The following is a 57,405-nucleotide window of genomic DNA, read 5'->3' on the forward strand; positions in this document are numbered from 1 at the left end:
TAGGCCGACGATCAGGCCCAGCGAGATCCAGCCCGCCGGCAGGCGCTTGCCGGTGGCCTCGTGGCGGCGCTTGTTCCAGATCATCAGGGCGATGCTGGCCACGATGGCCACGCCGAAGGCCAGCGGAATCAGGCCGAACCCCGACTCGAACAGCGGCTCGGGCAGAAACAGGCCGCGCACGTTGAGGAAGGCCACCTCGCCGAACGTCAAGCTGTCGCGCGGGCTGGGCATGGCGCGCAGCACGGCGAAGTACCAGAAGAAGATCTGCAGCAGCAGCGGGATGTTGCGGAAGATTTCGATATAGCCGCTGGCCAGCCGGGCGATCAGCCAGTTGGGCGACAGCCGGGCGATACCGACGATGAAACCGATGATGGTGGCCGCCAGGATCCCCAGCGCGGAAACCACCAGAGTATTGAGCAGGCCCACCACGAAGGTACGGCCGTAGGTACTCTGGGACGAATAGTCGATCAGGCTCTGGACGATGCCGAAGCCGGCGGTATTGGTCAGGAAGCCGAAGCCGGTGGTGATGCCGCGGGCCGCCAGGTTGGCCTGGGTATTGCCGATGATGTAGAGCAGGAAGACGACGACAGCGGCAACCAGCAGCAGCTGAAAGGCCAGCGCACGCTTGGCGCGATCACGCCAGAAGGGCGGTTTTGGGCCCAGCGAATGGGCCTTGGGTCGAACGGACATGAAGGAACTCTCCGCCTGGATCCGTCAAGCAGGTATCAGCCAGCCGGCCCGGAGAGTGTCCGGGGCCGGGGCAGTACGAGGATCGGGGCATCGCGACGATGCCCCGGGCGGTACGATCAGCGAATCGGCGGTGCGTACTGGATGCCGCCCTCGGTCCACAGCGCGTTGACGCCGCGCTCGATCTCGAGCGGTGAGCTCATGCCCACGTTGCGGTCATAGCTCTCGCCGTAGTTGCCGACCTGCTTGATGATGTTGTAGGCCCAGTCGGCCTCGAGACCCATCGCCTCGCCGTAGTTGCCGTCGCGGCCCAGCAGGCGGGCGACGTCGGGGTTATCGGACTCGAGCATCTCGTCGACGTTGTCGCTGGTGATGCCCATCTCCTCGGCGTTGAGCATGGCGAACAGCGACCACTTGACGATGTTGAACCACTTGTCGTCACCCTGGCGCACCACCGGGCCCAGCGGCTCCTTGGAGATGATCTCGGGCAGGATGACCGACTGGTCCGGGTCGGAGAGCTGAATGCGCAGCGCGGCCAGCTGCGAGGTATCGGAGGTCAGCACGTCGCAGCGGCCGGCCTCGTAGCCGCCCACGGTCTGCTCGGAGGTGTCGAAGACGATGGGGTCGAACTCCATGCCATTGGCACGGAAGTAGTCGGCTACGTTGAGCTCGGTGGTGGTGCCCGACTGCACGCAGATCGCCGCACCGTCGAGCTCCTTAGCGCTGGAGACGCCGAGGTCCTTGTTGATCATGAAGCCGATACCGTCGTAGAAGGTCACGCCGGTGAAGTTCAGGCCCAGGGTGGTGTCGCGGGTGGTGGTCCAGGTGGTGTTGCGCGAGAGCACGTCGACCTCGCCGGACTGCAGCGCGGTGAAGCGCTCCACGGCGTTGAGCGAGATGTAGCGAACCGCCTCGGAGTCGCCAAACACCGCCGCCGCCACGGCACGGCAGATGTCGACGTCCAGGCCCTGCCATTCGCCCTGGTCGTCCGGCGCGGAGAAGCCCGGCAGACCGTCGCTGACGCCGCACTGCACGGCGCCGCGCTCGCGGGTGTCGTCCAGGGTATCGGCGGAGGCGATGGCAGCGGTTCCCAGGGCCAGGGCCGCTGCGGAAGTGAGCAGCAGCCACTTGTTGTTGTTGTCGCGCATTGAAGATCCCTCGTAGGTCTGTTGTGTGTCTTGGACGATGCATGCCGAAGCATGTGCCCAGCACCTTAGCAAGGTTTGTTCCAATGCGGGGATAGCGCAGGCAAAACCCTTATTCAACGCTCGTGCCAGAGAAGATCCCGCCTGAACCACTGCTCCGTTCTGGTGTGCCAAGGCGCGGTTTGCGCCCCGCCTGTACGCCGGACCAGGCGTTCACCCGACCATAGGCGAGACGCCCCCGCAGGCCAAGCCTGCGGGGGCGTCTTGCGAGGGCGCCCGCCACACCGGGGAGCCCGGCCGATGCGAGCCGGCGTCAGTGGCGAATCAGGTAGTCGAAGGCACCCAGGGCGGCCTTCGAGCCCTCGCCCATGGCGATGACGATCTGCTTGTAGGGCACGGTGGTGACGTCGCCGGCGGCGAAGATACCGGGCACCGAGGCCATGCCGCGCTCGTCGACCACGATCTCGCCGCGCGGCGAGAGCTCGATCGACGAGTCGGTGAGCCACTCGGTATTGGGCACCAGGCCGATCTGCACGAAGATGCCTTCCAGCTCGAGCCGCTTGATCTCGCCGCTGGCGCGCTCCTCGTACGTCAGGCCGTTGACCCGGGTGCCGTCGCCGTTCACCTCGGTGGTGCGCGCGCCGAGGATGATCTCGACGTTGGGCAGGCTCTTCAGCTTCTTCTGCAGTACCGCGTCGGCGCGCAGCTCGTCCATGAACTCGATCAGCGTCACGTGGCCGACGATGCCGGCCAGGTCGATGGCCGCCTCAACGCCGGAGTTGCCGCCGCCGATCACCGCCACGCGCTTGCCCTTGAACAGCGGGCCGTCGCAGTGGGGGCAGTAGGCCACCCCCTTGTTGCGGTACTCCGCCTCGCCGGGCACGTTCATCTCGCGCCAGCGCGCGCCGGTGGAGAGGATCAGCGTCTTGCTCTTGAGGCGCGCGCCGGAGGCGAATTCCACCTCGTGCTCGCCGCCCTGGTCAGCCGCCGGAATCAGCTTCACGGCGCGCTGCAGGTTCATGATGTCGGCTTCGTACCCCTTGACGTGCTCCTCCAGCGCCGCGGCCAGCTTGGGACCTTCGGTGTAGGGCACGGAGATGAAGTTCTCGATCGCCATGGTATCGAGCACCTGGCCGCCGAAGCGTTCGGCCGCCACGCCGGTGCGGATGCCCTTGCGTGCGGCATAGATGGCCGCCGCGGCACCGGCCGGGCCGCCGCCCACCACCAGTACGTCGAACGGGTCCTTGTCGTTGAGCTTGGCCGCCTCGCGCTGGGCCGCACCGGTGTCGACCTTGGCCAGGATCTGCTCCAGGCTCATGCGCCCCTGGTCGAAGGGCTCGCCGTTGAGGTAGATGCTCGGCACCGACATCACCTGGCGCGCTTCGACCTCGTCCTGGAACAGCGCGCCGTCGATGGCGACGTGGCGCACGTTCGGGTTGAGGATCGCCATCAGGTTGAGCGCCTGCACCACGTCGGGGCAGTTCTGGCACGAGAGCGAATAGTAAGTCTCGAAGTGCAGCTCGCCCTCGAGCGCCTTGATCTGCTCGATGGTGTCGTCGCTAACCTTGGGCGGGTGGCCGCCGACCTGCAGCAGCGCCAGCACCAGCGAGGTGAACTCGTGGCCCATGGGAATGCCGGCGAACACCAGGCCGGTGTCCTCGCCGGGGCGATTCAGCGCGAAGGAGGGCTTGCGCGGGTCCGTGCCGTCGAGGCGCAAGGTGATCTTGTCGCAGAGGCTCTCGATGTCCTTGAGCAGTCCATGGAGCTCCTTGGACTTGGCGCCGTCATCGAGGGAGGCGACGATCTCGAACGGCTGCGTGACCTTCTGCAGGTAGGCTTTAAGCTGACTTTTCAGATTGTCGTCCAACATGACAGCGGGTTCCTTCATGTCTGGCTCATGAACTACGGCAAGACGCCTCCCTGACGCAGACCGGAGTCAGCGCGGGCCAGGGGCTTGCACGTCTGGGAAAGAGTGCCCGGGCAGAGCCTGCCCGGGCGGGGAATGCACGCGAGGTCAGGGGATTGCCTCGCGGATCGACCGATCCTTAGATCTTGCCGACCAGGTCCAGGGACGGGGCGAGCGTCTCTTCGCCTTCCTTCCACTTGGCCGGGCAGACCTCGTTCGGGTTGTTGCGCACGTACTGGGCGGCCTTCAGCTTGCGCAGGGTCTCAGCGACGTCGCGCGCGATCGCGTTGTCGTGGATCTCCTGGGTCTTGATCACACCTTCCGGATCGATCACGAAGGTGCCGCGCAGGGCCAGACCGGCTTCTTCGATGTGCACACCGAAGGCGCGGGTCAGCTGGTGGGTCGGGTCACCGACCAGCGGGAACTTGGCCTTGCCCACCGCCGGCGAAGTCTCGTGCCATACCTTGTGCGAGAAGTGGGTGTCGGTGGTGACGATGTAGACTTCGGCACCGGCCTTCTTGAACTCCTCGTAGTGCTCGGCGGCGTCCTCGACCTCGGTCGGGCAGTTGAAGGTGAACGCGGCCGGCATGAAGATCACCACGGACCACTGGCCCTTCAGGTTCTGTTCGGAGAGTTCGACGAACTCGCCGTTGTGAAAAGCGGTGGCCTTGAACGGCTGGACTTCGGTGTTGATCAGGGACATTCAGCAATGCTCCTTGTCATGGGGGTGGATGGCTCGAATACGGGGCACATCATATCCATCGCAACCGATAGGCGAAAATTGATTACCGCCATGGTTCCGATAAGGCTTGTCTATGGTGGCACCCGCGCCTCATTGCAAGGCCACCGCCTCCCCTTGACGATCCAGCGCCAGGAAGCGCTGGGTATTGCCCATCTGCAGCGATTCGACCATGCGCTGCAGATGGCTCTCGGCCTCGTCGCCGGTGGGCGCCTGCCGCCCCCTGCCCGACAGCGCGCCGACAAAGACGATGTCCCACTCGATTCCGGTGCGCTGCGACTCCGCGACCAGCGAAGCCATGTCGCTGAGTTCATCGGGCGCCTTGTCGACGCACAGCACCGGGGTCAACACGCCGCCCTCGCCCTGCTCGAAGCGCCGGCGCTGCTCCTCGGTGGGGTCGTCGGGCAGCTCGGCGCGGGTGAAGACGAACAGCAGCCGCTGCGGCTCGGGCTGGCGCCGCGCCTCTTCCAGCAGATCGGCGAAACGGGAAATGGCCAAGGCGGTCCTCCAGACGTTGCGGTCCCCGGGCATGGGGCGAAGTGGTCGTGCGCCGAGCGGACGGCGCAGGGGATACGATAGCGCATTCGCCCCTACCGTGCCTGACCTGGGTCAGTGCCCCGTCGCCTCGTGCGACGGGAAGCGCGCCAGCACCTCCCACTCCTCGCCGCGGCGGCGAATTTCCAGCGGCAGCAGGGTGCCGGGCGGCTGGCGGCGCACCTGCCCGACCAGGTCGGCGGGCTGTGATAGCGCTTTACCGGCCGCCCTGAGGATGACGTCACCCGCCACGAGCCCGGCCGCCTCCGCGACCGAGCCCTCGATCACCTCCTGCACCGCGACGCCCTCCCCGGCCGGTGCCAGCAAAATGCCGAGCTGCGGCGGGGCGGCCTCCGGCTCGGCGTGCTCGGCCATGCCGAACACGGCCTGCGCCACGCCTGCCGGCGGCGGCTCGCAATCGGCCTCGCCCGCCGGCCAGGGCAGCAGCGTGGCGTAATCATCGACGCCCAGGTCAACGAGCTGATGCGGCACACCGTGGCCGTACTGCAAGTGGCCCTGGCCGATCAGGCCGACCACCAGCGCGGCCTCGCCGGTCGCCTCCACCAGGCCGGTGGCCATGGCGCGGTCCCACACCAGCTGTGCCGCGATGAAGCGCTCGAGGCCTTCCCCGCCGTCGTCGCCGTTCACGTGTTGGGCGTGAATCTCGGCCAGGCGCTGACGATAGTCGGGCGAGGCCTCGGCCGGGGCGGTAATGCCGAAGCGCTCCGCTTCCGGCACCGCCGCCCAGCCCGCCTCGACCAACCGCCCACGCAGCTCGCGAGAGACGTTGATCGCCCTGAGCGGTACCCGATGCAGGCGGGCGAAGTGCAGGATCGGCAGGTAGAGCTCGGGGTCGAAGCCCCAAGCGTCGTACCAGTCGCTGGCCGCGAGGAAGGCCGCCTCGTCGAGCTCGCCCGCGACCCAGGCGTCCAGCGCCGGCTGCGCCTCTCGGGGCAGCATTTCCAGGCCGATCGCCATGTCCGGGCGCAGCGCATGAAGCCCGGCCAGGGTGTGCAGCTGCCAGCGGTGGTGGTCAATGCGGTCGTGCCGTTCGCCGAGCAGCACCACGTCGCGCCCGGCGAGCTCGGCGAACAGCGCGGCACCATCCAGGCGCTCGTCACCGGGCCGCTGCCATTGGCCGGGGTCGGGGCAGGAATCGGCGTGCAGCGGCAGCGACGCCAGGGACAGGCAGGCTGCCACGGCCAGCACACGGAACGGGGCGAACGAGTCTCGCATCGGCATCTCCCATCAGGCTGCCGTCATGATGACGCATTGCGCCTCCCCGGGCAGCATCAGGCGGCCTCCTGCGACACCTCGTCGCCATGGCCCTCCTCGAAGTGGAATTCCAGCTGGGTCGGTTCCAGGCGCGGATCGAGCTCGGTGAAGTGCGGCGTCTCCAGCGTCGGCACCGCGACGAAGGGCTCCTGCTCGACCTCCTCCACCGGCACGCCGGGGCGGCGGCGCAGGCGCAGCGCCACGAATAGCGCCAGCACGAGCGAGATACCACCGAGGAAGGCCCACAGCCCGTCGGGGCCGATCGCCTGCATCACCAGCGACGCCGAGAACGGGCCGATGATCGAACCGATGCCGTACCAGATCATCAGCTTGGCGTTGGCGGCGACGATCTCGCCGGGCTCGAGCCAGTCGTTGGTGTGGGCCAGGCTCAGGGCGTAGAGGGTATGCAGCATGGCGGTATGGAAGCAGGCCACCAGCACCAGTAGCCAGAAGTCGATACGCACCAGCATCGACACCAGCGCGCCCGAGATCGTCATCACCACGGCCATGCCGAGGATCACCTTGCGCCGGTCGATACGATCGGAAAGCCGCCCGAGCCCCCACTGGGCGAACAGCGCCACCATGGTGGTGATCGCCATGAAGCGGGCCGTCTCCCCGGTGGAGAGGCCGATCTCCTGGCCATAGAAGGGCGTCATGGCGAAGAAGGACTGCACCATCAGCCCGGCGGTGAAGGCACCCACCAGCCCTACCGGAGCACGCTTGAACAGCGCCTTGAGGCGAATCTTCCGGGGCTGGATGTCGTGGGTCTGGCGCGGGCCGTGGATGCGCACGATCGACAGCGGCACCAGCGCCAGGGCGAACAGCATGCCAACGATGGAGAATAGCGCCGGCCCGGCCGGGTCGGCCAGGTTGAGCATCCACTGCCCGCCGGCCAGCGACAGGGTCGAGAGAATCATGTAGAGCGCCAGCACCCGGCCACGGTTGTCGTTGGTCGACTCCCCCGAGACCCACGACTCCATCACCATCAGCATGCCCGCCGTGGCCACCCCGCCGAGCAGGCGCCAGGCCAGCCAGGCCCAGGGGTTGACCCACAGGCCGTGGAGCATGGCGGTGACCGCCAGGATCCCCGCGCAGGCGGCGAACACGCGGATATGGCCGACACTGCGGATACGCTTCTCCAGCGCATAACTGCCCAGCACGAAGCCGAGCGAGAAGCTCGACATCAGCAGGCCCGCCATGTGCGAGGGGAAACCCTCGATGGACATGCGTACCCCGAGCAGGGTCATGATCAGGCCATGCCCGAGCAGGAAACTGATTTCGCAGACGAACAGGATCGGAAGGGTCGCCGGTAGACTGCGCAAGGTGCCACTCCATTGACGATGCCGGACGCGGCATGACACCGCATCCGGCAGGGTTCATGCGCGCATCAGTGTAGAGCGTTTCTGCGGACGGTCGCCAGCCGCAAGCCGGCTTGGGTGCCATGCAGCAGCGTCAGAAGGCAACCTCATAGTTGAGCAGCAGGGTGGTATCGGAGCGGGCATCTCGATCATGCCCGGGCTCCACGGTGTGATTGAGGTTGAACCCGACGGCCCCGCGCCGCTGGGTCTGATAGCGGTAGCCCAGCTCGAACTCCTGCTGGCGACCGCTCGGGGACAGCGAGACGCTACGCTCCTCGGTGATCACCTCCCCGGCCAGGGTCCGGCCCACGGGAACGGAAAGCGTGGCCTCGGCGGAGCCGATACGCATCGGCTGGCGGTAGGCGAACGCCGTAGTGTGCCGTTCACCCCGACGCTGCAGGCCTATGGCCATCTCCTCGACCCGCGCGATGTCGATGTGCTGAATGAAGCCATGACCTTCGGCCTCCCCACGGCCCCGGTCGTAGTGGGCGAAGGCCTGCCAGTGCCGGCCCAGCCGGGCGTCAAGCCCCAGGCTGGCGAAACCGGTGCGATTGCGCTCGCCCAGTGTCAGCATGCCACTACCCTGCCCGCCCAGCAGGCCGTGGCGCTCATCGAGCACGCCAACGGTCGTGCTGACACCCAACTGCGGCGAAAGCTCGAAACGCATTCCCACATCGCTGCGGCTGGCCTGGTACTCCTCGTCCAGCGCGGCCCCCCACTCGGCGCCGTCCCCCATCCAGTGACGCGCCTGGAGAGTGGCTCGCTCGGTCAGTGCATAGTCGTTGCGCAACCCATGCACGGTGCCCAGCCCTCGGGTCAAGTCGGAGCCACCCTGGAAGGCGAGCAGCGGCATGATGCCCGACTCGGCGTAGGCGCTGGCGGGATCCGCCTCGTCGCCGGCAAAACGGGTGAGCGTCCAGTCGCTGCGCCCGAAGCGACCATCGAGGCGGCTGGCAAGAGTCTCGCCATGGCCATCTCGCTGCGTGGACCAGCTCAGCGCTCCCGCGCTGCCCCGCAGCTCCTGGCGCTGATCGGGCGATGCGCTGGAGAGTCGCGACATACGGCTGCGCTGTCTTGCCTCGTGCGAGTCCCGGCGAAAGCTGTGCCCGGACAGGTCGATGCGATAGTCGCGGCCCAGCTCATCGAAGGCGGCCACGTCGGCTAGCGCCCCCGAACTGGCGAGGCTGTCACCGTAGGCACCGGAGAGCTGAACCAGGCTCTGCTCCAGAGACTGAGTGCCCTCGTCCAGATGACTTCCCGAAGCCAGCGCCAGCGAGCCCGCGGGCGCCAGCGCAGCGTCCAGGTCCGCCTCGCCCTGGCCAAGATAGTAATAGCCGCAGTTGATGTCCCCGCCCTCGCCACAGCTCTCGTCCTGGTAGAGCGATGAGCTGCGGTCAGCCGTATCCAGGAGAAGCTGGGACACCGTGGCAGCATCCAGGTGAGGCCAGAGCGAGATCATCGCCGCAGCGTAGCCGGCCACCTGGGGCGCGGCGATTGAGGTCCCCGCCCACACTCCGTAAGCGTCGTCCTCGGAGGCATCGGCGGCGGTCTGGCGCCACGGCGCGGTGAGAAAGCGCGCCTGCCAGTCGCTGTCCTCTCCCGGGTGGTTGCTGTTCGTGGCCAACCGGATATCGCCCTCGTCACGCACCGAGCCGCCAACGATGAGCATGCGCGAATAGATGTCGTCGTATTGGTGAATGGGCCGGTCGGCCTGCAGCGCCTTGCCGTCGTTGCCCGCCGCGACCACGTAGACGCTGCCCAGTCCGTCGTTGCTGTTCACGATCCTGCCCAATGACTCGAGCGAGTTGACACCCAGGTAAGAAGCGCTCGGAGAAGGCGCATTGGCACGACCGCTCCAGCTATGGTTGATCACCCTGGCGCCTTCGTCGGCCAGATACCCGACGCTGTGGTCGAGTACATTGGTCGCGGCGCGGCCTGGGTCGCTATCGGACGAAACCTTGGCCAGGTAGAGCGCCGGGCTGGCATCCCCCTGCTCTATCAGCGACGCCACGGCGGTGCCATGCCCCTCGTCACCACTGACATCGCCACTTCCATCCACGAGATTGACGGTGGTGCGGAGCAAGGGTGCCAGTGACTCGTGGGTGATTCGAAAACCCGTGTCGGCTACCCCCACCACCACTCCCGCTTTGTCGAAGGAGCGGAGAGTGGGGTTCGGTGCAGACTCATGTATGCCGTCTTGGTTGGTGGGCTTGGTGCCGCCGCCACCGCCGCCACCGCCGCCGCAGGCAGACAGACCGACGACCAGGGGCAGGAGCCAGGGTGTTGTGATTCGGGAAGTAGGCATGAGTTGCGAGAACAAGCGAAGCGCCCTCTCCTCCTTGCGGAATGCAGCGTGGGTATGGATGCCAGGAAACTGGTCGAGATGCAGGATAAGGCGTCTCCTGTCCGCCCAAGTCGCGATAAACGAAGTTTTAACGTCGCTATTCCTTCACTCGCCGGCGTTCTCTGCCTCGATTCGTTTTCGTCTACGCCGCGAGGGGTCTACGCTGAGATAACCACGCCTGACCCGACCGCGATTAGGAGGTTTTAGATGGCAAGGATGCGCAACCCGGCATGCCGGCGCCTGGGCTGGCTCGTCGCCCTGGCGGCCGCCGTCTGGCTGACCGCCGCCGGCGCGGAGGAGCGTACGGCATCGCCCGGCGGGGGCGCGGCGGGCCTTGACCCCGCCGAGACCATCGAGCCGCCCGACGTCGACACCGGCCAGCACGGCACCAGCAGCGGCATCACCCACTCGGACATGGGCCAGCAGGAAGAGGGCTCCGGCAGCGGCCAGACCCAGGGTGACGACATGCACCAGACCCCTGCGGCGGGCTCCGACGCCGGCCCCGACTACGAAGTCCAGACCCCCGAACGCGAGGCAGAACCCGAGCAGCAGACGCTGCCTGACGACCCGCTGGGTGCCGAGGACGAAGGCCGGCGGGAAGACGGCGAGCCGCAGAGCAGCAACGAACAATAAGGCGGCACTGAACAATGGACGACGTCGCTACGCATCGTAACAAGTCGTTCGGCAGCGCCTGCCGAGAACCGCTACGCTTTGCGTAGAACATGCACACGCCGCCTTGGGCGCAAGGCCCGCAGCGTGCCGAGAACGACAAAGCGGTGACAAGACCGACCGTGATAGCGACCAGGCAGAACAAGAGGGTATAGAAACCAGGCAGGAGGCCTCCATGACCCTTCGGGTGACACGCAGACAATTCTTCAAGCTAGGTGCGGCGGGAATGGCCACGTCCAGCATGGCCATGATGGGCTTCGCCCCGGAACCCGCCGTTGCTTCGATCCGCCATTTCAAGCTGACCGGTGCCAAGGTCACGCGCAGCAACTGCACCTACTGTTCGGTGGGCTGCGGCGTGCTGCTCTACAGCCGCGGCGATGCGGCGATCAACGTCGTCGACGACATCTACCACGTCGAGGGCGATCCGGACCATCCGGTGAGTCGCGGCTCGCTGTGCCCCAAGGGCGCCGGGCTGCTCGACTACATCAAGAGCGACTCCCGGCTGCGCTACCCCCAGGTACGCGAGGCCGGCAGCGACGAGTGGAAGCGGATCTCCTGGGACGAGGCCCTGGAGCGCATCGCACGCCACATGAAGGATGACCGCGACGCCAATTTCGAGACCGACGACGAGGACGGCAACACCGTCAATCGCTGGACCACCACCGGCATGCTGGCGGCCTCGGCCTCGACCAACGAGACCGCCTACCTGACGCACAAGGTGGTTCGCAGCCTCGGCATGGTGGCGTTCGACAACCAGGCGCGTGTCTGACACGGACCGACGGTGGCAGGTCTTGCCCCAACATTCGGTCGCGGTGCCATGACCAACCACTGGGTCGACATTCGCAATGCCGACCTGATCATCGTGATGGGCGGCAACCCTGCCGAAGCGCATCCGGTGGGCTTCCGCTGGGTGATGGAAGCGCGTGAGCACAACGACGCACGGCTGGTGGTGGTGGACCCCCGCTTCAACCGCACGGCGGCGGTAGCGGACGATTACGCCGAGATCCGCACCGGCACCGACATCGCCTTCCTCGGCGGGTTGATCCACTACCTGATCGAGAGCGGCCGGTTCCACCGCGACTACGTGCGCGCCTATACCGACGCCAGCCTGATCGTCAGCCCCGAGTTCGGCTTCGAGGACGGCCTGTTCACCGGCTACGACGCCGATAGCGGCGAATACGACAAATCGAGCTGGCAGTACGAGTACGACGACGATGGCCACGCCCGGCGCGACGAGTCGCTCGAGCATCCACGCTGCGTGTTCCAGCTGATGCGCCGACACTACGGCCGCTACACCCTCGACGTGGTGAACTCGGTGTGCGGCACGCCGCGCGAGAAGATTCAGCGGGTCTGGGACGCGATGGCCGAGACGGCCGCGCCCGACAAGACCATGACCTTTCTCTATGCGCTGGGCTGGACACAGCACTCGATCGGCTCGCAGATCATCCGCACCGCGGCCATCGTCCAGCTGCTGCTGGGCAACATGGGCATGCGCGGCGGCGGGGTCAACGCCCTGCGCGGCCACTCCAACATCCAGGGCCTGACCGACCTCGGCCTGCTCTCCAACCTGCTGCCCGGCTACCTGAGGCTGCCGAGCGCCGACGAGCAGGAGTACGACGAGTACATCCTGGAGCGGGCGCGGCCGCCCCTGGTGGAAGACGAGGTCTCCTACTGGCGCCACTACGAGCGCTTCCACGTCAGCCTGATGAAGGCGTGGTTCGGCGCGGCGGCCCGCGAAGAGAACGACTGGCGCTACGACTGGCTGCCGAAGCTGGGCGTGGATCTCTACGATATCCTGCACACCTTCGAGCGCATGCACCAGGGCGAGGTCAACGGCTATATCTGCCAGGGTTTCAATCCGCTGGCGGCGTTCCCGCACAAGGCCAAGATCACCGAGTCGCTGTCGCGGCTGAAATATCTCGTGGTGATCGACCCCTTGCGCACCGAGACGGCGGAGTTCTGGAAGAACCACGGCGAGTTCCACGACGTCGACCCGGCGGCGATCGACACCGAGGTGTTCCGTCTACCCACCACCTGCTTCGCCGAGGAGGACGGCACCATCGTCAACAGCTCGCGCTGGCTGCAGTGGTTCTGGGCCGCGGCACCGCCGCCGGGCGAGGCGCGCGCCGACACGGCGATCATGGCCGGTATCTTCCTGCGCCTGCAGCGGCTCTACCGGGAGGAGGGCGGCGCCTTCGCCGAGCCGCTGCTCAACCTGCACTGGCCCTACCGCCGCCCCGAGGAGCCGAGCCCCGAGGAGCTGGCCCGCGAGTACAACGGCTGGGCGCTGGAGGACGTCGTCGACGAGGAGCGCAACCTGGTGATCCGCGCCGGCGAGCAGCTCGAGGATTTCGGCATGCTGCGCGCCGACGGCTCCACCGCCTGCGGCTGCTGGCTGTTCGCCGGCTGCTGGACCGAGGGCGGCAACCAGATGGTGCGCCGCGACAACTCCGACCCCTACGGCACCGGCCAGACGCTGGGCTGGGCCTGGTCGTGGCCGGCCAACCGCCGCATCCTCTACAACCGCGCCAGTGCCCGCCCCGACGGCACGCCCTGGGCGCCGCGCAAGGCCGTGGTGTGGTGGAACGGCCAGCGCTGGGTCGGCAACGACGTGCCCGACTTCCCGCCCACCTCCGCCCCCGGCGACGGCCAGGCACCCTTCATCATGAACCAGACCGGCCGCGGCCAGATCTTCGCCCGCGATCGCATGAACGAAGGGCCGTTTCCCGAGCACTACGAGCCCTTCGAGACGCCGATCGCCAACAACCCGCTGCACCCGGACAACCCCCTGGCCAAGCACAACCCGGGAGCCCGGGTATTCGAGCGGGATCGCGAGAACTTCGGTACCTTCGAGGAGTTCCCCCACGCCGCGACCAGCTATCGCCTGACCGAACATTTTCACTACTGGACGATGCACAACCGGCTCAATGCCATCGCCCAACCGGAGAAGTTCGTCGAGATCGGCGCGAGCCTGGCCGAGGAGCTGGGCATCGCCAAGGGCGACCGCGTGCGGGTCAGCTCCAAGCGCGGCCACATCGAGGCCGTGGCGGTGGTGACCAAGCGCATCCGGCCGCTGCAGGTCGCCGGCCGGACCGTGCATCAGGTCGGCATCCCGCTGCACTGGGGCTTTCTCGGCGAGACCAGGAAGTCCTACCTGACCAACACCCTGACGCCATCCGTCGGCGACGCCAACACCCAGACGCCGGAATACAAGTCGTTCCTGGTGCGGGTCGAGAAGCTATAGGGCCAGGGAAAGGACCAAGGAGGCGAGCATGCGAGGAGACCAGATCAACCTGCAGAACGTCATCGCCCGCTCGGCGACCCAGGTGCCCTCCCCTCAGGAGCGCAGCGACGGCGTCGAACGCGTGACCAAGCTGATCGACGTGTCACGCTGCATCGGCTGCAAGGCGTGCCAGGTCGCCTGCGCCGAGTGGAACGACCTGCGCGACGAGGTGGGCCACAACGTGGGGGAGTACGACAACCCGCTCGACCTCACCCCCGACACCTGGCAGGTGATGCGCTTCGACGAGTACGAGGACGAGCAGGGCAACCTCGAGTGGCTGATCCGCAAGGACAACTGCATGCACTGCGCCGAGCCGGGCTGCCTCGAGGCGTGCCCGGCGCCCGGCGCCATCGTGCAATATGCCAACGGCATCGTCGACTTCAACTCGGAGCACTGCATCGGCTGCGGCTACTGCGTGTCGGGGTGCCCCTTCGACGTGCCGCGTATCTCGAAGAAGGACCACAAGGCCTACAAGTGCACGCTCTGCTCCGATCGGGTGTTCCACGGCCTGGAGCCGGCCTGCGTGAAGTCCTGCCCCACCGGCTCGATCATGTTCGGCACCCGCGAGGAGATGCTCGGCCTGGCCGAGACCCGCACGGACTTCCTCAAGGGCCGCGGCTACGACAACGCCGGGGTCTACAACCCCGAGGGGGTCGACGGCACCCACGTGATCTACGTGCTGCAGCACGCCGACCGGCCGGGACTCTACAGCCACTTGCCCGAAGACCCGCGCATCAGCCCGCTGGTCGACGCCTGGAAGGGCGTGACCAAGCCGCTGGCATCAATGGCGATCGGCATCGCCGCCCTGACCGGCTTCTTCCACTACGTCACCGCCGGCCCCAAGGTGCACGGCGAGGAGGACGAGGCGGCGGTGCGCGAGGACGAGGCCCGCGAACGTGAACGGGAGGAGCGCCCATGAGCCTGGCCAAATCAGACCCCCCACTGCAGCGCTACAGCGTCTGGAACCGGCTCAACCACTGGCTCGTCGCGATCAGCTTCGTGCTGCTGGTGTTGAGCGGGCTGCCGTTCTTCCACCCCTTCTTCTGGTCGCTGACGGCGCTGTTCGGCGGGCCGACCATGACCCGCATCCTGCATCCCTACATCGGGCTGTTCATGACGCTGATGTTCCTGTTCATGGCGGTCGCCTTCTTCAAGGAGAGCCTGATCAAGCGCCGCGACCTCCAGTGGCTCAGGCAGATCCGCGACGTACTGGCCAACCGCGACGAGAGGCTGCCGCCGGTGGGCAAGAACAACGCCGGCCAGAAGCTGGTCTACTGGATCATGCTCGGCTGTATCGTCCTGCTGCTGGTCACCGGCCTGCTGATCTGGCAGCCCTACTTCGCCGGGGCCGTACCCATCACCCTGCGTCGGCTGGCGTCGCTGGGGCATGCCGCGGTCGCCTTCGTCGCCATCCTCACCCTGATCATCCATGTCTACTCGGGTATCTGGGTCAAGGGCTCGTTCCAGGCCATGGTGCGCGGCCGGGTGAGCTGGGCCTGGGCGCGCCACCACCACGGCCTGTGGTACGAGGAGGAGCGCGAGAAGGCGCGCAAGCGGCGCGCGATCGACCGCCGCCACGCCACCCCCACGAACCGACAGGAGTCGCCGTGACCCACGCCTTCGGCAATGCCCCCACCGGGATGATGCAGCCCCCCGAGGTGCGCCTGCCCGACCACGATCACTTCGCCCGCCGCGCCCGACGCCTGCGAGAGCTCGCCGACCGCGTCGCCCCGCTCGGCGACTTCCTGCGCTTCATGGCGCAGCTGGCCCAGGCCCAGCAGGTAGCCCTCGAGCGCGCCGCGCCGGCCTGGCAGCCCGAGCCCCAGGCCTTCGCGCTGGCGCTCGCACACGGCATGCCGCCGCTCAACGTGCAGGCGCTGCGCGAAACCATCGACCTCGCGGCCGAGCTCGACGCCCTGCTGGGTGCCCTCGAGCTGCACGTCGGCGAAGCCCAGCGCCCGCTGCTCGACGCCCTGCGCCGGCGGCCGCCGGAGGAGATCGAGCGGCTGGCGGACGACGTGCTCGCCGGCGCGGCCGGCGACGAGCGGACCCGCGGGCTGATGCCGCTGGTGGCCGCCGCGCTGCAGGTCGTCTGGCTGCGTCTGGCGCGCACGCTGCCCGAGGCACCGGCCCGCCCGGCCGGCGAGGCGCGCACCCTGTGCCCCAGCTGCGGCTCGCCGCCGCTGGCCAGCGTGATCGAAGCCGACCCGCGCTACAACGGCGTGCGCTACCTGCAGTGCGGGCTGTGCGCCACCCAGTGGTACCTGGAACGCTCGATCTGCAGCGTCTGCGAACAGAGCGGCAGGCTCGACTACTTCAGCCTGACGCAGGAGAGCGACGAGGCCGCGCCCCTGCCGGCCCAGGCCGAGGCCTGCGGCGACTGCGGCAGCTACCTCAAGGTCTTCGTGCGGGAACTCGACGCCGGGGCCGAACCGCTGGCCGACGATCTCGCCAGCCTCGCCCTCGACCTGCTGCTCGGCGAAGAGGGACGCTACCGACGCAGCGGGGCCAACCCGCTGCTCATCGTCGAATAGCCGCGCCTGCATGGACGCCTCCCGGCCCGACATGCTATGCCATAAGGATAACCCACCCCGTCTGGACAAGGACCAGCGACCCGGCATGGACATGACGACAATGGACGTTCGACGCCGCCTGCCCGCGGTGGATGCATTGCTGGGCCATCCCGAGGTGCAACTGGCCCGCCGGCGTCACGGCCGCCGCCTCATCCGGCGCGCCGTTCGCCAAGTGCTGGCCGAGGCCCGGCGCGGCCTGGCGCAACCCGCCGCTGCGGCACCCGATGTGGATGACCTGGCCCGGCGGGTGCTGGAACGCCTGGACGAACTCGCCCGGCCGGCCAGCCGCGCGGTTTTCAACCTCACCGGCACGGTGATCCACACCAACCTGGGCCGTTCGCCGCTCGCTGAGGCGGCCGTCGTGGCAATGACGGAGGCGGCGCGCCACCCGGTGGCGCTGGAGTACGACCTCGATGGCGGCGGCCGCGGCGATCGCGACCGGCTGGTCGAGGGGCTGCTGTGCGAGCTGACCGGGGCCGAGGCGGCCACCGTGGTCAACAACAATGCCGGTGCCGTGCTGCTGGCCCTGGGCGCGCTGGGCGCCGGCCGCGAGGCGCTGATCTCACGCGGCGAGCTGGTCGAGATCGGCGGCGCCTTCCGCATGCCCGACATCATGGCCGCGGCGGGCTGCCGCCTGCGCGAGGTGGGCGCCACCAACCGTACCCATGCGCGCGACTTCGAAGCCGCCATCGGCGAGCACACCGGGCTGATCGTCAAGGCGCACACCTCCAACTACGCCATCACCGGCTTCACCGCGCGTGTTCCCGAGACCCGCCTGGCGGAGATCGCCCATGCCCACGGCATTCCCTTCCTGATCGACCTGGGCAGCGGCGCGCTGACCGACTTCACCGCGCTCGACCTGCCCTACGAACCGCAGCCGGGCGACGCCATCGGCGCCGGCGCCGATGTGGTCACCTTCAGCGGCGACAAGCTGCTCGGCGGCCCCCAGGCCGGCATCCTCGTCGGCCGCCGTGACCTCATCGAGAGGATCAGGCGCCACCCGCTCAAGCGTGCCCTGCGCCTGGACAAGCTGACCCTGGCCGCGCTCGAGGCCACCCTGCGCCTCTACCGCGACAGCGACGTCCCCCAGCACGACATTCCCACCCTGGCCCTGCTGACCCGCCCCGAAGCCGACATCGCCGCCACCGGCGAACGGCTGCTGCCCCGGGTCGACGGGCTGCTGGCCGGCTTCGAGGTGACACTCGCGTCCTGCGCCAGCCAGCTCGGCAGCGGTTCGCTGCCGGTGGACCGGCTGCCCAGCCGGGCGCTGGTATGGCGTTCCCTCACCGAGCCACGCCGCCAGCGCGAGCGCGAGATCCGCCGCCTCGAGGCCGCCCTGCGGTGCCTGCCGCGTCCGGTGATCGGGCGGCTCACTGACGGTGCGCTGCTGCTCGACCTGCGCTGCCTGGAAGGGGCGTCGGAGGAAGCCGCCTTCATCGACCAGCTCGCGCAGCTGCCCGGCCTCTACGCGGCCAGCGCTCGGCAGGACGGCGGGGGCCCGCCGTGATCGTCGGCACTGCCGGCCACGTCGACCACGGCAAGACCGCCCTGATCCGTTGCCTGACCGGCATCGATACCGACCGGCTCAAGGAGGAAAAGGCGCGCGGGCTGACCATCGAGCCCGGCTTCGCCTACCCCGCGGTGGCCGACGGCATCGAGCTCGGCTTCGTCGATGTGCCCGGCCATGTGCGCTTCCTGCATCACATGGTAGCGGGCAGCGCCGGCGTCGACACGGTACTGCTGGTGGTGGCCGCCGACGACGGCGTGATGCCGCAGACCCTCGAGCACCTGCAGATCCTCATCCTGCTGGGGCTCGGTCACGGACTGGTGGCACTGACCAAGGTCGACCGGGTCGACACCGCGCGACGCCGCCAGGTGCGCGAGCAGATCGCCGCCCTGCTGGCCGGCACACCGCTGGCCGGAGCGCCCATCGTCGAGGTCTCCAGCCACAGCGGCGAGGGCGTGGAGGCGCTGCGCGAGCGGCTGTGGACGCTGGCCGCCAGGCAGCCCGAGGCCCCTGCCCGTGGCCACTTCCGCCTCGCCGTCGACCGGGTCTTCACCAAGGCCGGTGCCGGCCTGGTGGTGACCGGCACCGCGTTCGCCGGCCAGGTGACCCAGGGCGACGCAGTGCGCCTGGTGCCGAACGGGCTGACGGCACGGGTGCGCGGGCTGCGCCGCCAGCATCGCGAGGGCGAGTGGGCGCAGCAGGGCGATCGCGTGGCGCTCAACCTCGCCGGCCCCCACATCGATCGCGACGCGATTCGGCGCGGCGACTGGGTCGTGGCCGAGGCGCTGGAAACGCCGCCGCTGCGACGCCTCGACGTCCAGCTGCAGCTGCTCGACGACGCACCGCCGCTCAAGCACTGGGCGCCGGTGCATACGCACCTGGGCGTGGGCCGAATCAGCGGTCGCGTGGCGCTGCTCGAGGGCCAGCGGCTCGCCCCCGGCGAGCATATGCTGGGTCAGCTGGTATTGGATGAACCGGTACACGCCTGCCTGGGCGATCGCTTCGTGATTCGCGACCCGGCGGCAAGAATCACCTTGGGCGGCGGCACGGTGCTCGATGGCGACCCGCCCCGGCGCGGCCAGCGCCGCCCCGAACGGCTGGCCTGGCTCGCCGCGCTGGCCGAGTGCGCCGCCACCGCCCCACTCGACCTGACCCCGGCGCTGCGGGAGGGGCTGAGCTGCCGCCCAGGCGGCATCGATCTGCACGCCCTGGCGCACAACGCCAACGTCGAGGTGTCGGCACTGGCCGAGGCCGTATCGGCGCTGGGAGGGGAAACGCTGACGTCGGCGCAGACCACCCGCAGCTTTTCCGCCGAGGCCATCAAGGCGCTTCAGGCCCGACTGCTCGACACTGTCGCCGCCAATCACGAGCGCGAGCCCTCGATGCTCGGCACCGAGCGCGCCCGCCTGACCCGCCAGGCCATGCCCGAGCTGCCCGAAGCCACGGGCCGGCAGCTGCTGGAGCGCCTGATCGCGGGCGGCAAGCTGGAGGCCCACGGCCCCTTCGTCGCCCTGCCCGGGCATCGCGCCGTCTTGAGCGAGGCCGACGAGGCGCTATGGCGACGGCTCGAGCCGCTCATCGCCTCAGCGCGCTTCCAGCCGCCGCGGGTACGCGACCTGGTCGCCATCGGGGAATTCGAAAAAGAGCGACTCGACGAGGCGCGCGTCCGCGAAGTGCTCACCGCCTGCGCTCGCCTCGGCCGGCTCTACCAGGTGCGTCGCGACCACTTCTACCCGGCCGGAACAGTGGCCGAGATGGCCGCCATCGCGCAGTCGCTCGAGCGCGAGCACGGCCGGATCCGCGCGGCCGCCTTCCGCGACCGCCTCGGCACCGGCCGCAAGCTGGCCATTCACATCCTCGAATTCTTTGATAAGGTAGGGTTCACGCGCCGCATCGGCGACGAGCGCGTGCTACGCCACACCGAGATGTGGCCGTAGGGCAACGGCCCTGTCACGAGAAGCCGCTCAAGGAAGAGGATCGACCCCCGGTGGGGCGGCCAGACTTCAAATCTGGCAGGGGCTGCCAGCGGTCCCTGGTGGGTTCGACTCCCACGCTCTTCCGCCAACCTGCCCGGCGTCTAGCCCGTGATCACCACCCGCGTACCGATGCGCAGCCACGGATCCAGCGCGCGGATCTCCTCGTTACTGACCGCCACACAGCCCTCGGTCCAGTCGAAGCTGCGGTGCACCTCGGGGTCGCCGCGGCCCAGGCCGTGGATGCCGATCAGCCCGCCCAGCGAGGTGGTATGCGGCGCCAGGCCGTGCTGCGCCCGGTAGTTCTCGATGTACCAGTACTCCTGCAGGGTGATGCGGCCGCTCTGCAGCGCCTCCTCGGCGACCTGGGCGTTGGGATAGTCGAAGCCGAAGAACAGCCCGAAGCGCGAGGCGCGGTTGATACGGTCGACGCGGAATTCGCCCAGCGGCGTCATCGAACTGCCCTTGGCCCGCAGCGGCGCCGCGCCGCCGGCGCCGAAGGCCAGGTGCTCGATGCGCTCGATCACGGTCTCGCCGCGCAGCACCCGCACCTGGCGGTGGCGCAGGTCGATGCTGAGCCATACCTCGTCGGCCGTCAGCCCCTCGGGCATGGCCGTTGCATCCAGCGCTTGCCACAGCATCGGCTGGCCGACCGGCAAGCTACCGGCGGCGGTTGAGGAATCGGGAATGTTGGCCTGTGTCGCCGGCCCGAACGCGAAGCAGCCTGCCGTCAAGGCGGCAGCCTGGAAGAATGCCCTGTTCATGAGCCCCTGCCCCGTGCGTAGTCATCTTATGCGTCGGCTTGTCACCGATCGGTTATTGAGGCCAGCCGTGGCCCGCGCCATCACGATCGTGGCGCGATTTCCTTCGACGGATGCTTCGCATGGCAAGGACGCCGGGAGCGCACCGCGGCGCTCCCGGAGTTGGCCTTCGCTTGGGCCCCAGGGCCCGCCCGACGCGGCCACCGGCCGGGCCATGAGACGCATGAGGCAAATATAGCACAGGGCGGTTAAGGCGAAAGAGGGAGAACGCCTGGCACCGTGAAAAGACGTGATCTCACCCGCCGGTCAGGCGCTCGCCTGGCGAGCTTCCGCCTGATCCCGCGCCAGCAGCGCGACCGCCTCCCTGGCGAGCGGCGAGAGCCGGCTGCCATCCTCATGCAGGTAGTCGACGATCTGGCGCTTCATGCTGCGTGCCCAGAACTTCTTCAGGTGAATATGCACGCGCTCGACCGTGGCATCGCCGTAGTGAGCGTTGTTGGCGGCGATCTGGTTCGCCATGTGGATCAGGGAATCGAGCTGGCTGCGGCTCATGGCGACATCAACCTCCGCTGGCTTGAACGGCCGGCATACTTTCGCTTGCCGGCTGATGATAGATGACGTGGCGCCCCGTGCGGGCGAAGCCGACCAGCATCAGGCCCGCCTGGCGGGCCTGCTCGATGGCAAGCGAGGTGGGCGCCGACACCGCGACCAGGCAGCCGATGCCGGCGGCAACGCACTTCTGCACCATCTCGTAGCTGGCGCGGCTGGAGACCAGTGCAAAGCCGCTTCGCATGGCGCAGTCGCGCACCGCCAGCGCCCCGATCAGCTTGTCCAGGGCGTTGTGGCGGCCGACGTCCTCGCGGGCCAACTGCACCTGCCCGTCGAGGTCGCACCAGGCGGCGCCGTGGGTGGCCCCGGTCTCGCGCTGCAGCGGCTGGTGCCAGCGCAGCGCCTCCAGGGCATGCTGGATGGTGTCGTCGCCAACGGCGGGAGCCGTCACCCGGCCGATCGGGCGAATCGCCTGCTCCAGCGACTCGGTGCCGCACAGCCCGCAGCCGGTACGCCCGGCCAGGCTGCGACGACGCTGCTTCAGCTCCATGAAGCGCTGGGTGGCGACCTCCAGGTGCACGCTGACGCCGGCGGCCTCCTCGCGCACCTCGATGGCGTAGAGTTCATCCGGCGTCTGCAGAATGCCCTCGGTGAGGCTGAAGCCGAGGGCGAAGTCCTCGAGGTCGGCCGGCGTGGCCATCATCACGGCATGCGAGATGCCGTTGTAGACCAGCGCCACCGCCGTCTCCACGGCGATACTGTCCTCCAGCCGCTCGGCGCTGCCGGCCCGGCGCACGTCCACCGGGGCCCGGCAGCGGCTGTGGTCGTCACTCATTGGCGCGCTCCGCGGAGGGCCTGCCTGCGCCCGCTTCGTCCTTGTCACCACCGCGCAGCAGCTCGAGCTGCAGCCGGTCGAAGGTCTGGAACTGGCGCTGCCAGGCGGACGGCTGGCTGACCTTCTCGACCTGTACGGCGGTCACCTTGTATTCCGGACAGTTGGTCGCCCAGTCGGAGCTGTCGGTGGTGATCACGTTGGCCCCGCTGCCCGGATGGTGGAAGGTAGTGTAGACCACCCCCGGCGGCATGCGGTCGCTGATCCGTGCGCGCAGCACCGTCTGGCCCGCGCGGCTGGTGATACCGACCCAGTCGCCGTCGCGCACGCCACGCAGCTCGGCATCGGACGGGTGCAGCTCGAGCACGTCCTCGTCGTGCCAGGCCTGGTTGTGGGTCCGCCGGGTCTGGGCGCCGACGTTGTACTGGGAGAGGATGCGCCCGGTGGTCAGCAGCAGCGGGAAGCGCCGGTTGCTGAGCTCGTCGCTCGCCACGTAGTCGGTGATGGCGAACTGACCGAGGCCGATGGGGAAATCCTCGATGTGCATGGTCGGGGTGCCCTTGGGGTGCGCCTCGTTGCACGGCCACTGGATGCTGCCCAGCTCGTCGAGCCGCGCGTAGCTGACCCCGGTGAAGCTCGGCGTGAGGCCGGCGATCTCGTCCATGATCTGCGACGGATGGTCATAGTGCATGGGATAGCCCAGCGCATTGGCCAGGTCCACCGTCACCTCCCAATCCTGCTTGCCGGCCAACGGCGGCATCACCTTGCGCACGCGGTTGATGCGGCGCTCGGCGTTGGTGAAGGTGCCGTCCTTCTCCAGGAACGAGGAGCCCGGCAGCAGCACGTGGGCGAACTTGGCCGTCTCGTTGAGGAAGATATCCTGCACGATCAGGCACTCCAGCGAGCGCAGCGCCTCCTCCACGTGCTGGGTGTTGGGGTCGGATTGGGCGATGTCCTCGCCCTGCACGTAGAGCGCCTTGAAGTCGCCGGCCACGGCGGCATCGAACATGTTGGGGATGCGCAGGCCCGGCTCATCGTCGATGGGCACGCCCCAGGCCGCCTCGAAGCGCTCGCGCACGACGGGGTCGCCGACGTGCTGGTAGCCCGGCAGCTCGTGGGGGAAGGAACCCATGTCGCAGGAGCCCTGGACATTGTTCTGCCCGCGCAGCGGGTTGACGCCCACCCCTTCGCGACCGATGTTGCCGGTGGCCATGGCCAGGTTGGCGATGCCCATCACCATGCTCGAGCCCTGGCTGTGTTCGGTGACGCCGAGACCGTAGTAGATCGCGCCGTTGGGCGCCTGGGCATAGGTACGCGCGGCACGGCGTACCTGCTCGGCGGACACGCCGGTGATCGCCTCGACGTTCTCCGGCGCATGGCGCGGATCGAGGATGAACTCACGCCAGGCCTGGTAGCCCGCGGCATCGCAGCGCTTGGCGATGAACTCGCGATCCTCGAGTCCTTCGCTGATCACCACGTGGGCCAGGGCGTTGATCATCGCCACGTTGGTGCCGGGGCGCAGGGCAAGGTGCTGAGCGCCGCGATGGTGCGGGGTCTTGAGCAGGTCGATACGGCGCGGGTCGACGACGATCAGCTCGGCGCCCTGGCGCAGGCGACGACGCATCTGCGAGGCGAACACCGGGTGGGCGTCGGTGGGGTTGGCGCCGATGACCACGATCACGTCGGCCTGCATCACCGAATCGAAGGTCTGGGTGCCGGCGGATTCGCCCAGCGTCGTCTTGAGGCCGTAGCCGGTGGGCGAATGACACACCCGCGCACAGGTGTCGGTATTGTTGTTGTGGAAGGCCGCGCGCACCAGCTTCTGCACCAGGTAGGTCTCCTCGTTGGTGCAGCGCGACGAGGTGATGCCGCCGATGCTCTCGCGACCGTACTTGGCCTGGATCGCCTTGAGCCGCTCGGCGGCGAAGGCGATCGCCTCCTCCCAGCCCACCTCGCGCCAGGGCTGGTCGATCGACTCGCGAATCATCGGCGTCTTCAGGCGGTCGGGATGGGTGGCGTAGCCAAAGGCGAAGCGGCCCTTGACGCAGGAGTGGCCGTGGTTGGCGTCGCCGCCCTTGTACGGCACCATGCGCACCACCCGGTCGCCCTGCATCTCGGCCTTGAACGAGCAGCCCACGCCGCAGTAGGCGCAGGTGGTGACCACGCTGTGCTCCGGTTGCCCCTGCTCGATCACCGCCTTCTCCATCAGCGTCGAGGTCGGGCAGGCCTGCACGCAGGCGCCGCAGGAGACGCACTCGGAATCCATGAACGCCTCGCTCTGTCCGGCGGCGACCTTGGACTCGAAGCCGCGCCCCTCGATGGTCAGGGCGAAGGTGCCCTGCACCTCCTCACAGGCGCGCACACAGCGCGAGCAGACGATGCACTTGCTGGGGTCGAAACTGAAATAAGGGTTGGAGTCGTCGGTCTCGGCGTCCAGGTGATTGTCGCCGTCGAACCCGTAGCGCACCTCGCGCAGCCCCACCGCACCGGCCATGTCCTGCAGCTCGCAGTCGCCGTTGGCCGGACAGGTCAGGCAGTCCAGCGGGTGGTCGGAGATGTAGAGCTCCATCACGTTGCGCCGCAGCTTGGCCAGCCGCGCATTCTGGGTGGTGACCTTCATGCCGGGCTCGACCGGCGTGGTGCAGGAGGCCGGCAGGCCGCGCTTGCCGTCGATCTGCACCGCGCACAGGCGGCAGGAGCCGAACGCCTCGAGATTGTCCGAGGCACACAGCTTGGGAATGTTGATGTCGGCGAGTGCCGCGGCGCGCAGCACCGAGGTGCCCTCGGGCACGGCGATCTCGACGCCATCGATCTCGAGGCTGACCAGCGTCTCGGAGAGTCGCGCCGGGGTACCGTAGTCGCGCTCCGGCGAAAGGTGCTGGGGGGCGAATGCCTGCTTGGGGTCGTAATGGTGCAACATGTCGTACCTCCTCCCGCTCAACGCGGCTGCGCGTCGCGCTGCAGGTCGTCGGGAAAGTGTTTCATCACGCTCTGCACGGGGAAGGGTGTCATGCCACCCATGGCGCAAAGCGAGCCATCCACCATGGTCTCGCACAAGTCGGCGAGCAGCGCGAGGTTGGCCTCGCGGCGCTCGCCGGCGCGGATGCGGTCGATCACCTCGACGCCGCGCACCGATCCGATGCGGCAGGGGGTGCACTTGCCGCATGATTCCACCGTGCAGAACTCCATGGCGAAGCGCGCCTGCTCGGCCATGTCCACCGTGTCATCGAACATCACCACGCCGCCGTGACCGAGCACCGCGCCGACCTCGGCGAAGGCCTCGTAGTCGAGCGGCAGGTCCCACTGGCTCTCGGGCAGATAGGCGCCCAGCGGGCCGCCCACCTGCACCGCGCGCAGCGGCCGTCCGGTAAAAGTACCGCCGCCGAACTCCTCCATCAGCTGGCGCAGGGTGGTGCCGAACGCCAGCTCCACCAGCCCGCCGCGCTGGACGTTACCGGCCAGCTGCAACGCCAGGGTGCCCCGCGAACGGCCCATGCCGTAGTCGGCGTAGGCCTGTCCGCCGTCGCCGAGAATGAAGGGCACCGCCGCCAGCGACAGCACGTTGTTGACCACGGTGGGCTGGCCGAACAGGCCTTCGAGGGCCGGCAGCGGCGGCTTGAAGCGCACCATGCCGCGCTTGCCTTCGAGACTCTCGAGCAGCGAGGTCTCCTCGCCGCAGATGTAGGCGCCGGCACCCAGGCGCACCTCGAGGTGAAACGCCTGGCCGCTGCCGAGGATGTCGCCACCGAGATAGCCGGCGGCCTCGGCGCGGGCGATGGCCTCGTTGAAGATCTCCTGGGCCAGCGGATACTCCGAACGCAGGTAGACGTAGCCCTGGGTGGCGCCCACGGCGAGGCCGGCAATGGCCATGCCCTCGATCAGCAGATAGGGGTCGCACTCCATCACCAGGCGGTCGGCGAAGGTACCGGAGTCGCCCTCGTCGGCGTTGCAGACGATGTACTTCTGCGCGGCGGGGGCATCGAGCACGGTCTGCCACTTGATGCCGGTGGGAAACGCCGCCCCGCCGCGGCCGCGCAGGCCGGAAGCCTTGACCTCGTCGATGATGGCCTGGGAATCAAGGCCGAGGGCCCGGCGCAGGCCGCGGAAGCCGTCGTGGGCGCAGTAGTCCTCCAGCGACAGCGGGTCGGTGACGCCGATGCGCGAAAAGGTCAGGCGCTGCTGGGCCTGCAAATAGGGAATCTCCTCGGCCGGCCCCTGGCACAGGGGTGACGTGGCACTGCCCTCGAGCAAGCCGGCGTCGAGCAGGCCAGCCACGTCCTCGGGCGCCACCGGGCCGTAGGCGATGCGCCCGGCCGGCGTCTCGACCTCCACCAGCGGCTCCAGCCAGAACAGCCCACGCGAGCCGTTGCGCACCAGCTCGACCTCGACGCCACGCGCCTCGGCCTCGGCCTCGATGCGCTCGGCGACCTCATCGGCGCCCAGCGCCAGCGCCGTGGTTTCGCGGGGGACAAAGAGTCTCGTGGTCATCAGCTCACCTTCAGCACTTGGGTGGTCAGCTCGTCGACCAGCCGATCGAAACGCTCGGGGGTGACCCGGGCGAGGATGCGGTCATCGACGCGCAGCGACGGGCCGCAGGCGCAGTTGCCCAGGCAGTAGACCGGCTCCAGGGTGATCTCGCGGTCGGCGGTGGTCTGGTGGTAGTCGATGCCGAGGGTTTCCCGCGCATGGCTCTCCAGCGCACGGGCGCCCCGCGCCTGGCATGCCTCGGCACGGCAGATCTGCACCACGTGCCGCCCCGGAGGGCTGGTGCGGAAGTGGTGATAGAAGCTGATCACACCGTGCACCTCGGCACGGGTGAGCTGCAGCGATTCGGCAATGAGCGGCACCGCCTCGCGGGGAATATGGCCGAAGCGATCCTGGATCGCGTGCAGGATGGGTAGCAGGGCCCCGGGCTCGTGCTTCAGGGCGTCGATCTCGTCCTGAACCAGTTGGGGGGTCCATGGTGGGAAAGGGCTGTTGTACATGGCCTGGCCTCGAAGCGAACGTGCGGCGCGGCACCCGCGCGCGACGTTCGGCGCTGCTGATTATGGTCTAGTTATGTACTACAGTGCATATATGAATTAGCATGCCTGTCGTCGCGATTGCTCGTGCCTTCTGGTACGTACCTGTGAAAGTAGCAGCACCGTCTCCGTTTCGAAATATGAAAAACACAGCATATGAAGCGCATTCGTATCGAGCCCGCCTGGTCCTTCACCGACGAGGCGGGTAACCGCCTGGATCCACAGCTATTCGGGCTGCTGCAGGGCATCCATCGCAGCGGCAAGCTGACCGCGGCCGCCGCCGAGGCCGGCATCTCCTACCGCCACGCATGGAACCTGCTCAACAAGTGGGCGGAGTTCTTCGGCGTCGCCCTGGTGGAAATGCACAAGGGCCGCGGCGCGCGGCTCACGCCGCTCGGCGACAAGCTGCTGTGGGCCCGTCAGCGGGTGGCTGCCCGGCTGGGCCCGCAGCTCGAGAGCCTCGGCTCGGAGCTCAATCTCGAGCTGCAACAGCTGTTCGAGGGCGTCGAGCCGGTGCTGCGCGTTCACGCCAGCCACGGCTACGCGGTGGCGCTGCTGCCGCGGTTCGCCAGTGACTTCCAGCTCGACCTGCAGTACTGCAGCCCCGCGGAGGCGCTGGCCGCACTCAACCGTGGCGCCTGCGACGTGGCCGGCTACCACATGCCGACCTCGGCCACCCGCGGCCCGCTGATGCAGGGCTATCGCCGCCAGCTGCGGCCGCGCAGCCACTGCATCATCCGCTTCATCACCCGCCGCCAGGGGCTCATGCTGAGGCCGGGCAACCCCAAGGGCATCGTCGGCCTGGCCGACCTGACCCGCGGCGACGTGCGCTTCATCAATCGCCAGAAGGCGTCGGGCACCCGGGCGCTGCTCGACATCCTGCTGCGCGACGCCGGGCTCGCCTCGCAACGCATCCTCGGTTTCGAGCTCGAGGAGTACACCCATTCTGCGGTGGCCGCCTACATCGCCGCCGGCATGGCCGACGTCGGCTTCGGCGTCGAGGCCGCCGCGCATCAGTTCGGCCTGGCTTTCCTGCCCCTGGCCGACGAGCACTACCTGCTGTTGTGCCAGCGCCGGAGTCTCGCCGACCCCAGCGTCAGGCGCCTGCTGGAGATGATCCGTGGCGAATCGTTCCGGCAGGCCGTCAGCGAGCTGCCGGGCTATACGCCGGACCGCTGCGGCGAGGTGTGCAGCGTCGACGAGCTGTTCGACGAGACCCAGCGCTCCTGAGCCTCGCCGGGTCCGGCCTCAGTAATCGACCACCACGTCGCCTCGCGGCTTGCTGCAGCAGGAGAGGATGTAGCCCTCTTCGATGTCCTCGTCGGTGATGCCGCCGTTGTGCTCCATGTCCACTTCACCGGACTTGAGTCCCACCCGGCAGGTGCCGCAGATGCCCATGCCGCAGGCCTTGGGAATGTGCAGGCCCAGCTTGGCGGCAGCGGAGTGCACCGTCTCTCCCGGCTGAATGCGCACGCTCTTGCCCGAGCCGACGAACTCGACGCTGAGCATGTCGGCGTAGTCGATCTCCTCGGCCTCGGCCTCGGCTTGCTCGGCCAGCTCCAGCACCTCCTCGCGCACGTCCAGCGGCGTGGCACCGAAGGATTCCTCGTGGTAATGGCTCATGTCGAAGCCGTTATCCCTCAGGATGCGCTTGACCGCGTTCATGTAGGGCGTGGGACCGCAGCAGAAGATCTCGCGCTCGAGGAAATCGGGCACCATCAGCTCGAGCATTGGTTGGGTCAAATACCCGCGATAGCCGGCCCAGGCCTCGCCGATGTCGTCCTTTTTCTCGCAGACGATATGCAACTTGAACTCGGGGATCCGCGAGAACATGTGCACCAGCTCACGATGGTAGATGACATCGCGCGGGGCACGTGCACTGTGGATGAACTCGACGTCGACGTTGGCGTTGGTGTCGAAGAACCAGCGTGTCATCGACATCAGCGGCGTGATACCCACGCCGCCGGAGAGGAACAGCACCTTGTCGGCAGGAAAATCGATCGAATTGAAATTGCCCACCGGGCCATGCACCGCCAGTTCGTCGCCGATCTTCAGGTTATCGTGTAGCCAGTTCGACACCTTGCCCCCGGGCACCCGCTTGACGGTGATCGAGAAGCTGTAGGGAATCGATGGCGAACTGGAGATCGTATAGGAGCGCATGATCGGCTCGCCGTCGATCTCCAGTTCCAGGGTCACGAACTGCCCCGGCTTGAAGAAGAACAGCACCGGCTGCTCGGCCATGAAGCAGAAAGTGCGGACGTCCCAGGTTTCCTGGATGACCTTGACGCAACGCACCAAATGGCGGCCGTTGGTCCAGGTCTGGGTCGTGACGGGGTTGAGAAAGTTCATGGTCATGTCGCGTCGCCTGGCATTGATCAGCGTGGAAGGCTCCGACTGCGGAACACCGCCTGCCGTTGAACGAATTTTGCGCCAGGCGGCAAGGCCACGACTTGCCTGACTACGACACGGGCATGCCCATGAGTCCCACTCGGTGTCTCTTTTCCTTCCACGCGCGTCGCGCCTGCATTCATGCTTGTCGCCGGCAGACAACTGGGCGCCCCGCGGCTGATCCACACTCGCCGTATTCGCAACCCGGCCCTCATGACAATCACAACGCCGACTTTCCGACGACACCAACAATCCGACCGATGCCGCCGACGCGGCCAGCAATGAGGAAGCTTGCATGGACACACCCTCCCCGACACCCCTCGACGACCCCTTGGATCCCGCGCGCCAGGCTACCGCCAGGATGCTGGCCGAGCGCGCGCGCAACGTCTCGCTGCCCCAGCCCTTCTACAACGATGCCCGGCTGTTCGCCCTGGACATGCAGGAGATCTTCGGCAAGGAGTGGCTGTTCGCCGGCATGACCTGCGAGATCCCCGCCAAGGGCAACTACATGACCCTGCAGGTCGGCGACAACCCGGTGATCCTGGTGCGCGGCGACGGCGGCGCCATCCATGCCTTTCACAACGTCTGCCGCCACCGCGGCTCGCGGCTGTGCGTCAGCGACAAGGGCAAGGTCGCCAAGCTGGTCTGCCCCTACCACCAGTGGACCTATGAGCTCGACGGCCGCCTGCTGTTCGCCGGCAGCGACATGGGCGAGAACTTCGACCTTTCCGCCTATGGCCTGAAGCCGGTCCACGTTCGCACCGGCGGCGGCTTCATCTTCATCAGCCTGGCCGAGCAGCCGCCCGCCATCGACGACTTCCTGGTCACCCTGGAGCACTACCTCGAGCCCTACGACATGACCAACGTCAAGGTCGCCGTGGAGTCGAGCATCGTCGAGCAGGCCAACTGGAAGCTGGTGATCGAGAACAACCGCGAGTGCTACCACTGCAACGGCGCCCACCCGGAGCTGCTCAACTCGCTGCAGGAGTTCGACGACACCGACGACCCCCGCGCCACGCCCGCCTACAAGGCGCTGGTGGCGAAGAAGCAGTCCGACTGGGACGAGCAGCAGATACCCTGGCAGCTCAAGCGCTTCGGCAAGCGCAACCGGCTGACCCGCACACCGCTGCTGGATGGCGTGGTCTCGATGACCATGGACGGCAAGCCGGCCTGCCGCAAGCTGATGGGCCGCCTGACCAGCCCCGACATGGGCTCGCTGCGCATCCTGCACCTGCCCAACTCCTGGAATCACTTCATGGGCGACCACGCCATCGTGTTCCGCGTGCTGCCGCTGGGCCCGCAGGAGACCCTGGTGACCACCAAGTGGCTGGTGCACAAGGATGCGGTGGAGGGCGTCGACTACCAGCCCGAGGAGATGCGTCGGGTGTGGGACGCCACCAACGCCCAGGACAAGCGCCTGGCCGAGGAGAACCAGCGCGGCATCAACTCCAAGGCGTACGAGCCGGGCCCCTACTCCGAGACCTACGAGTTCGGCGTGATCGACTTCATCGACTGGTACAGCGAGCGGATGCAGGAGAACCTGGGTCACAGCGCGCCCCACCTGCAGCTGGTGAGAGGCTAGACGCCCCCTCTCCTCGGGACGAAAGAGATCGCCCCCGGCCAAGGCCGGGGGCGATTCGTTTCCCTCGGGTTCGTTCGGACGTCATGGCGCTGGTTCTGGCCGGCGACCCTAGTCGACGGCCGGCCGCAGATGCTTCACCAGCGCCTCACGCACCTCGGGCAGCATGACGCCGGCCTGGGCCTCCAGTTCGGTGACCAGCGCCGCCAGGCCAGGCACTTCCGCCTCGGCCTGCCGCTGAGCGGCAAGCCGGGCGCAGGTATCAGGGTCGGCGTCGGCAGGCAGCTCGATGCCCAGCGCCACCAGGCGCTGACGAAAATCCTCCGCATCGATCAAGTCGGCGAACATCATTTCTCTCACCTCATCGCTGCCATTGCCGTCGTCTGTTCCCTAGATTACCCGCAAGCGCGTCAGGCGGCCACGCTGCCATGGGGTCGATATCCCGAAATGGCTGGCGGCGCCGCCTTTCGGCGCTCGCCGTCGACCGGTTCAGTGCATTCCTCAGGCGGCCACGCTGCCATGGGGGTCGATGACGAATTTCTTCGCTGCCCCGCCATCGAAGTCGGCATAGCCCTGCGGCGCCTGATCCAGCGAAATCATCTGTACGTTGACCGCATCGGCGATCTTGACCTTGCCGAACAGGATCGCCTGCATCAGCGGGCGGTGGTACTTCATCACCGGACACTGCCCAGTATGGAAGGAGTGGGACTTGGCCCAGCCCAGGCCGAAGCGCATGCTCAGCGCTCCCTGCTTGGCGGCATCGTCGACGGCGCCGGGATCTTCGGTCACGTAAAGGCCCGGAATGCCGATCTGGCCGCCGGCGCGGGTCAGCTGCATCGCCGAGTTGAGTACGGTCGCCGGCGCTTCCTTGCCGTGGTTGCAGCCGCAGGCATGGGCCTCGAAACCGACGCAGTCGACGAAGGCGTCGACTTCACGCTCGCCGAGGATCGCCTCGATCTTGTCGGCCATGTCGCCGTCCTGGGTCAGGTCGATGGTTTCGCAGCCGAAGCTGCGGGCCTGGGCCAGGCGCTCCTCGATCATGTCGCCGACGATCACGCAGGCCGCTCCCAGCAGTTGGGCGGACACCGCCGCTGCCAGGCCCACCGGACCGGCGCCGGCGATGTAGACGGTGCTGCCCGGCCCGACACCGGCCGTCACGCAGCCGTGGAAGCCGGTGGGGAAGATGTCGGAGAGCAGGGTCAGGTCGCGGATCTTCTCCATCGCCTGATCGGCGTCGGGGAACTTCAGCAGGTTGAAGTCGGCGTAGGGCACCATGACGTATTCCGTCTGGCCGCCGACCCAGCCGCCCATGTCGACGTAGCCATAAGCGGCACCGGGGCGAGCCGGGTTGACATTGAGACAGATGCCGGTTCGACCTTCCTTGCAGTTGCGGCAGCGCCCGCAGGCAATGTTGAAGGGCACCGAGACCAGGTCACCCGGCTTGATGAACTCGACGTCGCGCCCGCACTCGATCACCAGGCCGGTGATCTCGTGGCCCAGCACCAGGCCGGACGGCGCGGTGGTGCGCCCGCGCACCATGTGCTGGTCGCTGCCGCAGATATTGGTGGTGACCACCTTCAGGATCACGCCGTGGTCGCATTTGCGATTGCCGAGGGCGAGCTCCGGGTAGGGGATGGCTTCGACGTCGACCTTACCCGGGCCCTTGTAGACGACGCCGCGGTTGGCTTGGCTCATGGCTGGCTCCTTACGTTGTTATGCGGCTGACCGGGCCAGGGCCCGACGCCGAGGGGATGGCGAGACGCCACCGAGCCAGCCTACGCCACACCCTGCACGCCACGTATTCGCACAGGCGACGCCGCCATGCGTGATATCGCCATGCCAGGGGCCCCTCGAGACAACCGTAGGTCGCTTTCACGACACTGCCCACGCCCCAGGCGCCCAACAATGGCAGACCGGGTGCGCCCTGCATCCGGCACCAAGCGCAACACGAAAAACAATCATCGAGGAATCCCCATGAAGCATGACGATGCGCCACTCCTCAAACCTGGGCAGGACAATGCGCAGGTACTGGGGATGGACTTCCATCATCCCGTGTTCCCGCTCTCGGCCCTGGCCATCCTGGGCTTCATCCTCTACGCACTCATCTATCCCGACGCCGCCAACGCCCATCTCACCGCGGCCCGCGGCTGGTCGATCGAATACTTCGACTGGCTGTTCATGATCGCCGGCAACCTGTTCGTGCTGCTGTGCGTGGCGCTGATTGCCTTGCCGGTGGGGCGCATCCGCCTGGGCGGCAGCCAGGCCCGGCCGGAGTACTCGACCACCTCCTGGTTCGCCATGCTGTTCGCCGCGGGCATGGGCATCGGCCTGATGTTCTGGAGCGTGGCCGAGCCGGTGGCCTACTACACCGACTGGTACGGCACCCCGCTCAACGCCGCGGCGCACACCCCGGGCGGGGCCAGCGCGGCGATCGGCGCCACCATGTTCCACTGGGGCCTGCACCCTTGGGCGATCTACGGCGTGGTGGGTCTGTCGCTGGCGTTCTTCGCCTACAACCGCGGGCTGCCGCTGACCCTGCGCTCGGCCTTCACGCCGATCCTCGGTGAGCGGGTACGCGGCTGGTTCGGCCACGTCATCGACATCGTCGCGGTGCTGGCGACGATCTTCGGCCTGGCCACCTCGCTGGGCTTCGGCGCCTCCCAGGCGGCGGGCGGCCTCAACTACCTGTTCGACGTGCCCAACACCATCGGCACCCAGCTGGCGATCATCGTGGTGGTCACCGCCGTGGCGCTGTTCTCGGTGTGGCGCGGCATCGACGGCGGCGTGAAGCTGTTCTCCAACATCAACATGGTGATCGCCCTGGGGCTGCTCGCCTTCGTGCTGGTGACCGGCGGCGTGCTGCTGTTCGTCAACAACCTGTGGCACACCGCCCTGGCCTACGCCAACCACATCGTGCCGCTCTCCAACTGGATCGGTCGCGACGACACCACCTGGTACCACGGCTGGACGGTGTTCTACTGGGCCTGGTGGATCTCCTGGTCGCCCTTCGTCGGCATGTTCATCGCGCGGGTCTCCCGCGGGCGCACGGTGCGTGAATTCCTGACCGCCGTGCTGGTGGTGCCGACCCTGGTCACCCTGGTGTGGATGAGCGTCTTCGGCGGCACCGCCCTGGACCAGTCGGCCGCCGGCGTCGGCGCCCTGGCCGACGGCATCAGCGACGTCTCGCTGGCGATGTTCCAGATGCTCGAGCACCTGCCGTTGACCACCCTGACCTCCAGCCTGGCGATCCTGCTGGTGCTGATCTTCTTCATCACCTCGTCGGACTCCGGCTCGCTGGTGATCGACAACATCACCGCCGGCGGCAAGACCGACGCGCCCCGCGGCCAGCGCGTGTTCTGGGCGGTGCTGGAGGGCGTGATCGCCGGCATCCTGCTCTACGGCGGCGGCAGCACCGCGCTGGGCGCACTACAGGCCGGCGCCGTGGCCACCGGCCTGCCCTTCACCCTGGTGCTGCTGGGCATGGCGTTCTGCCTGGTCAAGGGGCTGCGCGAGGAGCAGCGCGGGCTGGTGGGCGCCAGGCTGGCCTGATACCGAGCCCTGCTTCCAGGAACCCGTCCCAACGCATAGACCCCGGCCAAGGCTGGGGTCTTCTTTTGCCTGCTGCGTGCGGCATCATGCTCACGCGCGTGCCGATTGTCCCAGGGTCGTGAATGCTCTCGCTCAGGCCGCGAGCGATGAGAGGCTGGCCGCCACGGAACCGAGCTACCTACGTTCGCACTGGCCGGGTAGGTTGGCCAGATGCAAAGACCCCGGCCATGGCCGGGGTCGTCGCGTTGGGTTGGGCACTCCAGGCAGAGCTATCGGAGGACGCCCTCCTCCTTGAGCAGCTTGTAGATCGCCTCGGCGCCCTGCTCCGGGGTCACGTCGGTCAACACCTGGCCACCGGCACCTTCGGCCTTGGCCGCGGCGGCCTTGAAGCGGTCCCGGGCCGAGGCCGCCTTGACGATCTTGAGGCGCTTGGGCCGCTTGCGGGCCGGCGTCACGTTCCATTCCGGCAGGGCCTCGTCCCACGTCACCGCCGCGGTTTCGGTCTCGACCTCCCCGCGCCGGGCCGGGCCGAAGGCGCTCTGGCGCGCCGCCGACGCGGCAGCGTCGACGGTGACGATGGCCGGCAGCCGCACCTGCAGCCGACGGCGCTGGCCACGGGGCAGAGCCTGGAGCAGCGTCGCCACGCCACCTTCGACCTTCTCCACCGCCGCCAGGCCGCTGACCAGCGGCCAGCCCAGCCGCTCGGCCAGCAGGTAGGGCAGCATGCCGGATCCCTCTCCCCGCTCGGCGCGCTCGCCGGCGATCACCAGCTGCGGCCGTGCGTCATTCAGCCTGGCGGCCAGGGCGGGAACCACGTCGGCGCCCGGCGGCTGCTCGACCAGGGTCATGGCGGGAAAGCCCATGCCCAGATAGCCGCGCAGGGCACTCTCGCTCTCCTCGTCGAGCGTTCCGGCGTGCAGCAGGGTGATGCCTGCCTTGTCGAGCGACAGGGCCAGTTCCACGCCACGGGCATCCTGGTCGGCGCGTCGGGCGCGACCGGTCACGGGGTGGCGACCAACCGATACCAGCACGGCCACCTCGAGTGCCGCGTCTCGCGTGTTCTCTTCTCGATTGACCTCAGGCCGCATCACGCTTCTCCTCACGTTGCCGCTGCACCATCTCGACCAGCGCCGCGAGTATGCTCGCCGAGTCGCCAATCACCGCCAGGTCGGCGCGCTTGATCATGTCGCATCCCGGATCGAGATTGATGGCCACCACCTTCTCGCAGCTCTGGATGCCCTGCAGGTGCTGGATGGCACCGCTGATGCCCACCGCCACGTAGACCCGCGCGGTGACCCAGGTGCCGGTGGCGCCTACCTGGCGGTCGCGCGGCATGAAGCCGTCGTCCACCGCCACGCGCGAGGCGCCCTCGGTCGCCCCCAGCACCTTGGCGGCCTGATGGAAACCCTCCCACTCCTTGACTCCGTTGCCGGCGGAGAGGATGAACTCGGCCTCGGCCAGGGCCACGCCGGCCGGATCGACGGCCACCTGGCCCAGATCCTCGATGCGCCCCAACAGCGGAGGCAGCGGCTGCGCCAAGGCCAGCGGACGGGCCGCATGGCGGGTCTCGGATACGGGCTCGGCGCACTCGGCCAGCGCCAGCACGACGCGCGGCAGGGCGCGCTGGATGTCGCTGGTGCCGGCGGCCCCTCGCGCGGCACAGCGCCAGCCCAGGGCGCTGGCGCCGTCCTGCTCGAGCTGCCAGACACCGGTGGCGGGCCGCTCCCGCAGGCGAGCCGCCAGGCGCCGCCCCAGTTCGGCACCGCCCAGCTTGGAGTCGGGCAACAGCCAGTGACGCGGGGCCAGCTCGTCCTCGACGGCAGCGAGCGCGGCGAGGCGCGCCTCCGGTGCATAGCCATCGAATGCGGCATCATCGAAGGCGAGCAGGCGGTCGATGCCGGCGTCGCCAAGCGTATCCTCCTTGTGGCCGCCGAAGATCACGGCCAGCACGGCACCGGGCCGCTCGCCGTCGGCGTCGGCCAGCTGCCGGGCCAGGCCCAGCAGGTCGCGGTCGTGGCTCGAGAGGCGCCCGCCGGGCATGTCCGGCACCACCGCGACTACGAAGGCCGGCTCCTCGATGATGACCTGCCGGCGATCGTCGGAGGCGGCCTTGTGACCGGCGCCGGCCGCGCGTCCCGAGGCAGCCGCCTGCTGGACACCGCTGCGGTCGATGCGCTTGAGCCCGTTGGGGCCGATGAAGCCCACCGCATGGGGATTCCGGCGGATCACCCCGTTGGGGCCCATCCACTCGGTCGCTGCGGTGCCTTCGCCAAGCTCCGCCAGCACGCTCAGGTGGTCGGGATGCAGGCGATTGCGGGCGATCCACTCCTTGCGCGGATCGCGGCGGATGATCTCGCTCATGGTGTCACCTCCTTCACCACCGGACGAGTCTCGGCGACAGGCTGCGAGGTACGGGTGCTATCGTGGCCGGAGTGAGCGGGGCGCTCCATCAGGGCGTCGGCCACCAGCTCGGCGATGTCGCGCACCTCGGCGGTGGCATCGACCACCCCTTCGAGCATGGCGGTGCACTGCGGGCAGCCCACCGCCACCAGCTCGGCGCCGGTCTCCTTGACGTCATTCATGCGCATGTCGGGAATCCGCTGCTTGCCGGGGATGTCGGTGATCGGCGCACCGCCGCCGCCGCCGCAACAGCGCGAACGGAACCCCGAACGCTGCATCTCGGCCACCTCGATGCCCAACGCCTTGAGCACGTTGCGCGGTGCCTCGTACTCACCGTTGTAGCGGCCGAGATAGCAGGGGTCGTGATAGGTGACCGAGCCCCCCTTCCAGGGCGCGAAGTGCAGCCGGCCCGCCTCGAACAGTTCGGCCAGGTAGGTGCTGTGGTGGCGCACCTCATACACGCCGCCCAGCTCGCCGTACTCGTTCTTCAGCACATGGAAGCTGTGCGGGTCGCAGGTGACGATGCGCCGGAAGCGATACTGTGACAGGGTCGCGATATTGCGCTTGGCCAGCGACTGGAAGGTCGCCTCGTCGCCCAGGCGGCGCGCCACGTCGCCGCTGTCGCGCTCCTCGTTGCCGAGCACGGCGAAGTCGACCTCGGCCGCGCGCAGCACCTTCACCAAGGCTCTCAGGGTGCGCTGGTTGCGCATGTCGAAGACCCCGTCGCCCAGCCACAGCAACACCTCGGCCTCCCCCACGTCGCGCATCAGCGGCAGGTTGAGGTCCGCCGCCCAGTGCATGCGCGAGCCGGGGTCGAAGCCACCGGGGTTGTCGGTGGCGATCAGATTGTCGAGCACCTCGGCTCCCTTGCCCGGCGTATTGCCATGCTCCAGGGTCAGGAAGCGGCGCATGTCGACGATGGCATCGACGTGCTCGATCATCATCGGGCACTCCTCGACGCAGGCACGACAGGTGGTGCACGACCACAGCGTCTCGGCATCGACCAGGGCAGTGCCCTGGCGAGCCACGATGGGGCCGTGGGGGGTCCCGACGTGCTCTCCCACCGGCTTGCCCGGGTAGGGCGAACCGGCATAGTGGGCATCGCTGCCGCCGGCCATGCCGACGACCATGTCCTGGATCAGCTTCTTGGGGTTGAGCGGCTGGCCGGCGGCGAACGCCGGGCATACCGCCTCGCAGCGACCGCACTGGACGCAGGCATCGAAGCCGAGCAGTTGGTTCCAGGTGAAGTCGCTGGGCGTCTCGACGCCGAGCGGCGCCCAGGGGTCGTCCAGCTTCAGTGCCTTGAGCCCGGTGGAGCGGTTGCCCTCACCGAAGCGTTCGGGGCGGCGATGGAAGGCCAGATGCAGGGCGCCGGCGAAGGCGTGCTTCATCGGCCCGCCCCAGGTCATGCCGAAGAACATCTCGCCCAGGCCCCACACCAGCACCGCGGCCAGCGCCAGGGCGAGGATCCCGCTGCCCGTTCCTTCGGGAAGGACCCCTAGCGTCGGCAGGGTGAGCAGGAACACGCTCAGCGAGAACGCCATCAGGCTCTTCGGCAGGCGCATCCATGGCCCCTTGGAGAGCCGCGCCGGCGGGTTGCGCCGTCGTTTGGCGACGAACAGGCTGCCGGCGAACATGGCGGCGCTGGCCAGCAGCAGCAGCCCGCCGAGGATGGGGTTGGCCAGCCCCAGGCCATGCACCAGGATCATCAGCACGGCCGCCGCGACGAAGCCGCCGGCGGTGGCCACATGGGTATGGGACATCACCTTGTCGCGCGCCACCACGTGGTGCAGGTCCACCAGGTAGCGCCGCGGCATGGCGGCGAGCCCGCGCAGCAGGTCGACCCGGGCGGGCCGCCCCTGGCGCCACAGGCGAATGCGCCGCACGGCGCCGATCACGGCCAGCGCCAGGGCGGAGAAGATCAGTATCGGCAGGAGGGTGTCGAGCATGGTGCTCACCTCGTCTCATAAGCCGTTGGCTTTGGCGTTGTCGTTGTCGTTGGCTTCGGGGCTGTACCGGCGACAACAGAGGCCGGCACCGTGAAAGCGTCATGAGCGACGGCCAGGCTAGGCGAAGTTCGGCGAGTCAGCGGAATGGACTGCTTGCTCCATGAGCATGACGAGCCGAACTTCAACAACGCCTGGCCGAGCGCAATAGCTTTCAGAGGTCCTTGCACAGCCGCAGGGCGTCATAGATGGCCGCATGCGTATTGCGCGGCGCCGTGCAGTCGCCCAGGCGGAACAGCAGGTAGCCGTCACCCTCCTCGGCGAGGCAGGGCTGCGCCTTGGCCGCGTAGAGCGCCTCGAGATCCACCTGGCCGCGGTTACGCGAGCGCTCCTTGAGCGCGTAGTAGAGCGCCTCGTCCGGGCGTACGCCGTTCTCCACCACCACCTGGTCGACCACCCGCTCCTCCAGGGCGCCGGTGTACTCGTTCTCGAGCACCGCCACCAGGCTGCCGCCCTCGCGGTAGACCTTGTGCAGCATCAGGTCGGAGGTCATGATCACCTCCTTCTCGTAGAGGCTGCGGTAATAGGTCGGGAAGGTCGTCCCGCCCACCGCCGCGCCCGGCTTGATGTCGTCGGTGACGATCTCGACCTTGGCGCCCTTGTCGGCCAGATAGTCCGCCGCCGAGACGCCCGAGAACTCGCAGATGGCGTCGTAGATCAGCACGTTCTTGCCTGGCTCAACCTTGCCCGAGAGCACGTCCCAGGTGCTCACCACCAGGCTCTCCTCGGGGTTCTCCGAGTAGCCCCACTCGGGGAACTGGCTGAGGAAGGGCTGGCCGCCGGTGGCGAGAATCACGACGTCGGGACGCAGGTCCTCGAGGGTCGCCTCGTCGGCGCGGGTGCCGAGGCGCAGGTCGACGTTCAGGCGCGCCAGCTCCAGCTGGTACCAGCGGGTGATGCCGGCGATCTGGTCGCGCTGCGGCGCCTGGGCGGCGATGGTGATCTGGCCGCCGAGCTGCTCCGCGGCCTCGAACAGGGTGACGTCATGGCCACGCTCGGCGGCGACGCGGGCCGCCTCCATGCCGCCGGGGCCGCCACCGACCACCACCACCTTGCGCTTGGGCCCCTCGGACTTCTCGATGATGTGCGGCAGGCCCATGTACTCACGGGAGGTCGCGGCGTTCTGGATGCACAGCACGTCGAGGCCCTGGTACTGGCGGTCGATGCAATAGTTGGCGCCCACGCACTGCTTGATCTGGTCGACCTGGCCCATCTTGATCTTGGCGATCAGGTGCGGGTCGGCGATGTGCGCACGGGTCATGCCCACCAGGTCGACGTAGCCTCCCTCGAGGATACGCTGGGCCTGGTTGGGATCCTTGATGTTCTGGGCGTGGATCACCGGCACGCTGACCACTTCCTTGATGCCCGCCGCCAGGTGCAGGAACGGCTCCGGCGGGTAGGACATGTTGGGAATCACGTTGGCCAGGGTGTTGTGCGTGTCGCAACCGGAACCGATCACGCCGAAGAAGTCGACCTGGCCGGTGGCATCGTAGTAAGCCGCGATCTGCTTCATGTCCTCGTGGGTCAGGCCGTCGGGATGGAATTCGTCGCCACAGATGCGCATGCCGACGACGAAGTCGTCGCCGACCTCGGCGCGTACTGCCTTGAGTACCTCCATGCCGAAGCGCATGCGGTTCTCGAAGCTGCCGCCCCACTGGTCGGTGCGCTTGTTGACCCGCGGGCTCCAGAACTGGTCGATCAGGTGCTGGTGCACGGCGGAGAGCTCGACGCCGTCGAGGCCCCCCTCCTTGGCCCGCCGCGCCGCCTGGGCGAAATCGCCGACGATGCGCCAGATCTCCTCCTCCTCGATGGTCTTGCAGGTGGAGCGATGCACCGGCTCGCGAATGCCCGAGGGCGACACCAGGGTCGGCCAGTCGAAGCCGTCCCAGCGCGAGCGCCGCCCCATGTGGGTGATCTGGATCATGATCTTGCCGCCGTGCTTGTGCACGGCATCGGCGAGATTCTGGAAGTGCGGAATGATCCGATCGGTGGAGAGATTGACCGAGCTCCACCAGCCCTGGGGGCTGTCGATGGAAACGACGGAGGAGCCGCCGCAGATGCACAGGCCGCAGCCGCCCTTGGCCTTCTCCTCGTAGTACCTGACGTAACGCTCGGTGGTCATGCCGCCGTCGGTGGCATGCACCTCGGCATGGGCGGTGCTGACCACGCGGTTGCGGATGGTCAGCTTGCCGATCTGGATCGGCTCGAAGATCGCGTCGAATGCCATGGAAACCTCCTCAACCCCGGGCGTCGGGCAACGGCTTGACGATGAAGATACCCACGTCGCAGCCGGGTTCGGCGGCGCTCTGGGTCTGCTCGGCGACGGTGCGCAGGGCACTGCCGCGGGCGGCGAGGATCTGGTCCATGGCGCCGGCGAACCAGCCGGTGAACATGTACTCCTCCTTGTGCCCCGTCTTGCCGAGCTGATAGACGAAGGCGCTGTGCTCCAGGCGTACCCGGGCGGTGCCGGCATCGAGATCGATCTCTTCGGTCACGAACTTGCCCCAGCCGCGCTGGGAGAGGCGCAGCATGTAGTGCTCGAACACCTCGACGCCTGCCAGGCCGTGCAGTTCGGCCTCCTTCTCGCACCAGTGCCAGGCGCTCTTGTAGCCGGCGCGGTAGAGAATCTCGGCATACTTATCCACACCCAGCGCCTCGGCGACGGCGGTGTGGTTGTTGATAAAGAAGTGCCGCGGCACGTAGAGCATCGGCAGGGCGTCGGTGGTCCACACGCCGGTTTCGCTATCCACTTCGATGGGCAGTTCAGGGGCCATCTTGGTCACGGTCTTAATTCCTCGAAAATCGTTGTTCTTGGCGCTGGTGATTTGGCTCACGAATGAGTCCGGGCCGTCATGAGCGCAGCGAGAACAAGGCGCGAAGTCGAGAGAAAGCGGAGTGGACTGTTGTCCATGAGCATTTCGAACGACTTCGCAACGCAGTAATCGCAAGCGCAATAGGCCCGAAGGCCGGTTAAGAACCCCAAACGTCTTTCAAGATTCGCACCCAGTTCTCGCCCATGATCTTGCGTGTCTGAGTCTCGCTGAACCCACGGCGCAGCAGCGCCTCGGTCAGGTTGGGGAACTCGCCGATGGTGCGGATGCCCTCGGGATTGATGATCTTGCCGAAGCTGGTCAGGCGACGGGCGTAGCCCTTGTCGTGGGTCAGCCACTCGAAGAAGTCCTTGCCGTGGCCCTGGGTGAAATCGGTGCCGATGCCGATGGCGTCCTCACCGACAATGTTCATCACGTACTCGATGGCCTCGACGTAGTCGTCGACGGTGGCGTCGACGCCGGCACGCAGGAAGGGGGTGAACATGGTCACGCCGACGAAGCCGCCGTGCTCGGCGATGAAGCGCAGCTCCTCGTCGGACTTGTTGCGCGGATGCTCCTTGAGGCCGGACGGCAGGCAGTGGGAGTAGCAGACCGGCTTCTTCGACTCGAGGATCACCTCCTCGGAGGTCTTGGAACCGACATGGGAGAGGTCGCACATGATGCCGACGCGGTTCATTTCGGCGACGATCTCGCGACCGAAGCCGGACAGGCCGCCGTCGCGCTCGTAGCAGCCGGTCCCCACCAGGTTCTGGGTGTTGTAGCACATCTGCACGATGCCGACGCCGAGCTGCTTGAAGACCTCGACGTAGCCGATCTGGTCCTCGAAGGCGTGGGCGTTCTGGAACCCGTAGATGATGCCGGTCTTGCCCTCCTCCTTGGCCCGGGTGATGTCGGCGGTGGTGCGCACCGGACGCACCAGGTCGCTGCACTCGGCCATCAGCTGGTTCGACTTGACGATGTTGTCGACGGTGGCCTGGAAGCCCTCCCACACCGAGACGGTGCAGTTGGCAGCGGTGAGGCCACCGCGGCGCATGTCCTCGAACAGCTCGCGGTTCCACTTGGCGATGATCAGGCCGTCGATGACGATGGCATCGTCGTGCAGGTCTTGGGGCGTCATGGGGCGTGCTCCGGATCAGGGTTGACTGATGGCAGCATAGCGCCGGCCAGGCACGCCTCGACTTCTGGAAGCGACGGCGAGAATTCCAAAAACGTCATCTCTGTCGTGACTGCGACGAGCGGCACAGTCTCACCGGTGGCGACACGGGAAAGCGCAAGCACGAACATGCTTCTTCCGCTGGTGCGGAAGAGGGCGACATCACGGGAAAGAGAAGCAGCGACTCGCGGCGCATGGCCGCGAGTCGTGGGCATCAATGGTCCAGGCGTACGCTGGCGTAGGTCGGCTCACCGCGAGCGTTGTCGAGCGCCATCAGCGCCGCCGAGATCGGCTGCTCCGCCACGGGCTGGAAGGCGACCGGCTGCAGCAGCAGGCTGTCCGACGGCTGCTCGGCCAGCACCGGCGGCCGCAGCGGGCTCATGCCCAGGCGCTCCTCTCGCGGCGGCAGGCCGAAGAACTCGCGATAGCACTTGGAGAAGTGCGGCGTGGAGACGAAGCCGCAGGCCGAGGCGACCTCGATGATCGACATCGAGGTCTGCTTGAGCAGCTGGCGCGCCCGGGTCAGGCGCAGCTTGAGGTAGTAGCGCGACGGCGAGCAGTTGAGGTACTTCTGGAACAGCCGCTCGAGCTGCCGGCGCGAGACGTCGACGTAGGTAGCCAGTTCCTCGAGCGCGATGGGCTCCTCCAGGTTGGCCTCCATCAGCGCGACGATCTCGAGCAGCTTGGGCTGGGTGGTACCGAGCACGTGCTTGAGCGGTATCCGCTGATGGTCGTGCTCGCCGCGCATACGTTCGCAGATGAACATCTCGGAGATGCCCGCCGAAAGTTCGCGACCGTGCTCGCGACCGATCAGGGTCAGCATCATGTCCAGCGGCGCGGTGCCGCCGGAGGCGGTGGCCCGGTCGCGATCGATGGAGAACAGCCGGGTGGTGAGCACGGCGCGGGGGAACGACTCGCGCATCGCCGCCAGACACTCCCAGTGCACGCTGGTCTCGTAGCCGTCCAGCAGCCCCGCCTTGGCCAGCGCCCAGCTGCCGGTGCAGATGCCGCCCAGCCGCCGCGACAGGCGCGCCTGGGACTGCAGCCAGGAGACGTGCTCGCGCTGCACGGCCCGCGCCGGCCCCACGCCGCCACAGACGATGACCATGTCCAGCGCCAGCGGCATGCTGATGGCGCCGTCGGGCGTGACCCGCAGCCCGTCGCTGGCCGAGATCGGGCCGCCGTCGATGCTCAGCGTGAACCAGCGATACAGTTCGCGCCCGGCCAGCTGATTGGCCATGCGCAGCGGTTCGATGGCCGAGGCCAGCGAGAACAGGGTGAAATTGTCCAGCAGCAGGAAACCCAGCGTCTGGGGCGCCGGCTCCTTGCTCGGGGCGTGGGAAGCGGATGAAGCCTGGGAAGACATGGCCATAGTCATACTCCGATGCCGCGTGTCGTTATGGTTGTCGGCATGTTTACCCGTCAGGGTGCTGTGTCAGGGTCATGAGTCGGGGATCGGGTCAGCGGATCGGTGCCTCGAGGTGTCGCGATCAGGCAAGCCCGACCTTCAAGATAATCCAAGATGTCGCTCTCGGATACGTTAAAAATCGGTCATACGCAAGAAGGCCGCCAGGCAGGCGGCCTTTCGGTGTCGCATGTGAACGCAGCACACGTCGCTTTTGGGCAAATCGCGATGCCGCCCCCTGCCATTGCGTAGCGCTAGCCTTCCGGGCTCATCGGGTATCATGTCGTCACCATCCCGACCGGAGCCTACATGCTCAATCAGCGTGCCCTTGCCTATCTCAACGAAGTGATCCGCCAAGGCTCGCTGCGCCGCGCCGCCGCCAGGCTCGACGTGGATGCCTCGGCGATCAGCCGTCAGCTCAGGGCGCTGGAGGAAGACCTCGGCATCAAGCTGTGCGAGCGGCACGGCGGCGGCATGCGCCCCACCGAGGCGGGACGCCTGCTGGTCCGCCACTTCCACTCCCAGCGCGCCGCCGAGGAGGCCGTGCTGTCGCAGCTGATGGCGATCCAGGGACTGGCCCGCGGCGAGGTACGCATCGCCGTGGGCGAGGGCTTCATCGCCGACCTGATCGCTGCGCCGCTGGGCGCGTTCATGTCCGCCTTCGCCGGCATCAACGTAGAGATCCGCATGGCGGGGGTCAACGAGGCGATGTCGCTGCTCAAGGACATGGAGGTCGACCTGGCGCTGCTCTACGCACCGCCGGTCGACCCGTTGATTCGCTGCCACGTGGAGACCCGCCAGCCGCTGGACCTGATCGTGCCACCGAGGCATTGCCTGGCCGAACTGGCACGGCCGGTACGGCTGCGTGACCTGCAGGGCGCGCCCCTGGCACTGATGGACAATCCCTTCGGCATGCGCCAGATGGTCAACATGGTAGCCCACCAGGAGCGAGTGCACCTCGACGCCCGCCTGCATACCAACTCCGTGGCGGTACTGAAAAACTTCGTGCGCTCCGGCATCGGCGTGACCTTCATGCCCGAGCTGACCGTGAGCGACGAGATCCAGCGCGGCGAGATCCTCGCCCTGCCCATGGCCTACCCGGTCATGAACGGCGCCCGTGCACAGATCGTCAGCCTGGAGGGGCGCGAGCTCACCATGGCGGCCAGAGCCTGCGTCGCGCATCTACGCCAAGGCATGCGCTTCTTCCGAGGCGACGCCCCCAGACTGGGCGAGTCGTAGCAAGCGTTGCTGCAAGAGCAACGCTTGCGGTCTTGCATAGTCAACGCATCAATTTCTAGTCTGCTAATGGAATGCCGTGCCAGGCGCACGACATCGGCCCTTTGCCGTCAACAACAACACAAGGAGAACCCTCATGACCCGCGACCTGCCCTCCGTGCTGAAGGGACTCGCCGTTGCCGGCCTGCTGGCCGGCGCCCTGGCGGCCGGCACCGCTCAGGCGGCCACCACCATCAACCTGAGCTACAACGGCGCCCCCGACCCGGACAAGAACGCCGTGCATGTCTTTGCCACCAACCTCAAGGAACTGGTCGAGGAGAAGACGGGCGGCGAACTTCAACTCGAGCTTTATCCCAACAGCATGCTCGGCGAGGAAGAGGATCGCATGGAGCAGACCATGAACACGCCGAGCCTCAACGTGGCCTCGTTCGCCGGCGTGTCACCCCTGGTCGAGGAGATCTTCGTCAGCGCCATTCCGTTCCTGTTCGAGGACTTCGAGGCGGCACGCAGCTTCTTCGACGAAGGCGAGTACTGGAACGAGATCGAGAGCACCCTGCACGAACGTGCCGGCATCGAGATGCTCGCCGTGGTGGAAGAGGGCGGCTTCCTCGCCTTCACCAACAACAAGAAGCCGATCACCCACCCCGACGACTTCGAGGGCCTGCGCTTCCGCGCCATGGACCCGAGCCAGGTGGCGCTCTATGAGTCCTTCGGCGCCTCGGGCACACCGATTCCCTGGACCGAGGTCTACATGGCCCTGCGTACCGGGGTCGCCGATGGGCAGATGAACCCCCCGATGTACATCATCCTCGGCAGCCTCTACGAGGTGCAGGATTATCTCACCCTGGCCAACATCCAGTACTCCAACCAGTTCCTGGTCGGCAACGCCGAGATGATCGAGGGCTGGGACGAGGCCACCCGCGAGGCCTTCCTCGACGCCGTGGCCGAGGCCAACCGCAACGCCCGTGAGCACAACGAGGCGAAGGTGGAAGAGCGCATCGCCTTCCTCGAGGAGCAGGGCATGGAAGTGATCCGCCCTTCCGAGGATGACATCGCCGCCTTCCGCGAGGTGGGCCAGCCGGCCTATCTGGAATGGCTGCGCGAGCGCGGCATCGACCAGCGCTGGATCGATCTGGCGCTGGAGGATGCCGGCATGACCGAGCTGCTCGACTGAACCCACCCCGCAATGTCGCGAGGGCCACCCGGCCCTCGCCCGTGACGGCCGGAGTTTTCCATGCCTTCGCTTCGCCAACGGGTGCTGGCCGTGAGCCGGACACTCATCCTGACGCTTGCGGCCACGCTGCTGCTGATCAACCTGGCGGCCATCCTCTACGGCGTCTTCATGCGCTACCTGGCCGGCGGGGCCCCGATCTGGACCGATGAACTGGCACGCTTCCTGATCATCGCCACCGTGATGCTCGCCGCCGGTGCCGTGTGGATCGAGGGAGGCCATATGCGCGTGGCGCTGATCGAGCGGCTGCTGCCGCGCGGCCTGGCGCGGGTGCTCAACCTCTACCAGTGGTTACTCACTCTGGTTCTGGCCCTGGGCGGCGCCTGGTTCAGCTACCGCTACGCCCTGTCGGTGGGCATGTTCACCACCTCCGGGCTCGGCATCAGTCGCACGATACCGCTGATGTCGCTGCCGCTGGGCTTCGCCCTGCTCGCCTGGCACGCGCTGTGGTACGGCCCGGCACCGCTGCCGACGATCACCGAGGAGGTCGCATGATCCTCACCATGCTGGCGGTGTTCCTCGCCCATGTGCTGCTCGGCCTGCCGCTGTTCCTTGCCCTGCTCGTTACCGCCGTGGTCGGCTTCCTGTTCGTCGACCCTGCGATGATCGCGCGCATGCTGCCGCAGCAGTTCTTCGGCGGTATCAATGTCTTTTCGCTGATGGCCATTCCGCTGTTCATCCTGGCCGGCAACCTGATGAACGCCAGCGGGCTGACCGAGCGCCTGATGGGCCTGGCGCGCCTGCTGGTCGGCCACCTGCGCGGCGGCCTGGGCCATGTCAACGTGGTCTCCAGCGTGTTCTTCGCCGGGGTCAACGGCTCCGCCGTGGCCGACACCTCGGCGCTGGGTTCGCTGCTGGTACCGGCCATGCAGAAGGAGGGCTACTCGCGCGCCTTCGCCGCCGGCCTCACCGCCGGCAGCTCGCTGATCGGGCCGATCATCCCGCCCAGCATCTTCATGATCCTCTACGCCTCGCTGACCAACACCTCGGTGGGCGACCTGTTCCTCGCCGGCGTGATCCCGGGGCTGCTGCTGGGGGTCGCCTTCATGGGCATGAACGCCTGGCATGCCTGGCGCCACGGGCTGCCCAAGCGCGGCGGCTTGCCGCGCCTCGGCGAACTCGGGCTCGCCGCGCTGGCCGCACTGCCGGCACTGATCGCTCCGTTCATTATCGTCGCGGGGATCGTGCTCGGCTTCGTCACGCCGACCGAATCCGGCGCGCTGACGGCACTCTACGTGGCGCTCTGCGGCATCCTGCTCGGCGGCCTGCGTCTCGGCGACTTCTGGCGCGCCCTGCTGGACACGGCCCGCCTCACCTCGGCGATCTTCCTGATCATGGCGGCCTCGGCCACCATCAGTTGGCTGCTCTCCTACGCCCAGGTGCCGGCCCAGTTCGTCTCGCTGCTCGCTCCGTACATCGACAATGCCGTGCTGATCCTGCTGCTGCTCAGTGCCATCACCTTCGTCACCGGCATGTTCATGGAGGAGGTGTCGGCGCTGATGCTGCTCACGCCGATCTTCGCCCCGGTGGCGATGATGGCGGGCATCGACCCGGTGCACCTGGGCATCGTCATCACGCTCAACATCACCATCGCCCTGATCACGCCGCCCATGGGCGCCTGCGTGTTCGTCGCCGCCGCCGTCAGCCGCATCGAGATCGTCGCGCTGTTCCGCACCATCTGGCCCTTCGTGCTGACGGCCATCGGCGTGCTGCTCCTGCTGATTCTCTTTCCGCAGCTGACACTCTGGCTGCCCGCTGCCATTGGATAGACCCATGCCCCGTCATACCCTGCCTGATTCCGAGGCCGTACCCAGCCAGCCGTTTCCCGGCTGGGAGTCGGTCAGCCGCCTGCCGATTCGCGACAACGGCGAACGCCTGGTGCCGATGAGCCTGGCGCCGCCACCGATCAAGGTGTTTCCCGCCTATGCCCGGCTGGGCATTCCCGGGGCCGTGCCGGAGTGCTTCGTACGCGAGGGAGTCTACCGGGCGCTGCTGGCGGCAGCTCGGGCGCTACCCGAGGGCTTTGGCCTGGCGGTACTGGACGGCTGGCGCCCTTGGCGGGTCCAGCAGTACCTGTTCGATACGCTGCACGAGGCGATCCACCTGCGCCATCCCGAACTCGGCGAGGAGGAGCTGCTGGAGCGCACCCGCGAATTCGTCTCGCTGCCGAGCCGCGACCCGGCAGCGCCGAGCCCGCATCTGACCGGCGGCGCCGTGGACGTCACCCTGTGCGATTCCGACGGCCTGCCGCTGGACATGGGCACGCTGTTCGACGAGGCGCTGCCCGCCTCGCACAGCGACCATTTCGAGCGCCTGGAGACGCTGAGCCCGGCGCAGCGCGGCGCCCGCGACAACCGCCGCCTGCTGTACCGGGTAATGACCGGGCAGGGCTTCACCAACCTGCCGAGCGAATGGTGGCACTACGACCTCGGCGACCAGCTGTGGGCGCACTACGGCGGCCACGCCGAAGCCCGCTACGGTCCCGCCGAACTCGACACCATCGAGAACCGCTGGCGCCGGCAGCTGAGCTGAGCGCCAACGAAAGAAGCCCCACGGCAGAACCGTGGGGCTTCGAATTCGTGGCGCGCCCGGCAGGATTTGAACCTGCGACCTTTGGCTTCGGAGGCCAACACTCTATCCAACTGAGCTACGGGCGCTTATGCAAGGTGGCGCTGGAAGCCTTGTCGACTCCGCACGCCGGCAGCGCGTTGCGCTGCGAGAAGCGGCCAACATCGTAACCGCCGGGGCCAAAACTGTCCAGCCTGGTGGTTTCCATCGAGTCAGCGACCGGGAACGAGGATACGGTACTCCTGCGGCACCCCCGCGCCCGCCTCGACATCGTGGGCCGCCTGCGTCAGGTAGCGTTCGAGCGCCTCGGCGCGGCGGGCGGCATCGGCTTCGAGCGCACGGCGCACTTCGACCCGGGTACGCGCCACCTCGCCGGCCAGCTCGGCTTCCATGGCGTCGCGAAAGCGAAGCTCTTCGGCCTTGAGCAGGGTGTACTCGGTGCCGACGAAGCCGGCCAGGGCCACCGCCGTGGCGGTGGCGCCGGCCAGCAGCGCCGCGGGGCCGGTCGGGGAGGCGGCCGCCGCGGCCGTCGCTCCGCTGCCGAGCGAACGCGTTGCATGGCCGCCAAGGCGCGCCACGACCCGAGCGGCCATGGCTCGCGAGCCCTGCATGGCGGTACCCGCCACCAGTCGCTGGGCCAGCGTCCGACCGACAGCGACGCCAAAGGCGCCACCGGCGGCCGCCGTCCCCCAGCGCATCTCGTCCAAGCGGTGCCGGAAGGCTTGTCGCAGCGCCAGGTCGAGATCGACCTCGCGTATCTCCCGCGACGAGGTGGCGACCGCCTGGCGCTCTCCGTAGCGTGCATGAAGGGTCAGGGCGACTTCGCGCTCCAGCCGTCGCTGGGCCAGTTCGAGACGCGTGGCGTAATCGGTCTCGAGCTCTACCAGCGCGGCCTCGAACCCGCTGCGCTCGATCAGTCTCTCGGCCAGCTGTGCCTCCAGCCAGGCATCGAGTTCACCCGTCAGCGCCATGGCCAGGCGCAGATAGCTGCCCTGCAGCGAGAAGTGCCAGTCGAGGTATTCCGGCACCGCGGCCTCGAGCGGCACGAAGGCGGCGTTCATGTGCACCTCGAGCCAGGGGCGCATCTCGTCGCGCAGCCGCAGGTCGAGGCCGGAAGCGAGTTGATCCAGTTCCCGCCCCAGGTCGGCATGGGTCTCGGCATCGAGGAGCAGGGTCTCGCCATCGACCACGACGCGGAACAGCGGTGCCTCGCTGCGCGCCTGCATCAGGTGGTAGGCCGGGACGAGGCCCAGCATCAGCAGCGCGGCCAGCAGCAGGCCCAGGACCCAGGCTGCTGCCGGCAGGCGCCGAACGGTCTCGAGGCGTGTCGTCATGCGGATTCCTCCCGTCCGCTCTCGGGTCGCCGCGTCAGCCGGCTGCGCAGGGCGTCGGCACCCACCAGCAGCCTGACGAATGCCCAGGCGAACGCGCTCTGCGTCAGCAACAGCAGCAGCCAGCCGACCAGCGCCAGGCCTTCGCCGATCCCGCTGCGGGTCACGGCATTCTGCATGGCCCAGTACTGGGTCAACTCCAGGGCCTGGGCGAGACGCTCGAAGAAGCCGAGCAGCGTGCCGCCCGCCGCGGTGGAGACGTGCCGCACCAGGGCCTCTTCCCAGGCTAGCCCGATCAGGTAGGGTTGTGGCAGCCAGAGCGCCAGCAACGTCAGCAGCAGCGCCAGCAGGACAGCGACGGGCCAGACCAGCAGGCGACGGACCAACGCGGGCGCATAGGCGGCGACCACGTGGCGTGCCGCACGCCGATGCAGGAAGGTCTGCAACGCGCCCTGCATCAGCGCCGCCATCACCAGTACCGCCCAGGTGGCCGACGGCAGCAGGCGGAGCTGCACCAGCAGCAGCAGCGCCAGCAGCAGGCCGAGCAGCTGGTGGCGCAGTACCATGAGCGGCCCGCCCCGCAGCCGGCGGTGCCAGGGCGACGACGCCAGCAGGTACTGGCCCAGCCAGGCACGCCGGCGCAGGCGCGCGGCCTCGAAGCTGCCGGCGAAGATCAGCTGGCCGGCAACCGCCCAGGCAGGCAGCAGCAGCACGTTGGCCGTTCCCGGCTGCAGCCGGGCCCATGTCAGCAGCCCGGCCACCGTCAGCACGAGATACCCTTGCCGATACAGAGTGTGGCGCCAGGCAGCGAGATGCCGCTCGCTCATGGTTCCCTCGTGCGCTTGAGGTGGAGCAAGTGCCAGGGGCCGCGGTTCACGACGCCTGGATCATCTCGCCGACCTTCTCCAGGATGTGGCGTCCGATGGGCAGCGCCGAGGTGGCCGCCGGCGACGGGGCGTTGCAGACGTTGACCGTACGCCGGGTGTTGACGAACAAGAAGTCGTCGATCAACCGGCCGTCGCGGGAGACGGCCTGGGCGCGCACGCCGGCGGGCCACGGCTCGAGGTCGTCCAGCGTCAGGCTGGGGCAGTACTTGCGCACCTCCTCCAGGTAGCCGCGCCGCCACAGCGAGTTCTTCATCTCGTGCAGGCCCGGCTGCAGGTTGCGCCCCAGCACCTTGAGGATACCCGGGTTGCTGAACATGCGCGCCATGTCGAGCAGCGAGACGTCGCCCTTGCGATACCCCTCGCGCTTGAACGCCAGCACCGCATTGGGTCCCACGGTCACCGAGCCATCGATCATGCGCGTGAGGTGTACCCCGAGGAAGGGCATGGAGGGATCGGGAATGGGATAGATGAGGTGGCTGACGATGTCGCTGAGGCGGTCGGGCAGGCGATAGTACTCACCGCGGAACGGGCAGATGGTGAAGCCGGGGTTGCGCCCCAGCAGGCGCACGATGCGATCGGCCATCAGCCCGGCGCAGGTCACCAGGTAGCGACTGGTGAACTCCCCTCGCGAGGTGCCGACGATCACCTCCCCGGTACGCTCGGCGATCGCGGTGACCTCGTGGTCGTAGCGGATCTGCCCGCCACGGCGCTGGAATTCGTCGGCCATGGCCTCGGCCACCCGGGCATAGCTGACGATACCGCTGGAAGGCACGAAGATGGCGCCGAGCCCGGTGATGTGGGGTTCGCGCTCCTTCAGCGCCTCGCCCGAGAGCCACTCCCGCTCCAGCCCGTTGGCGGCGGTGCGCTCCCACAGCGCCCCCATGCGCTGCATCTCCTGCTCGTTGGTGGCCACCAGCAGCTTGCCGCAGATCTCGAAGGGAATCGCATGGCGTTCGCAGAACTCCCGGGTGGCGCGGTTGCCCTCGAGGCAGAAGCGCGCCTTGAGGCTGCCCGGCGTGTAGTAGACGCCGGCATGGATCACGCCGCTGTTGTGGCCGCTCTGGTGCCGTGCGGGGCCGCTCTCCTTCTCCAGCAGCAGCATTTTCTTGTCGGGATAGCGCTCGCTGAGCTGCATCGCCGTGGAGAGGCCGAGAATGCCGCCACCGAGAATGATGAAATCGTACACGCAGGCCTCGCGTCGCCAGTGGAACACACCGAAGGGTCGCTATCACGATACTCGCCGGCCGCGGCGCTGACCAGCCATCCCGGAGCGCGCCGAGGGCTCATGCCAAAGGCGTGGGCAACGGCGTTTTCCAGCGGTTTGCGATATCGGTATACTATCGCCCATTGTGTGCATCACGGCGCTCCGGCTGTCGCGTGCCGTCGTCGCCATTAGATTACGATTACAGGACCGTCGAGAGGTGGTGAGAGTGAAATCCAGCAAGCTGATCATGGGGTGTCTGGCCACCCTGGGCCTGGCCGCGGGCGCCGCGTCCGTTCAGGCCGAAGTGGACCGCGATGCCATTGCCGAACGCCTGAAGCCGGTGGGTGAGCTCTGCCTGCAGGGCGAGGAGTGCGGCACGGCCGCTGCCGCCGCGAGCGATTCGGGTGGCGACGGCGCCGTGGATGGCGAAGCCATCTACGGCCAGGTCTGCATGGCGTGTCACGACAGCGGTGCCGCCGGGGCGCCGGTGCGCGGCGAAGAGGATGCCTGGGCCGAGCGCGTCGACAAAGGCTGGGACACGCTGCTGGATCACGCCATCAACGGCTTCAATGCCATGCCGGCGCGTGGCGGCAATCCCAACCTCTCCGACGAGGAAGTCGCCGCCGCGACCGCCCACCTGGTCGACCCGGTGATGGATGTGCCGGAACTAGGTGGCAGTGAAGACGAAGGCGCTGCCGATGAAGAAGCTGCTTCCGACGACGCAGCGGCAGCAGCCGAAGGGGAAGCCGTGACCGAAGAAGGTCCCGTCGAGGAGGACGCCGAAGCCGCCGCCGTGGCGACCGAAGACGCCCCCGCGGACGAAGAGGCCGTCGAGGAAGCGTCTACCGACGAAGAGGCCGCGGGCGACGAGCCCGCCCACGCCGGCATCGACGGCGAGGCGATCTACAACCAGGCCTGCATGGCCTGCCATATGACCGGTGCCGCCGGTGCGCCGCGCCGTGGCGAAGCCGGCGAATGGGAAGGGCGTATCGACCAGGACATCGAGACGCTGTACGACCACGCCATCAACGGCGTCGGCGCCATGCCGCCCAAGGGTGGCAACATGGGACTTTCCGACGACGAGGTGCGTGCCGCCGTGGACTTCCTGGTCGAGCCCGTTAAGTAAGCCGCACTTGCAGGCAAATGAAGTGACGACGGGGCGCCAGATGGCGCCCCGTTTACGTCGGTGGGCAAGAGCCTTCAGCTGTGTAGAGAGCCCTCAGCCCAGCAAAGAGCGCAGCCCGGCGATGGCGTCCTGGCCCCGCGCCTGTTTCTTGTCCGGGTCCTCCTTGTCGGCACGGCCTTCCCACTCCAGGTCGTCCGGCGGCAGCTCGTCGAGGAAGCGACTCGGTGTGCAATCCATCAGTTCGCCGAAGGCCTTGCGCTGGCGCGCGAGCGTCAGCGTCAGCGTACGCCGCGCCCGGGTGATGCCCACGTAGGCCAGGCGGCGCTCCTCCTCCACCGTTCCCGCCTCGATGGCATTGCGGTGGGGCAAGAGCTCCTCCTCGAGTCCCATCAGGTAGACGTGGGGGAACTCGAGCCCCTTGGAGGCGTGCATGGTCAGCAGCTGTACCTTGTCGGTGTCGTCCTCCTCGGCCTGCTGCTCGAGGATATCGCGCAGCACCAGCCGCGAGATGGCCGCCTCGACGTCGTCGGTCTCGGCGCTCTCTTCCGCCTCGATCTCCTCCGGGTCGCGCTTCATCGACTTCTCGAGCTGGTCGATCAGCGTCCAGACGTTGGCCATGCGCCGCTCGGCGATGGTGGGTGCGCTGGCGTTCTGGTAGAGCCACGCCTCGTAGTCCATCTCGTGCAGCATGCCGCGGATCGCCGCCAGGGCGTCGCCCTCGTCCATGCACCGGCGCACGCCATCGATGAAGTGGGTGAAGCGCCCCAGGCGTTCCACCGCTCGCGCCGGCAGCTGCTGCTCCAGGCCCAGCTCATGGCAGGCGTCGAACAGCGAGGCGCCGCGCTCGGTGGCGTAGTTGGCCAGCTTCTCCAGGGTGCCGGGGCCGATCTCGCGGCGCGGCACGTTGACGATGCGCAGGAAGGCGTTGTCGTCGGCCGGGTTGATCAGCAGGCGCAGGTAGGCCATGGCGTCCTTGATCTCGTTGCGCGAGAAGAACGAGGTGCCGCCGGAGAGCTTGTAGGGAATCTGGTAGTGCTGCAGCTTGAGCTCGAGCAGCCGGGCCTGGAAGTTGCCGCGATAGAGCACCGCGAAGTCGCGCCAGGAGGCTGACTCCTTGATGCGTCGGGTGAGGATCTCGCTGGCCACCCGCTCGGCCTCGGCCTCCTCGTGGCGGTTGACCACCACGCGGATCGGCGTCCCCTGGCCCATCTCCGACCACAGGGTCTTCTCGTAGACGTGGGGGTTGTTGGCGATCAGGGTGTTGGCGGCGCGCAGGATGGTGCCGGTGGAACGGTAGTTCTGTTCCAGCTTGATCACGTTGAGCCGCGGGAAGTCCTCGCCCAGGGTCACCAGGTTCTCGGGCCGCGCCCCGCGCCAGGCATAGATCGACTGGTCGTCGTCGCCCACCACGGTGAAGGTCTTGCGCTCCTCCATCAGCAGCTTGACCAACAGGTACTGCGAGACGTTGGTGTCCTGGTACTCGTCCACCAGCATGTAGTGAATCTTGCGCCGCCAGCGCGCCAGCACCTCGGGATTGTCCTTGAGCAGTACCACCGGCAGCAGGATCAGGTCGTCGAAGTCCACCGCGTTGTAGGCCTTGAGGTGGCGCACGTAGGCCTCGTAGACCCGCGCGGCGTACTGTTCGTCCTCATCCACGGCGTGGGACAGCGCCTGGCCCGGCAGCACCAGGTCGTTCTTCCACGCCGAGATCTGGTGCTGCACGGCGTTGATCTGCTCGGCATCGACCTGGGCGTCCTTGTTCATCAGGTCGCGCAGCAGCGCCTTGGCGTCCTCCGGGTCGAACAGCGAGAAGCCCGGCTTGTAGCCCAGCGCCTTGAGCTCGCCGCGAATGATATTGAGTCCCAGGGTGTGGAAGGTCGAGACGGTCAGCCCATGGCCCTCCTTGCCCTTGAGCATCTGCCCCACCCGCTCCTTCATCTCGCGAGCGGCCTTGTTGGTGAAGGTGACGGCGGCGATGCGCCGTGCGCTCATGCCGCACACCTGGACCAGGTAGGCGATCTTGGTGGTGATCACGCTGGTCTTGCCCGAACCGGCGCCGGCCAGCACCAGGCAGGGGCCGTCGATGTAGCGCACGGCCTCCTGCTGGCGCGGATTGAGCTTGGCGAGACGCTGCTGAATGCTCATGGTCGTCACTCGGGTGTCGCCGCGCCGGCGAAGCCTAGCTGGCGCCAGGCCTCGAACACCAGGATGGCGCAGGCGTTGGAGAGATTGAGGCTGCGGCTATTGGGCAGCATGGGGATGCGCAGGCGTTGCTCCGGCGGCAAGGCATCGAGCATCGCCTGTGGCAGGCCACGGGTCTCGGGGCCGAACAGCAGGGTATCGCCGGGACGGTAGCTCGGTTCATGGTAGCCGGTGCGACCGCGGGTCGAGACGGCGAAGACACGCTCCGGTTTCACGGCTTCGACGAAGGCCGCCCAGCCGCGGTGTACGCTGACGGCGGCCCACTCGTGATAGTCGAGCCCGGCGCGGCGCAGGCGCTTGTCGTCGAGCACGAAGCCCAGTGGCTCGATCAGGTGCAGGCGAAAACCGCTGTTAGCACAGAGCCGGATCAGGTTGCCGGTGTTGGGCGGGATCTCGGGTTCAAACAGCACGACGTCGAGCATGGCGGCCTGCCTGGGAGCGCTGGCGGGCCCCATCGGGGCCCGCCGGTACGGCGAGTCGATCAGAAGCTCAGGCGGACCCCGACCTGGGCGCCACGGTCCAGCGTACGGCTGCCGTGGCGGTTGTCGAAGTCGGCCGCCGCCTGGCGCAGGCCGACGTAGCCGTCGACGTTGGGGGTAAAGGCGTAGCGCGCACGCACGCCCACCTCGTAGCCGTCGTCCAGATCTCCGCTGGTCACCGCGCCGGGGGTATAGAAACCGTAGCCGCCCAGCGAAACGTCCGGCGCCTGCGGCAGGTAGACATAGCCGTAGCCACCCAGGCCCACACCGCCGCCGTTGCCGTAGTCGGTATCGAACTGGGTCCAGCGCGCGCCGATGCCCACGTCGCGATCGCGGTTGCGCTGAACGCCCAGCAACTGGGCATGGTAGATGGTGGCGTCCTCGCGATACTCGCTGTTGATCACGCCGCCCCCCAGGGCCACGCCCTGGGTGATCTCGCCGGCGGCTTCGAACTGCATGGCATCGGCGCCGAGGTTGAGATCCAGGCTGCCGGCGGCGTGGGCGCCGCTGGCGGCAAATACGATACCCGAGACCAGGGCGGCCCTGGCGAACTGTCCGAGCGTATTCATCGATGACTCCTTGCTCACTGCGCGCATAACGTGACTGAACATCAACCGGTTGCGACGCCATAGCGCGCGCGATAGTCGCGAATGGCGGCCGCATGTCCGCGAAAC

Annotated in this window: 48 protein-coding genes and 2 tRNA genes (2 of these 50 only partly in view); 17 read left to right on the forward strand and 33 right to left on the reverse strand. The window is 67.8% G+C overall.

Annotated features, from left to right (window positions below):
* The 8 genes from I4484_RS20130 to I4484_RS20165 all read right to left on the reverse strand — a co-directional run.
* Window positions 1-690, reverse strand: the 5' portion of a protein-coding gene (locus I4484_RS20130; protein WP_197448923.1) for an amino acid ABC transporter permease. Its footprint begins 501 nt before the window's first position; the window shows 690 of its 1,191 coding nt (coding positions 1-690); the start codon lies at window positions 688-690; its stop codon lies beyond the left edge, outside the window.
* Between the two features lie 116 nt (window positions 691-806).
* Complete coding sequence (locus I4484_RS20135) at window positions 807-1,835, reverse strand: amino acid ABC transporter substrate-binding protein (RefSeq protein ID WP_197448924.1); 1,029 nt, start codon at window positions 1,833-1,835, stop codon at window positions 807-809.
* 310 nt (window positions 1,836-2,145) lie between these two features.
* Window positions 2,146-3,702: an alkyl hydroperoxide reductase subunit F gene (gene ahpF / locus I4484_RS20140; protein WP_197448925.1), complete on the reverse strand. Its 1,557-nt coding sequence runs from the start codon at window positions 3,700-3,702 to the stop codon at window positions 2,146-2,148.
* Window positions 3,703-3,877: 175 nt separating this feature from the next.
* Complete coding sequence (gene ahpC / locus I4484_RS20145) at window positions 3,878-4,441, reverse strand: alkyl hydroperoxide reductase subunit C (RefSeq protein ID WP_197448926.1); 564 nt, start codon at window positions 4,439-4,441, stop codon at window positions 3,878-3,880.
* Window positions 4,442-4,570: 129 nt separating this feature from the next.
* Window positions 4,571-4,975, reverse strand: coding sequence for a ribonucleotide reductase subunit alpha (locus tag I4484_RS20150; RefSeq protein ID WP_197448927.1), 405 nt, complete (start codon window positions 4,973-4,975; stop codon window positions 4,571-4,573).
* A gap of 111 nt (window positions 4,976-5,086) precedes the next feature.
* Window positions 5,087-6,247: a ChaN family lipoprotein gene (locus I4484_RS20155; protein WP_197448928.1), complete on the reverse strand. Its 1,161-nt coding sequence runs from the start codon at window positions 6,245-6,247 to the stop codon at window positions 5,087-5,089.
* Window positions 6,248-6,303: 56 nt separating this feature from the next.
* Window positions 6,304-7,608, reverse strand: a complete 1,305-nt coding sequence (locus tag I4484_RS20160; RefSeq protein WP_197448929.1) for an MFS transporter — start codon at window positions 7,606-7,608, stop codon at window positions 6,304-6,306.
* Between the two features lie 130 nt (window positions 7,609-7,738).
* Window positions 7,739-9,949 carry a S8 family serine peptidase gene (locus I4484_RS20165; RefSeq protein WP_234283684.1) on the reverse strand — a complete coding sequence of 737 codons (2,211 nt, stop codon included), beginning with the start codon at window positions 9,947-9,949 and terminating at the stop codon, window positions 7,739-7,741.
* A 246-nt stretch (window positions 9,950-10,195) separates the two neighbouring features.
* On the opposite strand from I4484_RS20165, the gene I4484_RS20170 reads away from it, so the two are divergent.
* The 8 genes from I4484_RS20170 to I4484_RS20205 all read left to right on the forward strand — a co-directional run bounded on the left by I4484_RS20170 (window position 10,196) and on the right by I4484_RS20205 (window position 20,084).
* Entirely contained in the window at window positions 10,196-10,621 is a 426-nt protein-coding gene (locus I4484_RS20170; protein ID WP_197448931.1) for a hypothetical protein, read from the forward strand.
* 211 nt (window positions 10,622-10,832) lie between these two features.
* A complete protein-coding gene (fdnG, locus tag I4484_RS20175) occupies window positions 10,833-13,901 on the forward strand; it encodes a formate dehydrogenase-N subunit alpha (protein WP_197448932.1) in 3,069 nt (1,022 codons plus the stop codon).
* A 28-nt stretch (window positions 13,902-13,929) separates the two neighbouring features.
* Window positions 13,930-14,859: a formate dehydrogenase subunit beta gene (gene fdxH / locus I4484_RS20180; RefSeq protein ID WP_197448933.1), complete on the forward strand. Its 930-nt coding sequence runs from the start codon at window positions 13,930-13,932 to the stop codon at window positions 14,857-14,859.
* Window positions 14,856-15,551, forward strand: coding sequence for a formate dehydrogenase subunit gamma (locus I4484_RS20185; RefSeq protein WP_197448934.1), 696 nt, complete (start codon window positions 14,856-14,858; stop codon window positions 15,549-15,551). Before fdxH ends, I4484_RS20185 begins: the two co-directional genes overlap by 4 nt.
* On the forward strand, window positions 15,548-16,474 hold the full coding sequence (gene fdhE / locus I4484_RS20190; protein WP_197448935.1) for a formate dehydrogenase accessory protein FdhE: 927 nt from the start codon (window positions 15,548-15,550) through the stop codon (window positions 16,472-16,474). The genes I4484_RS20185 and fdhE overlap by 4 nt, the downstream gene beginning before the upstream one ends.
* Window positions 16,475-16,574: 100 nt before the next feature.
* Window positions 16,575-18,020 (forward strand): L-seryl-tRNA(Sec) selenium transferase, encoded by a 1,446-nt coding sequence (selA, locus tag I4484_RS20195; protein WP_197448936.1) that lies wholly within the window; start codon window positions 16,575-16,577, stop codon window positions 18,018-18,020.
* Window positions 18,017-19,957, forward strand: a complete 1,941-nt coding sequence (selB, locus tag I4484_RS20200; protein WP_197448937.1) for a selenocysteine-specific translation elongation factor — start codon at window positions 18,017-18,019, stop codon at window positions 19,955-19,957. Before selA ends, selB begins: the two co-directional genes overlap by 4 nt.
* A gap of 31 nt (window positions 19,958-19,988) precedes the next feature.
* Window positions 19,989-20,084 (forward strand) — tRNA-Sec (locus I4484_RS20205).
* 13 nt (window positions 20,085-20,097) lie between these two features.
* Here I4484_RS20205 and I4484_RS20210 read toward each other — a convergent pair.
* The 6 genes from I4484_RS20210 to I4484_RS20235 form a co-directional block, all read right to left on the reverse strand.
* On the reverse strand, window positions 20,098-20,757 hold the full coding sequence (locus tag I4484_RS20210; protein ID WP_197448938.1) for a L,D-transpeptidase: 660 nt from the start codon (window positions 20,755-20,757) through the stop codon (window positions 20,098-20,100).
* Window positions 20,758-21,060: 303 nt separating this feature from the next.
* Entirely contained in the window at window positions 21,061-21,306 is a 246-nt protein-coding gene (locus I4484_RS20215) for a formate dehydrogenase subunit delta (RefSeq protein WP_197448939.1), read from the reverse strand.
* Window positions 21,307-21,313: 7 nt separating this feature from the next.
* Window positions 21,314-22,138: a formate dehydrogenase accessory sulfurtransferase FdhD gene (gene fdhD / locus I4484_RS20220; RefSeq protein WP_197448940.1), complete on the reverse strand. Its 825-nt coding sequence runs from the start codon at window positions 22,136-22,138 to the stop codon at window positions 21,314-21,316.
* A complete protein-coding gene (fdhF, locus tag I4484_RS20225) occupies window positions 22,131-25,055 on the reverse strand; it encodes a formate dehydrogenase subunit alpha (protein ID WP_197448941.1) in 2,925 nt (974 codons plus the stop codon). The genes fdhD and fdhF overlap by 8 nt, the downstream gene beginning before the upstream one ends.
* Before the next feature lie 17 nt (window positions 25,056-25,072).
* A complete protein-coding gene (locus I4484_RS20230) occupies window positions 25,073-26,623 on the reverse strand; it encodes an NADH-quinone oxidoreductase subunit NuoF (RefSeq protein WP_197448942.1) in 1,551 nt (516 codons plus the stop codon).
* Entirely contained in the window at window positions 26,623-27,120 is a 498-nt protein-coding gene (locus I4484_RS20235; RefSeq protein WP_197448943.1) for a formate dehydrogenase subunit gamma, read from the reverse strand. Before I4484_RS20235 ends, I4484_RS20230 begins: the two co-directional genes overlap by 1 nt.
* A gap of 192 nt (window positions 27,121-27,312) precedes the next feature.
* On the opposite strand from I4484_RS20235, the gene I4484_RS20240 reads away from it, so the two are divergent.
* Window positions 27,313-28,386: a substrate-binding domain-containing protein gene (locus I4484_RS20240; protein ID WP_197448944.1), complete on the forward strand. Its 1,074-nt coding sequence runs from the start codon at window positions 27,313-27,315 to the stop codon at window positions 28,384-28,386.
* A gap of 18 nt (window positions 28,387-28,404) precedes the next feature.
* Here I4484_RS20240 and I4484_RS20245 read toward each other — a convergent pair whose 3' ends face one another.
* Complete coding sequence (locus tag I4484_RS20245) at window positions 28,405-29,511, reverse strand: hybrid-cluster NAD(P)-dependent oxidoreductase (protein WP_197448945.1); 1,107 nt, start codon at window positions 29,509-29,511, stop codon at window positions 28,405-28,407.
* Between the two features lie 328 nt (window positions 29,512-29,839).
* Here I4484_RS20245 and I4484_RS20250 point away from each other — a divergent pair, with 328 nt between their 5' ends.
* Entirely contained in the window at window positions 29,840-31,126 is a 1,287-nt protein-coding gene (locus I4484_RS20250) for an SRPBCC family protein (RefSeq protein ID WP_197448946.1), read from the forward strand.
* Between the two features lie 108 nt (window positions 31,127-31,234).
* Here I4484_RS20250 and I4484_RS20255 read toward each other — a convergent pair whose 3' ends face one another.
* Entirely contained in the window at window positions 31,235-31,474 is a 240-nt protein-coding gene (locus I4484_RS20255) for a hypothetical protein (RefSeq protein ID WP_197448947.1), read from the reverse strand.
* Between the two features lie 150 nt (window positions 31,475-31,624).
* Complete coding sequence (fdhA, locus tag I4484_RS20260; protein WP_197448948.1) at window positions 31,625-32,818, reverse strand: formaldehyde dehydrogenase, glutathione-independent; 1,194 nt, start codon at window positions 32,816-32,818, stop codon at window positions 31,625-31,627.
* Window positions 32,819-33,097: 279 nt separating this feature from the next.
* Between fdhA and I4484_RS20265 the strand changes: the two genes are divergently transcribed.
* Window positions 33,098-34,672 carry a BCCT family transporter gene (locus tag I4484_RS20265; protein WP_197448949.1) on the forward strand — a complete coding sequence of 525 codons (1,575 nt, stop codon included), beginning with the start codon at window positions 33,098-33,100 and terminating at the stop codon, window positions 34,670-34,672.
* Window positions 34,673-34,941: 269 nt separating this feature from the next.
* Here the strand turns inward: I4484_RS20265 and I4484_RS20270 are convergent, their stop codons facing one another.
* From I4484_RS20270 to I4484_RS20305, 8 genes are all read right to left on the reverse strand, one after another.
* Window positions 34,942-35,760, reverse strand: coding sequence for an electron transfer flavoprotein subunit beta (locus I4484_RS20270; RefSeq protein WP_197448950.1), 819 nt, complete (start codon window positions 35,758-35,760; stop codon window positions 34,942-34,944).
* Entirely contained in the window at window positions 35,750-37,033 is a 1,284-nt protein-coding gene (locus I4484_RS20275) for an electron transfer flavoprotein subunit alpha/FixB family protein (RefSeq protein WP_197448951.1), read from the reverse strand. Before I4484_RS20275 ends, I4484_RS20270 begins: the two co-directional genes overlap by 11 nt.
* The gene (locus I4484_RS20280) at window positions 37,030-39,021 is read right to left on the reverse strand and encodes a (Fe-S)-binding protein (RefSeq protein WP_197448952.1); all 1,992 of its coding nucleotides are present in this window, start codon (window positions 39,019-39,021) and stop codon (window positions 37,030-37,032) included. Before I4484_RS20280 ends, I4484_RS20275 begins: the two co-directional genes overlap by 4 nt.
* Before the next feature lie 211 nt (window positions 39,022-39,232).
* Window positions 39,233-41,305, reverse strand: a complete 2,073-nt coding sequence (dgcA, locus tag I4484_RS20285; protein WP_197448953.1) for a dimethylglycine demethylation protein DgcA — start codon at window positions 41,303-41,305, stop codon at window positions 39,233-39,235.
* Window positions 41,306-41,315: 10 nt separating this feature from the next.
* Window positions 41,316-41,861: a 4-vinyl reductase gene (locus tag I4484_RS20290; RefSeq protein WP_197448954.1), complete on the reverse strand. Its 546-nt coding sequence runs from the start codon at window positions 41,859-41,861 to the stop codon at window positions 41,316-41,318.
* Between the two features lie 187 nt (window positions 41,862-42,048).
* Entirely contained in the window at window positions 42,049-43,026 is a 978-nt protein-coding gene (locus I4484_RS20295; RefSeq protein ID WP_197448955.1) for a dipeptidase, read from the reverse strand.
* Complete coding sequence (locus I4484_RS20300; RefSeq protein WP_197448956.1) at window positions 43,023-43,193, reverse strand: hypothetical protein; 171 nt, start codon at window positions 43,191-43,193, stop codon at window positions 43,023-43,025. The genes I4484_RS20295 and I4484_RS20300 overlap by 4 nt, the downstream gene beginning before the upstream one ends.
* Before the next feature lie 83 nt (window positions 43,194-43,276).
* Window positions 43,277-44,428, reverse strand: a complete 1,152-nt coding sequence (locus I4484_RS20305) for a GlxA family transcriptional regulator (RefSeq protein WP_197451134.1) — start codon at window positions 44,426-44,428, stop codon at window positions 43,277-43,279.
* A 348-nt stretch (window positions 44,429-44,776) separates the two neighbouring features.
* Between I4484_RS20305 and I4484_RS20310 the strand changes: the two genes are divergently transcribed.
* The 5 genes from I4484_RS20310 (at window position 44,777) to I4484_RS20330 (ending at window position 49,466) form a co-directional block, all read left to right on the forward strand.
* The gene (locus I4484_RS20310) at window positions 44,777-45,706 is read left to right on the forward strand and encodes a LysR family transcriptional regulator (protein ID WP_197448957.1); all 930 of its coding nucleotides are present in this window, start codon (window positions 44,777-44,779) and stop codon (window positions 45,704-45,706) included.
* A 133-nt stretch (window positions 45,707-45,839) separates the two neighbouring features.
* The gene (dctP, locus tag I4484_RS20315; RefSeq protein ID WP_197448958.1) at window positions 45,840-46,877 is read left to right on the forward strand and encodes a TRAP transporter substrate-binding protein DctP; all 1,038 of its coding nucleotides are present in this window, start codon (window positions 45,840-45,842) and stop codon (window positions 46,875-46,877) included.
* Window positions 46,878-46,937: 60 nt separating this feature from the next.
* A complete protein-coding gene (locus tag I4484_RS20320; protein WP_197448959.1) occupies window positions 46,938-47,429 on the forward strand; it encodes a TRAP transporter small permease in 492 nt (163 codons plus the stop codon).
* Window positions 47,426-48,703: a TRAP transporter large permease gene (locus I4484_RS20325; protein ID WP_197448960.1), complete on the forward strand. Its 1,278-nt coding sequence runs from the start codon at window positions 47,426-47,428 to the stop codon at window positions 48,701-48,703. Before I4484_RS20320 ends, I4484_RS20325 begins: the two co-directional genes overlap by 4 nt.
* A gap of 4 nt (window positions 48,704-48,707) precedes the next feature.
* Window positions 48,708-49,466 carry a M15 family metallopeptidase gene (locus I4484_RS20330; RefSeq protein ID WP_197448961.1) on the forward strand — a complete coding sequence of 253 codons (759 nt, stop codon included), beginning with the start codon at window positions 48,708-48,710 and terminating at the stop codon, window positions 49,464-49,466.
* Between the two features lie 48 nt (window positions 49,467-49,514).
* On the opposite strand, the gene I4484_RS20335 is transcribed toward I4484_RS20330, so the two are convergent.
* The 4 genes from I4484_RS20335 to lhgO form a co-directional block, all read right to left on the reverse strand.
* A tRNA-Arg gene (locus I4484_RS20335) sits at window positions 49,515-49,591 on the reverse strand.
* A gap of 123 nt (window positions 49,592-49,714) precedes the next feature.
* Window positions 49,715-50,836: a hypothetical protein gene (locus tag I4484_RS20340; protein WP_197448962.1), complete on the reverse strand. Its 1,122-nt coding sequence runs from the start codon at window positions 50,834-50,836 to the stop codon at window positions 49,715-49,717.
* Window positions 50,833-51,660 carry a hypothetical protein gene (locus I4484_RS20345; RefSeq protein ID WP_197448963.1) on the reverse strand — a complete coding sequence of 276 codons (828 nt, stop codon included), beginning with the start codon at window positions 51,658-51,660 and terminating at the stop codon, window positions 50,833-50,835. The genes I4484_RS20340 and I4484_RS20345 overlap by 4 nt, the downstream gene beginning before the upstream one ends.
* 46 nt (window positions 51,661-51,706) lie before the next feature.
* On the reverse strand, window positions 51,707-52,906 hold the full coding sequence (gene lhgO, locus I4484_RS20350) for an L-2-hydroxyglutarate oxidase (RefSeq protein ID WP_197448964.1): 1,200 nt from the start codon (window positions 52,904-52,906) through the stop codon (window positions 51,707-51,709).
* Between the two features lie 244 nt (window positions 52,907-53,150).
* Between lhgO and I4484_RS20355 the strand changes: the two genes are divergently transcribed.
* A complete protein-coding gene (locus tag I4484_RS20355) occupies window positions 53,151-54,050 on the forward strand; it encodes a cytochrome c5 family protein (RefSeq protein WP_234283681.1) in 900 nt (299 codons plus the stop codon).
* A gap of 93 nt (window positions 54,051-54,143) precedes the next feature.
* Here the strand turns inward: I4484_RS20355 and rep are convergent, their stop codons facing one another.
* The 4 genes in view from rep to pyrE are tightly spaced (at most 59 nt apart) and all read right to left on the reverse strand, a layout consistent with a single transcriptional unit that may run on beyond the window.
* Window positions 54,144-56,195, reverse strand: a complete 2,052-nt coding sequence (gene rep, locus I4484_RS20360; RefSeq protein ID WP_197448965.1) for a DNA helicase Rep — start codon at window positions 56,193-56,195, stop codon at window positions 54,144-54,146.
* 5 nt (window positions 56,196-56,200) lie between these two features.
* Window positions 56,201-56,674, reverse strand: a complete 474-nt coding sequence (gene trmL / locus I4484_RS20365; protein WP_197448966.1) for a tRNA (uridine(34)/cytosine(34)/5-carboxymethylaminomethyluridine(34)-2'-O)-methyltransferase TrmL — start codon at window positions 56,672-56,674, stop codon at window positions 56,201-56,203.
* Window positions 56,675-56,733: 59 nt separating this feature from the next.
* On the reverse strand, window positions 56,734-57,300 hold the full coding sequence (locus I4484_RS20370; RefSeq protein ID WP_197448967.1) for a YfaZ family outer membrane protein: 567 nt from the start codon (window positions 57,298-57,300) through the stop codon (window positions 56,734-56,736).
* A 41-nt stretch (window positions 57,301-57,341) separates the two neighbouring features.
* Window positions 57,342-57,405 carry the final stretch of an orotate phosphoribosyltransferase gene (gene pyrE, locus I4484_RS20375; RefSeq protein WP_197451136.1) on the reverse strand. 608 nt of this gene lie beyond the right edge of the window, so only the last 64 of its 672 coding nucleotides appear in the window; the start codon falls outside the window, past its right edge — the gene reads right to left on this strand; it ends in the stop codon at window positions 57,342-57,344.

Origin of the sequence: Halomonas sp. SS10-MC5 (assembly GCF_015992245.1) — a bacterium.
GTDB classification, from domain to species: Bacteria; Pseudomonadota; Gammaproteobacteria; order Pseudomonadales; family Halomonadaceae; genus Halomonas; species Halomonas sulfidoxydans.

What these genes read in the sequence shown, in the direction of transcription:
- I4484_RS20135 (WP_197448924.1), bottom strand. Translation starts at nt 1,835, where the DNA reads ATGCGCGACAACAACAACAAGTGGCTGCTGCTCACTTCCGCAGCGGCC.
- ahpF (WP_197448925.1), bottom strand. Translation starts at nt 3,702, where the DNA reads ATGTTGGACGACAATCTGAAAAGTCAGCTTAAAGCCTACCTGCAGAAG.
- ahpC (WP_197448926.1), bottom strand. Translation starts at nt 4,441, where the DNA reads ATGTCCCTGATCAACACCGAAGTCCAGCCGTTCAAGGCCACCGCTTTT.
- I4484_RS20155 (WP_197448928.1), bottom strand. Translation starts at nt 6,247, where the DNA reads ATGCGAGACTCGTTCGCCCCGTTCCGTGTGCTGGCCGTGGCAGCCTGC.
- I4484_RS20165 (WP_234283684.1), bottom strand. Translation starts at nt 9,949, where the DNA reads ATGCCTACTTCCCGAATCACAACACCCTGGCTCCTGCCCCTGGTCGTC.
- I4484_RS20170 (WP_197448931.1), top strand. Translation starts at nt 10,196, where the DNA reads ATGGCAAGGATGCGCAACCCGGCATGCCGGCGCCTGGGCTGGCTCGTC.
- fdxH (WP_197448933.1), top strand. Translation starts at nt 13,930, where the DNA reads ATGCGAGGAGACCAGATCAACCTGCAGAACGTCATCGCCCGCTCGGCG.
- I4484_RS20185 (WP_197448934.1), top strand. Translation starts at nt 14,856, where the DNA reads ATGAGCCTGGCCAAATCAGACCCCCCACTGCAGCGCTACAGCGTCTGG.
- selA (WP_197448936.1), top strand. Translation starts at nt 16,575, where the DNA reads ATGGACGTTCGACGCCGCCTGCCCGCGGTGGATGCATTGCTGGGCCAT.
- I4484_RS20210 (WP_197448938.1), bottom strand. Translation starts at nt 20,757, where the DNA reads ATGAACAGGGCATTCTTCCAGGCTGCCGCCTTGACGGCAGGCTGCTTC.
- I4484_RS20215 (WP_197448939.1), bottom strand. Translation starts at nt 21,306, where the DNA reads ATGAGCCGCAGCCAGCTCGATTCCCTGATCCACATGGCGAACCAGATC.
- fdhD (WP_197448940.1), bottom strand. Translation starts at nt 22,138, where the DNA reads ATGAGTGACGACCACAGCCGCTGCCGGGCCCCGGTGGACGTGCGCCGG.
- fdhF (WP_197448941.1), bottom strand. Translation starts at nt 25,055, where the DNA reads ATGTTGCACCATTACGACCCCAAGCAGGCATTCGCCCCCCAGCACCTT.
- I4484_RS20230 (WP_197448942.1), bottom strand. Translation starts at nt 26,623, where the DNA reads ATGACCACGAGACTCTTTGTCCCCCGCGAAACCACGGCGCTGGCGCTG.
- I4484_RS20235 (WP_197448943.1), bottom strand. Translation starts at nt 27,120, where the DNA reads ATGTACAACAGCCCTTTCCCACCATGGACCCCCCAACTGGTTCAGGAC.
- I4484_RS20240 (WP_197448944.1), top strand. Translation starts at nt 27,313, where the DNA reads ATGAAGCGCATTCGTATCGAGCCCGCCTGGTCCTTCACCGACGAGGCG.
- I4484_RS20245 (WP_197448945.1), bottom strand. Translation starts at nt 29,511, where the DNA reads ATGACCATGAACTTTCTCAACCCCGTCACGACCCAGACCTGGACCAAC.
- I4484_RS20250 (WP_197448946.1), top strand. Translation starts at nt 29,840, where the DNA reads ATGGACACACCCTCCCCGACACCCCTCGACGACCCCTTGGATCCCGCG.
- I4484_RS20255 (WP_197448947.1), bottom strand. Translation starts at nt 31,474, where the DNA reads ATGATGTTCGCCGACTTGATCGATGCGGAGGATTTTCGTCAGCGCCTG.
- fdhA (WP_197448948.1), bottom strand. Translation starts at nt 32,818, where the DNA reads ATGAGCCAAGCCAACCGCGGCGTCGTCTACAAGGGCCCGGGTAAGGTC.
- I4484_RS20265 (WP_197448949.1), top strand. Translation starts at nt 33,098, where the DNA reads ATGAAGCATGACGATGCGCCACTCCTCAAACCTGGGCAGGACAATGCG.
- I4484_RS20270 (WP_197448950.1), bottom strand. Translation starts at nt 35,760, where the DNA reads ATGCGGCCTGAGGTCAATCGAGAAGAGAACACGCGAGACGCGGCACTC.
- I4484_RS20275 (WP_197448951.1), bottom strand. Translation starts at nt 37,033, where the DNA reads ATGAGCGAGATCATCCGCCGCGATCCGCGCAAGGAGTGGATCGCCCGC.
- I4484_RS20280 (WP_197448952.1), bottom strand. Translation starts at nt 39,021, where the DNA reads ATGCTCGACACCCTCCTGCCGATACTGATCTTCTCCGCCCTGGCGCTG.
- dgcA (WP_197448953.1), bottom strand. Translation starts at nt 41,305, where the DNA reads ATGGCATTCGACGCGATCTTCGAGCCGATCCAGATCGGCAAGCTGACC.
- I4484_RS20295 (WP_197448955.1), bottom strand. Translation starts at nt 43,026, where the DNA reads ATGACGCCCCAAGACCTGCACGACGATGCCATCGTCATCGACGGCCTG.
- I4484_RS20300 (WP_197448956.1), bottom strand. Translation starts at nt 43,193, where the DNA reads ATGTTCGTGCTTGCGCTTTCCCGTGTCGCCACCGGTGAGACTGTGCCG.
- I4484_RS20305 (WP_197451134.1), bottom strand. Translation starts at nt 44,428, where the DNA reads ATGTCTTCCCAGGCTTCATCCGCTTCCCACGCCCCGAGCAAGGAGCCG.
- I4484_RS20310 (WP_197448957.1), top strand. Translation starts at nt 44,777, where the DNA reads ATGCTCAATCAGCGTGCCCTTGCCTATCTCAACGAAGTGATCCGCCAA.
- dctP (WP_197448958.1), top strand. Translation starts at nt 45,840, where the DNA reads ATGACCCGCGACCTGCCCTCCGTGCTGAAGGGACTCGCCGTTGCCGGC.
- I4484_RS20320 (WP_197448959.1), top strand. Translation starts at nt 46,938, where the DNA reads ATGCCTTCGCTTCGCCAACGGGTGCTGGCCGTGAGCCGGACACTCATC.
- I4484_RS20325 (WP_197448960.1), top strand. Translation starts at nt 47,426, where the DNA reads ATGATCCTCACCATGCTGGCGGTGTTCCTCGCCCATGTGCTGCTCGGC.
- I4484_RS20330 (WP_197448961.1), top strand. Translation starts at nt 48,708, where the DNA reads ATGCCCCGTCATACCCTGCCTGATTCCGAGGCCGTACCCAGCCAGCCG.
- I4484_RS20340 (WP_197448962.1), bottom strand. Translation starts at nt 50,836, where the DNA reads ATGACGACACGCCTCGAGACCGTTCGGCGCCTGCCGGCAGCAGCCTGG.
- I4484_RS20345 (WP_197448963.1), bottom strand. Translation starts at nt 51,660, where the DNA reads ATGAGCGAGCGGCATCTCGCTGCCTGGCGCCACACTCTGTATCGGCAA.
- rep (WP_197448965.1), bottom strand. Translation starts at nt 56,195, where the DNA reads ATGAGCATTCAGCAGCGTCTCGCCAAGCTCAATCCGCGCCAGCAGGAG.
- trmL (WP_197448966.1), bottom strand. Translation starts at nt 56,674, where the DNA reads ATGCTCGACGTCGTGCTGTTTGAACCCGAGATCCCGCCCAACACCGGC.
- I4484_RS20370 (WP_197448967.1), bottom strand. Translation starts at nt 57,300, where the DNA reads ATGAATACGCTCGGACAGTTCGCCAGGGCCGCCCTGGTCTCGGGTATC.